Raw genomic sequence first — 57096 nt, forward strand, 5'->3', positions numbered from 1 at the left:
GATCGTCGCGGCGTCGACGTGCAGGTAGTCGGTGGTGACCTCGGGGAACTCCTGGGCGACCCGGTCGAAGGTGTCGGTCCAGAGGTGGCCGGCGAAGGTCAGCACGTTGTTCTTGTGGACCAGCGTGAGCTTCTTGCGCGGGCGGGCCTGGGCGCGGGCGAAGGCGTCCCGGACCACGCGCTCCACACCGAAGGCGGTGTTGACGGAGACCTCGGTGGCGACCTCGTGCGCAGTGCCCTTGCGGATGGTGCCGCCGTTGCCCGTGTACGGGCCCTCGGTGCCCTCGCGGACGACCACGAAGTCGATCTCGGGCTGCCCGGCGAGCGGGGTGGCGACGCCGGGGAGCAGCTTCGAGGGGCGCAGGTTCACGTGGTGGTCGAAGGCGAAGCGCAGCTTCAGGAGGAAGCCGCGCTCCAGGACGCCGGACGGGACCGACGGGTCGCCGATCGCGCCGAGCAGGATGGCGTCGTGCTTCTTGAGGGATTCGAGGTCGGCGTCGGTGAGGGTCTCACCGGTGGCGTGGTAGCGCCGGGCGCCGAAGTCGTACTCCTCGGTCTCCAGCTTCACGTCCTGGGGAAGCACGGCCGCGAGGACCTTGAGGCCCTGGGCCACGACCTCCTGGCCGATGCCGTCGCCGGGAATGACTGCGAGATTGATGCTGTGAGACATGGCGGCACCCTACTCTTCGTCCCATCGTCTGACACGGAACGTCCATCATGTGGACGAACGGCCGACCTCCGGACGGCTCAGTGACCGGTGGAGCCGCCGTTGTCGCGGCGGTCGAGGGCGCGCTGCAGGGCGGCGGCGGCGTTCTGCCGGGCCTCGTCGCTGGGACGGCCGGCGGAGTGGCGGACGCGGGGGGCGGTCTGAGCGGTCATGAGGGATCGACTCCTTGAGATCAGTGGTGATCCGGAACGTGCGGAGATCAGCTGCGATCGGGAGATCAGGTGATCGAAGGCGCCGGAAAGGGGCGGGGAGCGCCGCCGCAGGGGTTGCCTGCACGGGGCGTCGCGCTCACGGCCGCCATTCGCTGATGAAGCGAGACGTTCGGCTTCTACAAAGCTAGGGCAGGTCCCCTCATCTGTCTCCACAATTACTCGGACTTCCTACTATCTGAGACGGCCCGCTCCCCGGGACCAGCACCTCGCCACACCTACCTAGGTTGCGTTCCTACCTAGCTGGTGGTGCAATGCACCCATGGCCGCAGACCGCAGATCCAGCTGGCTCAAGGGAGTCCTCGACCTGCTCGTCCTCTCCCGCCTGACCGACGGGGAGAGCTACGGGTACGAGATCGCCAAGGCGCTCGCCGAGGCGGGACTCGGCGAGATCAAGGGCGGGACGCTGTATCCCGTGCTGAACCGCCTGGAGGAGGCCGGCCTGGTGGAGGCCGAGTTCCGCGCCGCCGAGCGCGGGCCGGGCCGCCGCTACTACCGGCTCACGGACCACGGGCGGGACCGGCTCGCGGACGAGAGCCGGGCGTGGCGGGAGTTCCACCGCACCGTCGACACCGCACTGCACCCCGGGGGACCCCGCACATGACCGACGCCGACCGCACCCACCGCATCGGCCCCGACGCCTACTTCGCGGAGCTCTCCGCCGCGCTGGCCGCCGCCGGCGTCCCGGCCGCGCAGGCCGGGGCGACCGTCGAGGACCTGCGCGCCCACCTCGCCGAGACCGGGACCGCGCCGGAGGAGGAGTTCGGCCCGGCGGCGGAGTTCGCCGCCCGGCTCGGCGGCCTCGCCCCGGAGCCCGACGCCCCGGACACCGCCTCGGAGCACTGGACCTGGACGGCGGACCTCTTCAACGACCGGCGGATGCTGGCGGTCCACGGCGCCCAGGGCTGGGAGGTGGAGTCGCTGGACGCGATCGGGCGGTTCGTCTGCCGCCGGACGCCCGGCTCGGCGCTGCGCTGGGAGTACCGCCGCGAGGTGATCGCCGGCCGGCGCGGGCCCCGCGTCCTCGACGAGCTCGCCCCGGAGGGCTGGGAGCCGTGCGGGGAGTGGCTGGCGTACGGCTACTTCAAGCGGCCGAGCGCGGCGACGACCGGCCCGGCGGGCTCGGTGGACGCCCCGCCGGCGGCTCCGCACCGGTGGCTGTTCCTGAGCCGCCGCGGCAAGGCGGTGCTCGCCGTGTGGGCGCTCCTGGTGGGCGGCGCGACGACGGCCTTCTTCGTCGGCGCCCTCGGCACCGCCGGTCTCGCCATCGCGGTCGCCCTGACCTCGTCCCTCTCCGCGCTCTGGACCTCCGGCCTGGAGACGGCCGCGGGCCGGGAACGACAGGCCGCCGCCCGGGACCGCTCTTCCGGCACCCCCGGCAAGACTAACCCTTAAACACGCATTGACAGGTTACTCCCACCCTGCTTGAGTCGCCCTATAACCAGTGAGCGATATCTGAGGGGTGAGAGATGTCCGTGCTGCCGACCCACCACCGCACCGTCACCGTGCGGGGCCACGAGATCGCCTACCGCGAGGCGGGCCCCGCCGGGGCGCCGGTCCTGCTCCTGCTGCACGGCTTCCCGACCAGCTCGCACATGTTCCGCGACCTGATCCCCCGCCTCGCGGACCGCTACCGGCTGATCGCCCCCGACCACCTGGGCTTCGGCCGCAGCGCGGCCCCCTCCGCCGACGACTTCGCCTACACCTTCGCCGGCCTGGCCGAGCTCACCGCCGCGTTCACCGAGGCCCTCGGCCTGGACCGGTTCGCGCTCTACGTCCAGGACTACGGCGCCCCCATCGGCCTGCGCCTCGCCCTCGCCCACCCCGAGCGGATCACCGCGCTCGTCACCCAGAACGGCAACGCCTACGAGGAGGGCCTGGGCGCCGACGCCTGGGCCCCCGTCCTCGCCCTCATCGAGGAGCGCACCCCCGGGACCGAGGCCCCGGTCCGCGCCATCCGCTCCCTCGACGGCATCCGGTGGCAGTACGAGACCGGCGTCCCCGCCGCGTACCGCGACCTGCTCAGCCCCGATGCCTGGCACCACGACGCCGCCCTGATGGCCCGCGAGGGCCAGGACGCCGTCCAGCTGGACCTGATCGCCGACTACGGCTCCAACCTCGCCCTCTATCCGGCCTTCCAGGAGTGGTTCCGCACCTCCCGGGTCCCGCTCCTCGCCGTCTGGGGCGAGGGCGACGAGATCTTCGTCCCGGCCGGCGCCGAAGCCTTCCGCCGCGACCTCCCCGACGCCGAGATCCACCTCCTCCCCACCGGCCACTTCGCCCTGGAGACCCACGCCCCGGCGATCGCGGAACTGATCGGCGACTTCCTGGAGCGCCGCGTGGGGAAGCGGGGGACGAGAGGGGGATGAGAACCGCCCCCGTCCTCGGTTGGGGGACCGAGAAGGGGGGCGGTGATCAGGGGCCGCTCACGCGGCGGGCGGGCGTCAGCCCATGTGCGGGTAGCCGTACTCGGTCGGCGGGACCAGCGTCTCCTTGATGGCGCGGGTCAGCGTCCAGCGCATCAGGTTCTGCGGGGCGCCGGCCTTGTCGTTGGTGCCCGAGGCGCGGCCGCCGCCGAAGGGCTGCTGGCCGACGACGGCGCCGGTCGACTTGTCGTTGATGTAGAAGTTGCCCGCGGCGAAGCGGAGCTTCTCCATCGTGTGCGCGGCGGCGGCGCGGTCGTTGGAGATGACGGCGCCGGTCAGGGCGTAGTCGGAGACCGACTCCATCTGCTCCAGCATGGCGTCGTACTGGTCGTCCTCGTAGACGTGGATCGCGAGGATCGGGCCGAAGTACTCGGCCTTGAAGACCTCGTTCTCCGGGTCGGTGCACTCGATGACGGTCGGGCGGACGAAGTAGCCCACCGAGTCGTCGTAGGTGCCGCCGGCGATGATCGTGCAGCTCGGGTCGGAGGAGGCACGGTCGATCGCCGCCTTGTTCTTGGCGAACGAGCGCTCGTCGATGACGGCACCGATGAAGTTCGACAGGTCGGTGACGTCACCCATGGCGATGCCGTCGACCTCGGCCGCGAACTCCTCCTTGAAGCCGTCGTTCCAGATGGAGGCCGGGATGTACGCACGCGAGGACGCGGAGCACTTCTGGCCCTGGAACTCGAAGGAGCCGCGGGTCAGGGCGGTCTTCAGGACGGCACGGTCGGCGCTGGGGTGGGCGACGACGAAGTCCTTGCCGCCGGTCTCGCCGACGATCCGCGGGTAGGAGCGGTACTTCTCGATGTTGGTGCCGACCGTCTTCCACAGGTGCTGGAAGGTGCGGGTCGAGCCGGTGAAGTGGATGCCGGCCAGGTCGCGGTGGTTCAGGGCCACCTCGGAGACGGCGATGCCGTCGCCGGTCACCAGGTTGATGACGCCCTTCGGCAGGCCGGCCTCCTCCAGGAGCTCCATGAGGAGCACGGCGGAGTGGGTCTGCGTCGGGGACGGCTTCCAGACCACCACATTGCCCATGAGGGCGGGGGCGGTGGGCAGGTTGCCCGCGATGGCCGTGAAGTTGAACGGCGTGATCGCGTAGACGAAGCCCTCCAGCGGGCGGTGGTCCAGCCGGTTCCACACGCCCGGGGAGTTCGCCGGCGGCTGCTCGGCGAGGATCTGGCGGGCGTACGCCACGTTGAAGCGCCAGAAGTCGACGAGCTCGCACGGGGTGTCGATCTCGGCCTGCTGGACGGTCTTCGACTGGCCGAGCATGGTGGACGCGGCCAGCGTCTCGCGCCACGGGCCGGCGAGCAGCTCGGCGGCGCGCAGGATGATCGCGGCGCGGTCGTCGAAGGACATCGCGCGCCAGGCCGGGGCGGCGGCCAGGGCCGCGTCGATCGCGTCCTGGGCGTCGGCCTCGGTGGCACCGCGGAAGGTGCCGATGACGGCCTTGTGGTTGTGCGGCTGGACGACCTTGAACTCCTCGCCGCCGCCCATCCGCTTCACGCCGCCGATGGTCATCGGCAGCTCGCGCGGGTTCTCGGCGAGCTCCTTGAGCTTGGTCTCCAGACGGGCGCGCTCGGGGGAACCGGGGGCGTAGCCGTGCACCGGCTCGTTGACGGGAGCGGGGACCTGGGTCACAGCGTCCATAAGTCTCAGGACTCCTTACAAAGAGGGGGAGGGGGCTCAGCCCTTGGTGAGGATGGAGCGGACGAAGAAGAGGAGGTTGGCCGGCTTCTCCGCGAGGCGGCGCATGAAGTAGCCGTACCAGTCGGTGCCGTACGCGGTGTAGACGCGCATCCGGTGGCCCTCGGCGGCGAGGCGGTTCTGCTCCTCGGAGCGGATGCCGTACAGCATCTGGAACTCGTACTCGTCCAGCTTCCGGCCGGCGCGGCGGGCCAGCTCCTGGCCGATGGCGATCAGGCGCGGGTCGTGCGAGCCGATCATCGGGTAGCCCTCGCCGTCCATCAGGATCTTCAGGATCCGGACGTACGCCTTGTCGATCTCGGGCTTGTCCTGGATGGCGACCTCGGCGGGCTCCTTGTAGGCGCCCTTCACGATCCGGACGCGGGAGCCGCTCGCGGCGAGGCGGCGGGCGTCGGCCTCGGTGCGGAAGAGGTAGGCCTGGATGACGCAGCCGGTCTGCGGGAAGTCCTTCCGCAGCTCCTCGTGGATGGCGAACATCGAGTCGAGGGTGGTGTGGTCCTCGGCGTCCAGGGTGACCGTGGTGCCGATCTCGGCGGCGGCCTCGACGACCGGGCGGACGTTGGAGAGCGCCAGCTCGTGGCCGTTCTCCAGCGACTGGCCGAACATCGACAGCTTGACGGACATCTCGGCACGCTCGCCGAGGCCCAGCTCCTTGAGGCGGCCGATCAGCTCCAGGTAGGCGTCGCGGGCGGCGTGGGACTGCTCGACCGTGGTGATGTCCTCGCCGACGACGTCGAGCGTGACCTCCAGACCGCGGTCGGTCAGGTCCTGGACGATCGGGACGACGTCTCCGACGGTCTCACCGGCGATGAAGCGCGCGACGACCTGCTTGGTCCCGGGCGCGGCCGACACGAGACGGCGCATCTTGTCGCTGCGCGACGCGGCGAGGATCACGGGACCCAGCACGGGGCACCTCCAGAGGGCAGGGGTAGAACGGGGCCGTCACCGGTCACAGGGGTACGAACCGGGAACAGCACGGAGAACCACCGTGAAACCTAGGGATCGCTCCGATCCTGCGCCATCTACAGCTGTCACGCATCCGTGAACACGCTCTCAGACATATGTCTGAAGGCGTCGTCGCGGGTGCGAGAATGGGGGCCGTGAAGGGCGATTACCAGGAGCTGGTGGACGAGATCTCGGCGCTGCTCGGCGCCCCGGCGACCCTGGAGAACCGCGACTTCGGGCTGATCGCCTTCGGGGCCCACGACAGCGACGACGACAGCGCCATGGACCCGGTGCGGACCCGCTCGATCCTGACCCGGCGGTCGACCCCGGCGGTCCGCGCCTGGTTCGAGGGCTTCGGGATCGCCCGGGCCACCGGTCCCGTCCGCATCCCGGCCGCGCCCGACGCGGGCGTCTTCCGCGACCGGATCTGCCTGCCGGTACGCCATCGGGGTGTCGTCCTCGGCTACGTCTGGCTGCTGGACGCCGAGCCGGGCCCCTCGCACGCGCAGCTCACCGCCGCGATGGAGGTCGCCGCCCGGATCGGCGAACTCCTCGCCGACGAGGAGCGGGCCGGCTCCGACCTCTCCCGCGAGCTGCGGGCCGTCCTCACCGCGGAGCGGGGCTGGCAGTACGACATGGCCGTCGCCGCCCTCCGGACCGCCCTGGGCCCGGACGCCGAGGGCCTGCACGCCCTCGTCTGCGTCGCCCCCTGGACCGGCGAGGACTCCCCCTCCCCCCGGACGATCCCCGGCGCGGCCGCCCTCTGCGCCCTCCCGTGGCGCGGCCCGGCGGCCGGCGGCACCGGGCACCGGGCGCTCGCCGTGCTGGTGCGGCTGCGGTCGGCCGACAACCTCTCCCCCGCCGCCACCGCCGCCGAGCGGCTGCGCGGAGCGGCGGACCCGGCGGCCGTGGCCGGGATCGCCGCGCCCCGGCGCGGGCTCGGGGACCTGGACGCGTGCTGGCGCGAGGCGACCGCCGCGGCGCGCACCGCGCACGCCCAGCCCCGCCTCGGCCCGCTCGCCCGCTGGGCCGACCTCGGCCCGTACCGTCTGCTGACCGCCCTCCCCCAGGCCGAACCGGACCCGGCGGTACGGGTGCTGCTCGGCCCGGCCCACACGGAGCTGGCCCGCACGGCCGAGGTGTTCCTCGACCACGCGGGCCAGGCGGGCCGCACCGCGGCGGCCCTCGGCATCCACCGGCAGACCCTCTACTACCGCCTCTCCCGGGTCGAACAGCTCACCGGCCTCGACCTGGACACCGGCGAGGACCGCCTCCTCCTCCACATGGCCCTGAAGGCGGCCCGGCTCTGAGGGTGGGGGGCGGCGGTCACGTACGGGGAGGGCCGGTCACTCCCCCATGACGGTCTTGAGGCCCGCCACGAGGTCGTCGACGCTCGGCGCGGTCTCGGGGTCCGCCAGCCACTGGAACATCACCCCGGCCGTGAGGGCCTGGAGCAGCAGGCCGGCGGTCCTGGCCTTCTCCGGCTCCGCCTCCGGGTCGATGCCGAGCATCCCCTCGGCGAGGTCGAGCCGGGCCTGGCGCTGCGGTCCCTTGATCGCCTCGCGCAGGGTCTCGTCGTCGTCGAGGCGGGTGACGACCTCGGTCTGGAGCTTCCAGATCGGGCGGCTCACCCCGGCGGTGCCGACGAGCAGGGAGCACAGCTCGCGGAAGCGCCGGTAGGGATCGGCCTCGGGCTCGTCGCTCCCGTCGATCGCCACGATGACCTCCTGGCCCCACTCCTCGGTCAGCGCCAGGAACGCCTGCTGGAGCAGAGCGTCCTTGGAGCGGTAGTGGTAGCCGATGGAGGCGAGGTTGGTGCCGGAGGCGGCGACGATGTCGCGGGCCGTGGTCCGGCCGTACCCCTTCTCCAGGAGACAGCGCTTGGCGCCCTCCAGCAGGTCTTCCTTGTGTCCCATGACGGCACCGTACCCGGTCGCCGGACGTCCGTCCGAGACGGTTGTCCGACGACCGGGTACGGGTGGCCCGGGGGCCTCAGACCAGGTTGACCGAGCGGGCCGAGGCCGCGCCGATCTCCGTGGAGATCTCCGCGATGACGGCCGCCGGCACGGTGTCGTCGACGGTGAGCACGACGAGGGCCTCGCCGCCCTCCTCCGTGCGGGAGACCTGCATGCCCGCGATGTTCAGACCGGCCTCGCCGAGGATCCGGCCGACGGTGCCGACGACGCCGGGGCGGTCCTCGTAGCGCAGCACGACCATGTGGTCGGCGAGCGCGAGGTCCACGTCGTACTCGCCGACGGCGACGATCTTCTGGAGGTGCTTGGGGCCGGCCAGGGTGCCGGAGACGGCGACCTCCTCGCCGCTGGAGAGCGTGCCGCGCACGGTGACCACGTTGCGGTGGTCGGGCGACTCGGAGCTGGTGGTGAGGCGGACCTCGACACCGCGCTCCTGCGCGAAGAGCGGGGCGTTCACGTAGGACACGGTCTCGTCGACCACGTCCTCGAACACGCCCTTGAGCGCGGAGAGTTCGAGCACCTTGACGTCGTGCTGGGTGATCTCGCCGTACACCTCGACGTCGAGGCGGGCCGCGACCTCGCCCGCGAGGGCGGTGAAGATCCGGCCGAGCTTCTCGGCGAGCGGCAGGCCCGGCTTCACGTCCTCGGCGATGACGCCGCCCTGGACGTTGACCGCGTCCGGCACCAGCTCGCCGGCGAGCGCGAGGCGCACCGACTTGGCGACGGCGATGCCGGCCTTCTCCTGGGCCTCGTCGGTGGAGGCGCCGAGGTGCGGGGTGCAGACGACCTGGTCGAGCTCGAAGAGCGGGGAGTCCGTGCAGGGCTCCTTCGCGTACACGTCGAGGCCGGCGCCGGCGACCCGGCCCTCCTTGAGGGCGGAGTACAGGGCGGCCTCGTCGACGATCCCGCCGCGGGCGGCGTTGACGATGCGGACGCTCGGCTTGACCTTGTGCAGCGCCTCGTCGCCGATGAGCCCGAGGGTCTCGGGGGTCTTCGGCAGGTGGACGGTGATGAAGTCGGCGACCTCCAGGAGCTCGTCCAGGGCCAGCAGCTTCACCCCCATCTGGGCGGCGCGGGCCGGCTGCACGTAGGGGTCGTACGCGACGATCTTCATGCCGAAGGCGGACATGCGCTGGGCGACCAGGACGCCGATGCGGCCGAGGCCGACGACGCCGAGGGTCTTCTCGCTGAGCTCGACGCCGGTGTACTTGTTCCGCTTCCACTCGCCGTTCTTCAGCGCGGTGTTGGCCTGCGGGATGTTGCGCGCGGTGGCGACGAGCAGACCGCACGCGAGTTCGGCGGCGGTGACGATGTTGGAGGTCGGGGCGTTCACGACCATCACGCCGGCCTTGGTGGCGGCGGAGACGTCCACGTTGTCCAGGCCGACGCCGGCCCGGGCGACGACCCGCAGCTTCTTGGCGGCGGCGATGGCCTCAGCGTCGACCTTGGTGGCCGAGCGGATGAGGATGGCGTCGACATCGGCGATCGCGGGGAGCAGCTCGGCGCGGTCCGCGCCGTTGCAGTGCCGGATCTCGAAGTCCGGGCCCAGGGCGTCGACGGTGGCGGGCGACAGCTCTTCAGCGATGAGTACGACGGGTTTCGAGCTCACGTGAGTCCTCACAGAGGCAGTGCGGACGGCCGTCCCGACGGCCGCAGGCGGTGGAGGGGGCTTGCCGCGTGGAAGCGCACGACGCTGTGGGCCAGACGCGATGTTGTTGAGCAGTGTAGTGCCGCATCGGCGCACGTCGTACGCCTCGTTGGAAGGATCACCCGTCCGTGGTTGGACGGGGTGTCCAAGGAAGGGGTGCGGGGCCGGACGGTCCGTCCGGCCCCGCACCGAGGGGCTTACGCCTCCTCGTCGTTCACCCAGCTCATGAGCTTGCGCAGCTCCTTGCCGGTGGTCTCCAGGAGGTGCTGCTCGTCCTGGGTCTTGTACTCGTTGTACTTCTTCAGGCCGCCGTGGTACTCGTCCATCCAGTTCTTGGCGAAGGTGCCGTCCTGGATCTCGGCGAGGACCTTCTTCATCTCGGCCTTGGTGTCGGCGGTGATGACGCGCGGGCCGGTGATGTAGTCGCCCCACTCGGCGGTCTCGGAGACGGACCAGCGCATCTTCTCCAGGCCGCCCTCGTACATGAGGTCCACGATCAGCTTCAGCTCGTGGAGGCACTCGAAGTACGCGATCTCCGGCTGGTAGCCGGCCTCGACCAGGGTCTCGAAGCCCGCCTTGACGAGCGCCGAGGCACCGCCGCAGAGGACCGCCTGCTCGCCGAAGAGGTCGGTCTCGGTCTCCTCGGTGAAGGTGGTCTTGATGACGCCGGCGCGGGTGCCGCCGATCGCCTTGGCGTAGGAGAGGGCGAGCGCGAAGGCGTTGCCAGTGGCGTCCTGCTCGACGGCGGCGATCGCGGGGACGCCGCGGCCCTCCTCGTACTGGCGGCGGACCAGGTGGCCCGGGCCCTTCGGGGCGACCAGGGCGACGTCCACGCCGGCCGGGGGCTTGATGAAGCCGAAGCGGACGTTGAAGCCGTGCGCGAAGAACAGCGCGTCGCCGTCGTTCAGGTTCGGGGCGATGGACTCCTCGTAGACCTTGGCCTGGATCGGGTCCGGGATCAGGATCATGATGAGGTCGGCCTCGGCCGCCGCCTCGGCGGGGGTGACCACGCGCAGGCCCTGCTCCTCGGCCTTGGCCTTGGACTTGGAGCCCTCGTGCAGACCGACGCGGACGTCGACACCCGAGTCGCGGAGCGACAGCGCGTGGGCGTGGCCCTGGCTGCCGTAACCGATCACCGCGACCTTGCGGCCCTGGATGATCGAGAGGTCGGCGTCGGCGTCGTAGAACAGCTCGGCCACTGGAATTCTCCTTGAGGTGCTGGTGTTGCGTCCCACCGTACGGCGGGAGACGGAAGGAAAGTTTTCGGGTCTCGTCAGGCGGACCGCCGGATGGACCGGCGGTCGGCCCGCGGTGACTCTCAGGCGCTGCGGTCGAGTGCCCGCAGGGACCGGTCCGTGATGGACCGGGCGCCACGCCCTATGGCGATGGTGCCCGACTGGACGAGCTCCTTGATGCCGAACTGCTCCAGCATCTTGAGCATCGCGTCCAGCTTGTCGCCCGAACCGGTGGCCTCGATGGTGACGGCCTCGGGCGAGACGTCGACGGTCTTGGCGCGGAAGAGCTTGACGATCTCGACGATCTGGGAGCGGGTCTCGTTGTCGGCGCGGACCTTCACCAGGACGAGCTCGCGCTGGATCGCGGCGCTGGGCTCGAGTTCGACGATCTTCAGGACGTTGACCAGCTTGTTGAGCTGCTTGGTCACCTGCTCCAGGGGCAGGTCCTCGACGCCCACCACGATGGTGATGCGGCTGATGTCGGGGTGCTCGGTGACGCCGACGGCGAGGGAGTCGATGTTGAAGCCGCGGCGGGAGAACAGGGCGGCGATCCGGGCGAGGATGCCGGGCGTGTTCTCGACGAGGACGGAGAGCGTGTGCTTGGTGGACATGTCTGGGTCTCTTCCTTCTTCGCTCTGCGTACTCAGTCGTCTTCGCCGTCGCCGAAGTCGGGGCGCACGCCCCGGGCGGCCATGACCTCGTCGTTGGAGGTGCCGGCGGCGACCATCGGCCAGACCTGGGCGTCCTCGTGGACGATGAAGTCGACGACGACCGGGCGGTCGTTGATCGCGTTGGCCTCGGCGATGACCTTGTCGAGGTCCTCCGGGGACTCGCAGCGCAGGGCGACGCAGCCCATGGCCTCGGACAGCTTCACGAAGTCCGGGACGCGGGTGCCCTTGGCCTCCGGATTGACGTCGTCCGGGCCGGAGTGCAGGACGGTGTTGGAGTAGCGCTGGTTGTAGAAGAGGGTCTGCCACTGGCGGACCATCCCGAGGGCGCCGTTGTTGATGATGGCGACCTTGATCGGGATGTTGTTGAGGGCGCAGGTGGTGAGTTCCTGGTTGGTCATCTGGAAGCAGCCGTCGCCGTCGATCGCCCAGACCGTGCGGTCGGGCATGCCGGCCTTGGCGCCCATGGCGGCCGGGACGGCGTAGCCCATGGTCCCGGCGCCGCCGGAGTTCAGCCAGGTGGCGGGCTTCTCGTAGTCGATGAAGTGGGCGGCCCACATCTGGTGCTGGCCGACGCCGGCGGTGAAGACCGTGCCCTCGGGGGCGAGCTGCCCGATGCGCTGGATGACCTGCTGCGGCGAGAGGCTGCCGTCCTCCGGCAGGTCGTAGCCGAGCGGGTAGGTCTCGCGCCAGCGGTTCAGGTCGGACCACCAGGCGCTGTAGTCGCCCTTGTTGCCCTCGGTGTGCTCGGCCTGGACGGCCTGGACCAGGTCGGCGATGACCTCGCGGGCGTCACCGACGATCGGGACGTCGGCGGCGCGGTTCTTGCCGATCTCGGCCGGGTCGATGTCCGCGTGGACGATCTTGGCGTACGGGGCGAAGCTGTCGAGCTTGCCGGTGACCCGGTCGTCGAAGCGGGCGCCGAGGGCGACGATCAGGTCGGCCTTCTGGAGCGCGGTGACGGCGGTGACGGAGCCGTGCATGCCGGGCATGCCGACGTGCTGCGGGTGGCTGTCGGGGAAGGCGCCCAGCGCCATCAGGGTGGTGGTGACCGGGGCGCCGGTCAGCTCGGCGAGGACCTTCAGCTCGGCGGTGGCGCCGGACTTGATGACGCCGCCGCCGACGTACAGGACCGGGCGCCTGGCGGCGGAGATGAGCTTCGCGGCCTCGCGGATCTGCTTGGCGTGCGGCTTGGTCACCGGGCGGTAGCCGGGCAGGTCGGTCTGCGGCGGCCAGGAGAAGGTGGTCCGCGCCTGGAGGGCGTCCTTGGCGATGTCGACCAGGACCGGGCCGGGGCGGCCGGTGGAGGCGATGTGGAAGGCCTCGGCGATGGTCCGCGCGATGTCCTCGGCCTTGGTGACCAGGAAGTTGTGCTTGGTGATCGGCATGGTGATGCCGACGATGTCCGCCTCCTGGAAGGCGTCCGTGCCGATCGCCTTGGAGGCGACCTGGCCGGTGATCGCGACCAGCGGGACGGAGTCCATGTGCGCGTCGGCGATCGGGGTGACGAGGTTGGTCGCGCCGGGACCGGAGGTCGCCATGCAGACGCCGACCTTGCCGGTGGCCTGCGCGTAGCCGGTGGCGGCGTGGCCGGCCCCCTGCTCGTGGCGGACCAGGATGTGGCGGACCTTCTTGCTGTCCATCATCGGGTCGTAGGCCGGGAGGATGCAGCCGCCCGGAATGCCGAAGACGGTGTCCGCACCCACCTCTTCGAGAGAACGGATGAGGGACTGCGCGCCCGTGACGTGCTCGACGGTGGGGGCGGGCGTCGCGCCGCTGCGGGGCCGCGGCTGCGGATGGTGCCCGGTGGCCTGCTCGGTCATCAGCATCTCTTCTCGAAGCAGAGGGTTTTTTGCGGGGTGTTTTACGAGGTTTTGCGGCGACTTCGGAGAGAACCGGTGCAACAAAAAACCCCTCGTGCCGGAAGGCAAGCGAGGGGAGCGCGTCGGGTGGTTCTCAGCCGGCCTTCAGGGGCCCGGCTTCAGCCGACGCGCTGTCCAAGTACGAGAATTCGGGTGCGCATGGCACTGACCCTCTCGCCCGGGCCTCGCAACTGTCAAGTAGGTGGGACGGGCGTCTCATCATGTGAGCGGATCGGGGGACGTTCTCCGGCGCTCCTCCGGGCCCGTCCCGGCCGGTACGGAGACGGTCCCGGGCACCGGGTAGTCGCCCCGCACCAGGGCCCGGCGGAGCCGGTACTCGTCCAGCGGGGCCGAGAACACCGCGCCCTGCCCGTACCGGCAGCCCATGGCCCGCAGGGCCAGCGCCTGCTCGGGGACGTCGACGCCCTCGGCGACGGTCTCCAGGCCCAGCTCGCCCGCGATGCGGAGCACCCCCCGGGTGATCTTGCGCAGCCGGGGGGACTCGACCACGCCCTCGACGAGTCCGCTGTCCAGTTTCAGTATGTCGACGGGAAGGCGCCTCAGGGCCTGAACGGCGACATGTCCGCTGCCGAATCCGTCGAGGGCGATCCGCACGCCGAGCCGCCGCAGGGAGACCAGGCGCTGCTCCAGCTCGTCGAGCGGGGTCCGCTGGTCGGTGTCGGCCAGCTCGATGACGAGCGAGCCGGACGGCAGCCCGTGCCGGGCCAGCAGCGCCTCGACGGAGCCGAGGGGCGCCGACCGGTCGAGGAGCCGGCGGGCGGGGAGGCGGACGGCGACCGGGGTGCGGTGGCCGCTGCCGGCCCGCTCGGCGGCCTGCTCGACGGCCTCCTCCAGGAGCCAGCGGCCCAGCTCGGCGGTGCGCTCGCCGTCGTCGGTGGCCCGCAGGTACTCGGCGGGGGTGAAGAGGATGCCCTGGGCGGAGCGCCAGCGGGCCTGGGCGCCGACGGCGGCGATCCGGCCGGTGGCGAGGTCCACGACGGGCTGGTGCAGCAGGGCGAACTCGCCGTCGTGCAGGGCGCTGCGCAGCCGGGCGGCGAGTTCGGTGCGCCGGACCACCTCGGCCTGCATCTGGGGCACGTACAGCTCGACGCGGTCCTTGCCGCCGGCCTTGGCGCGGTACATCGCGAGGTCGGCGTTGCGCAGCAGGTCGCCGGCGCCGATGCCGGGCTCGGCGAAGGCGACGCCGATGGAGGCCGCGACCCGGACCTCGGTGCCGCCGTCGACGCGGTAGGGGCGGGAGAGGGTGAGCCGGAGCCGGTCGGCGATCTCCTGGACCTGGGCCTCGCGGGCCTCGCGGTCGCGCCGGCCGTCGCCGAGGATGAGGGCGGCGAACTCGTCGCCGCCGAGGCGGGCGGCGGTGTCCCCGGCCCGGACGGCCTCCTGGAGGCGGCGGGCGGCCTCCACGAGGAGGTCGTCCCCGGCCTGGTGGCCGAGCCGGTCGTTGACCGCCTTGAAGCCGTCGAGGTCGATGAAGAGCACGGCGGTGCCGGCGTCGGAGGCGCGGCGGCCGCCGAGGGCCTGCCCGACGCGGCGGGTGAAGAGCGCGCGGTTGGGCAGGTCGGTGAGCGGGTCGTGCTCGGCGTTGTGCTGGAGCTGGGCCTGGAGGCGGACACGTTCGGTGACGTCGCGGCTGTTGAAGATCAGGCCGCCCTGGTGGCGGTTGACGGTGGACTCGACGTGGAGCCAGTCCCCGTCGCCGGAGCGGAAGCGGCACTCGATGCGGGTGGTGGGTTCCTCGGCGGGCGGGGCGGCGAGGAAGCGGCGGACCTCGTGGACGACGGCCCCGAGGTCCTCGGGGTGGATGAGGGCGGCCAGTTCGGAGCCGACCAGCTCCTCGGCGTCGCGGCCGTACACCCCGGTGGCGGCGGGGCTGACGTACCGCAGGACGCCGCTGGGCGCGGCGATCATGATGACGTCGCTGGAGCCCTGCACGAGCGACCTGAAGTGGTTCTCCTTCTGGGCCAGTTCGTGGGTGAGGGCGATGTTGTCGATGAGCATGATGCCCTGGCGGACGACGAGGGCGAGGACGACGGCGCAGCCGGTGAGGACGACGACCCGGTCGACCCGGCGGCCCTCGACCACGTTGTACAGGATGCCGAGGGTGCAGACGGCGGCGGCGAGGTACGGGGTGAGGGCGGCGAGCGAGCCCGCGACGGGCCTGCTGTGCACCCGCACGGCGACGGTCTCCGGCGGGCGGCGCACCCCCCAGGGGGCGTAGGCGAGCAGCAGGGAGCCGGCGAACCAGCCGGCGTCGAGCAGCTGGCCCGAGACGTAGCTGGCGCGCAGCAGCGGCGAGGTGAAGAGGGCGTCGCAGAGCACGGTGAGGGCGAGGGCGGCGATGGCGGTGTGGACCGCCGAGCGGTTCGCCTGGGAGCGCCGGAAGTGCAGGGCGAGGACCATGCTGACGAGCACGATGTCGAGCAGCGGGTACGCGAGCGACAGCGCGGCCTGGGCCACGGACTCGCCCTGGAAGTGGGCGGTGTGGGCGAGGGCCAGGCTCCAGGAGAGCGTCAGCAGGGAGCCCGCGATGAGCCAGGCGTCGAGCCCGAGGCAGACCCAGCCCGCCCGGGTGACGGGTTTCTTGGCGAGGACCAGGAGGCCGACGATGGCGGGCGGGGCGAAGAGTAAGAAGAACAGGTCCGCGGCGGAGGAGGCGGGGACCTCCCGCTGGAGGACGACCTCGTACCAGCCCCAGACGGCGTTCCCCGCGGCGGCCATGAAGGACGAGAGGGCGAAGAGGAGCCAGGCGGGGCGGTTGCCGCCGCGCTCGGTCCTCGCGTAGAGGAAGCAGGAGACGGCGGCGGTGAGGGCGGCGGCGCTCAGCCCGAAGTCGCCCATGAAGAGGGCGAGCCGGGGCGAGCCCCAGCCGAGGGAGGCCCCGGTGGTGTAGCCGGCGCAGACGAGGCCGAGGGCGACCTGCGCGAAGAGCGAGCCGGCCCAGGAGGGCGACCGGTCGGGCCCGGGGGGCGGGTGCTCGCCGCCGCGCGGGCCGGGGTCGGCCGGGGCGGCGGCACGCCGGACCAGGGTGGTGGTGCCGGTCACGGCGTCCCCCCGCCCCTCGTCGTGGCCGAGGCCGTCGTCGTGGCCGAGGCCGTCGCGCTCGCCGCCGCCCTCGCCGCCGAAGGAGTGCGGGCCGCGGGCGCCGTCCGGGGCCTGCGGACGGCCGGTCGCGCCGTCGCGGGGCGCGGGGGCGTGGGGCGCCGGGTGCACGGGGGCCGGGCCGCGCGCGCCGGGGACGCGGGGGTGCGGCGCCTGGACGGTCGCGCGGGACCGGGCCGGGCCGGGTGCGGCCGGGTCCGGCACGGTGCGGTCGCGGGGCGGGAGGGCCTCGGGCCGCTCCGGCGGCGCGGTGCCGCAGGAGGGGCAGGGGGCCGGGGCGCGGGGCGGGGCCGGGGCGTCGCCGTGCGGCGGGTCGCCCTCCGCGCGGTCGGCGCGGTGCGGCGCGGCCTGGTCCGGCACCGAACGTGCGAGGCCGGCAGCGAGGCGCGGGAGGTTCGCCGGCGGCGTCGCCGCGCGGGAAGGTCGGTCCATCGGCCGTGCTTCACCCGTCACCCCCCTCGGAATCTGATGTCCCGTCACTTCGCTCCCCGGCGTCAGCCCGTACACGACGCATTCCCCGATCCGGGACGATACACCAGGACCGTCACTCAGGGACAGGGTCGCAGTACTCTCCGTGACTGCCGGGGGCTCGCGCGCGGCGCGCGAGGGGGCGCGCCGCCGGACCGGACTCAGGTGGTGCGGAGCCGGACTCAGGTGGTGCGGAGGACGTTGACCAGCGCCTCCCCCGCCGCGAACCGCCCGACCTGCCCCGCGACCAGCCGCTTCGCCCGCGGCATGAAGGCCGAGGTGGAACCGCCGACGTGGGGCGTGACGAGGACACCCGGAGCGTGCCACAGCGGATGCCCGGCCGGCAGCGGTTCCGGGTCGGTCACGTCCAGGGCCGCGGTGATCCGTCCGCCCTCCACCTCCTTGAGCAGGGCGTCCGTGTCCACGACCGGTCCGCGGGCGACGTTGACGAGCAGCGCCCCGTCCTTCATGCGGCCGAGGAAGCCCGCGTCGGCCAGGTGCCGGGTCTCCGGGGTGAGCGGGGTGGAGAGGACCACCACGTCGGCCTCGGGCAGCAGGGCGGGGAGGTCGGCCAGGGCGTGCACCGGACCGCGGGCCGTGGTGCGCGCGGAGCGCGCGACGCGCGCCACCCGCGCGCATTCGAAGGGCGCGAGCCGGTCCTCGATGGCCGCGCCGATCGATCCGTACCCGACGATCAGGACGGACTTGTCGGCGAGCGCCGGGTAGAAGCCGTCCCGCCACTCCTCGGCGTCCTGGCCGCGCACGAAGCGGGGGATGCCGCGCAGGGAGGCGAGGATCAGGGCGAGGGTGAGCTCGGCGGTGCTCGCCTCGTGGACGCCCTTGGCGTTGCAGACCGCGACGCCGGGGCCGAGGGAGCCGAGCCCCGGGACGACGTGGTCGATGCCGGCCGAGAGGGTCTGGACGACGCGCAGCGAGGTCATCGCGGGCAGCGGCCGGACCGCGATCGCGGAGCCCTTCATGTACGGGACGACGTAGAAGGCGCAGTCGGCGGGATCGGCCGGGAAGTCGGCCCCGCCGTCCCAGAAACGGTAGTTCAGTCCCGACGCGCCCGGGTCGGGCAGCCCGTCGATCTCGTCGGCCGGAATCGGAAGCCACACGTCAGCGGTGGTGGGTGCGAGTGTCATGACCGGGAGGCTATGCGAAGAATCCCGCACGCCATTGGTTACTTTGGGGGGCGGCACGAGGAGGGGTGGCGGCACGTGGAGCGCAGGACTATCGGGGCGACGGCGCTCGACGTGGGGGCGGTCGGCCTCGGCTGCATGCCGATGCACTGGGCCTACAGCCGTTCGCAGCAGCGGGGCGACCTCTCGCTGCGGGCCGTGCACGCCGCGCTGGACGCCGGGGTGAGCCTGCTCGACACCGCCGACATGTACGGCCCGTTCACCAACGAGCTTTTGCTGGGGCGGGTGCTGAAGGAGCGTCGGGCGGACGTCTTCGTGTCGACGAAGTGCGGGCTGCTCGTCGGGGACGGGCACGTGGTCGCCAACGGGCGGCCGGAGTACGTGCGCCGGGCCTGCGACTCCTCCCTGCGGCGCCTCCAGACGGACGTGATCGACCTGTACCTCCTCCATCGCGCGGACCCGGAGGTCCCGGTGGAGGAGACCTGGGGCGCGATGGCGCAGCTGGTGGCCGCGGGCAAGGTGCGGGCGCTGGGGCTGAGCGCGGTCGGGGTGCGGACGGCCGGGGTGCGCGGGGCCCGGCGGCCGCGGTCCGGAGACCTGTACGAGGGAACGATCCGTCAGCTGGACCGGGTGCAGCAGGTGTTCCCGGTGGCGGCGGTCCAGGCGGAGCTGTCGGTGTGGGCTCCGGAGGCGCTGGAGCGGCTGCTGCCCTGGTGCGTGGCGCGCGGCATCGGGCTGCTCGCGGCGATGCCGCTGGGCAGCGGTTTCCTCACCGGGACGCTGACGCCGGGCGGCGGCTTCGAGCCGGACGACCCGCGGGCCCGGCACCCCCGCTTCACGGCCGAGATGATGGCGGCGAACCAGCCGCTGGTGGCCGGGCTGCGGCGGGTGGCCGCCCGGCACGGGGACGGGGTGACGGCGGCGCAGGTGGCGCTGGCGTGGGTCCTCGGGCAGGGCCGGCACGTGGTGCCGGTGCCGGGGACCAAGCGGGAGCGGTGGGCGGTGGAGAACGCCGGGGCGGCGGGGCTGCGGCTCACGGCCGGGGACCTCGCGGAGCTCTCGGCGCTGCCGGCGGCCCGGGGGTCCTGGGACTAGCAAGGCTCCGGCGGCCTTTCCCGGGGATCCTGGAAAGGCCGCCGGAGACGGGAACCCCGTCGGGGCGAGGGGCGTATCAAGGGGGAAGGAATGCCGACCGACCTCTCGTACCGTCGAAGGGACCGGATCATGAGCCGTCCTGCTGTGCTGAAGGCCGTGGGGGGCGTCGCCGCGCTGGTGTTCGCGGCGGGGTGCTCCTCGGGCGGTGACACCGGCGACCGGGGCGCCTCGCCGCCGGGCGGTCCGTCCCCGGCCTCTTCCCCGGCCTCGTCCGCCGCTTCCGCGCCCGCGCGCCCCGGGGGCGGGGACGGGCGGGTGGAGGTGGCGGGGACGCTCACCGAGGGACTGCGCTCGCCCTGGGGGCTCGCCGCGCTGCCGGGCGGCGACCTGCTGGTCTCCTCGCGGGACGAGCGGACGGTGACCCGGGTGGACGGGCGGAGCGGGGCGAGGACGCCGCTGGGCGAGGTGCCGGGCGTGGTGCCGGGCGGCGAGGGCGGGCTGCTGGGCCTGGCCGTGCGGGACGGGTGGGTGTACGCGTACCTGACCGCCGCGTCGGACAACCGGATCGTGCGGATGCGGTACGGGGGCGGGGCGGGCGACCGGCTCGGCGCGCCGGAGCCGGTGCTCACCGGCATCCCCAGGGGCAGGATCCACGACGGCGGGCGGATCGCCTTCGGCCCGGACGGGATGCTGTACGCGGGGACGGGCGAGACCGGGGAGACGGGGCTCGCGCAGGACCGGGGGTCGCTGGGCGGGAAGATCCTGCGGATGACCCCGGAGGGGAAGCCGGCGCCGGGCAATCCCTTCGCGGGCTCGGTGGTCTACTCGTACGGCCACCGGAACGTGCAGGGGATCGCGTGGGACGCCGAAGGGCGCCTGTGGGCGGCCGAGTTCGGGCAGAACACGTGGGACGAGCTGAACCTGGTGGAGCCGGGGAGGAACTACGGCTGGCCGGAGGTCGAGGGGCGGGCCGGGCGGGCGGGCTTCGTGGACCCGGTGGCGCAGTGGCCGACCTCGGAGGCGTCGCCGAGCGGGATCGCGTACGCCCGGGGCGCGATCTGGATGGCGGGGCTGCGGGGCGAGCGGCTGTGGCGGATCCCGCTGTCGGGGGCGGAGCGGTCCGGGGAGCCGGAGGCGTTCCTGGCCGGGGAGCACGGGCGGCTGCGGACGGTCCTCGCGGACGGTGCGGGGCGACTGTGGCTGGTGACCAGCGAGACCGACGGGCGGGGCACGCCGGAGGCCGGGGACGACCGGATCCTGCGGCTCGACGTGGGGTGACAACCCCGGCCGGCCCCGGTGCGGCGGGGGCACGGGCCGGGCGCGGGGTCAGCGGGGGGTGTCGAGGAGGCGGAGGCGGTGGGCCATCGCGGCGGCCTCGCCGCGGCCGGAGACGCCGAGCTTGGCGAGGATGTTGGAGACGTGGACGCTGGCGGTCTTCGGCGAGATGAAGAGCTCCTCCGCGATCTGCCGGTTGGTGCGGCCGGCCGCGACCAGACCCAGGACGTCCTGTTCGCGCGGGGTGAGGCCGAAGACGTCGGCCTCGGGGTCCGGCTCCGGGACACCGGCCGCCGGGGCGTCCGCCAGGGGGATCCGGGCGCGGGCGGCCAGCAGTTCGGCGTCCTCGCGGAGCGGGCGGGCGCCGAGGGCGACGGCGGTGGCGTGGGCCTGCCGGAGCAGGACGGTCGCCTCCTCGCGGCGGCCGCCCTCGGCGAGGAGGACGTCGGCGAGCCGGTGACGGGCGAGGGCCAGCGGATGGGGCCGGTCGAGGGGGGTCCACGCCTCGACGACCTCGGCCCAGCGGGCGGAGGTCTCGCGGCCCTCCGCGCGGGCCAGTTCCTCGGTGACCTGGGTGGCGTGGGCGGTCCAGACGGGGGCGGGGGCGGCGAGGGCGCGGACGCAGCGGCGGAGGACGGCGAGCGCCTCGGCACGGCCCTCCTCGGCGGCGGGCAGGCCGCGGCTGTCGGCCTCGGCGGTGACGGCGGCGAGGACGAGGGGCCAGCCGTAGCGGTGGGTGCCGGGCGGGAAGCCCGCCTCTGCGGCCTCGGCGAGCCGGGCCCGGACGTCGGCGAGGCGGCCCTCGGCGGCGGCCGCGGCGACGGCGGTGCCGGTCAGGGGGAGGGTGTACTGCGGGACGGGGTCGCGCGTGCCGTAGACGGCGCTCGCCTCGTCGAGGTGGCGGAGGGCCGTGGCGGTCTCGCCGCGGGCGACGGCGATCTGGGCGAGCCGGAGGTGGGCGGAGCCGCGGGGCTTGGTGCTGGTGATGGAGGAGAGGAGGAGTTCGGCCTCGGTGCGGGCCTCGTCCCAGCGGCCGAGGGAGTGGAGGGACTCGGCCTTGTTGCCGCGGATCCAGCCGGCGGACTCGACCAGGCCGCGGGTGCGGGCGAGTTCGAGTCCGGCGTCGGCGAGTTCGACGGCCTCGGCGGAGCGGCCGAGGGATTCGAGGGCGGAGGTGAGGTTGATGTGGGCGCGGGCGGCTTCGTGGAACTGCCCGAGGGCGGTGGTCCGTTCGCGGACGGCGTGCATCTCGGCGAGGCCGGACTCGCGGTCGCCGGCGGCGACCATGATGGTGCCGAGGGTGAGGCGGGCGTTGAGCTCGGTCGCCTCGGCCTTCACCAGGCGGGCGTACTCGACGGCGCGTTCGGCGGCGGCGAGGGCGTCGGGGCCGGGGTTGCGGAGCATGCCCCAGCCGGCGGCGCCGGCGAGGACGACGGCGTGGACGGCGGAGGGCGGCAGGCCCTTGACGAGTTCCTGGGCGCGGGAGATCTCGGTCCAGCCGTCGCCGCGGCCCAGGTTGGACTGGAGGCGGGCCTGCTCGGTCCAGAACCAGGCGGCGCGCAGGGGGTCGTGCTCGTCCTCGCCGTCGAGGAGGCGGAGGGCCGTCCTGCCGATCTTCAGGGCGCGTTCGCGGTCGCCGCAGAGCCGGGCGGCGACGGCGGCCTCGGCGAGGAGGTCGAGCTGGCGCAGCGGGGTGGTCTCGGGGTCGCAGCCGCAGGGCGGGTAGGACTCGGCGTAGTCCAGGGGGCGCAGGCCGGCGCGGACCTCGGCGGGGGCCTCGTCCCAGAGTTCCATGGCCCGTTCGAGGAGCCGGAGCTGTTCGGCGTAGGCGTGGCGCTTGCGGGTGGCGACGGAGGCTTCGAGGACGGCGGGGAGGGCCTTGGCGGGGTCGTGGGCGTGGTACCAGTACGTGGCGAGGCGGGTGGCCCGCTCCTCGGGGCGGACGAGGCCGGGGTCGGCCTCCAGGGCCTCGGCGTAGCGCCGGTTGAGGCGGGAGCGCTCGCCGGGGAGCAGGTCGTCGCTGACGGCCTCGCGGACCAGGGAGTGGCGGAAGCGGTAGCCGTCGCCGTCGGGGACGGCGAGGAGCAGGTTGGCGCCGACGGCGGCGCGCAGGGCCTCGATGAGGTCGTCCTCGGCGAGTCCCGCGACGGCGGCGAGGAGTCCGTGCTCGACGGTGGAGCCGCCCTCGGCGACGATCCGGGCGACCCGCTGGGCGTCCTCGGGGAGGGCCTCGACGCGGACCAGGAGCAGGTCGCGGAGGGAGTCGCTGAGGGAGTGGGGGCCGGCGCCGCAGCTGTGGGAGGCGACGAGTTCCTCGACGAAGAAGGCGTTGCCGTCGGAGCGGTCGAAGATGTCGTCGACGAGGCCGGGGGCGGGTTCGGCGGCGAGGATGCCGGTGAGCTGGCGGTGGACCTCGGTGCGGGTGAAGCGGGAGAGCTCGATGCGGCGGATGGTGCGCATCCGGTCGAGTTCGGCGAGGAGGGGGCGCAGCGGGTGGCGGCGGTGGATGTCGTCGGCGCGGTAGGTGGCGACGACGACGAGGCGGCCCCGGCGCAGGGTGCGCAGGAGGTAGGTGAGGAGGTGGCGGGTGGAGGTGTCGGCCCAGTGGAGGTCCTCCAGGACGAGGACGAGGGTGCGGTCGGCGGCGAGGCGTTCCAGGAGGCGGACGGTGAGTTCGAAGAGGCGGGCGGTGGCGTCCTCGTCCCCGGCGTCGGGGCCGCCCGGTTCGCCGAGTTCGGGCAGCAGGCGGGCGAGTTCGCCCTCGTGGCCGTCGGCCGCGGCGGTGAGCTCCTCGGGGAGGCGGCGGCGGAGGGCGCGCAGGGCGGCGGAGAAGGGGGCGAAGGGGAGCCCGTCGGCGCCGAGCTCCACGCAGCCGCCGAGGGCGACGACGGCGCCCGCGTCGCAGGCGGCGTCGCGGAACTCCTCGACGAGCCGGGTCTTGCCGACCCCGGCCTCGCCGGCGACGAGCAGCGCCTGGGGCTCTCCCGCGGTCGCGCGGGAGAGCGCCTCGGTGAGGGCGGTGAGTTCGCCGGCGCGGCCGACGAAGACGGGGCTGACGGACCTGGTCTCCACGGCGCCGAGCATCGCACAGGCGCCCCGCGGGTCGCTCATACGGGGGTCACGCGGCCCGGGCGTAACGGTCCCTGCCGGCACTCACCCGCCCCTCGGTCTCGTGGCGGCCGGCCCGGCGGGCGGCCTTGGCGGCCCGGGCGGCCTCGCGGCCGAGGCGCTGGACGGCGGCCTCGCGGACCAGCTCGGCGTGGGCGGTGAGGTGGAGTTCGTACGCGAACATGAGGTGCTCCCTGGGCCGTGGTGTCGTCATCGCTCCTTGCGATGTCTCCACCTTCGCCGCCCAGGGGGTGCCGGGGCATCGGGCGGGTGCCGCATGTTCGGGGTGCGGGGGGCCTTAGGGCGGTCCCGGGGGTGCCTTAGGCCCCGTCTTCCGGGGTGTCCCGGCCGGCGCCTCCGGGGTGTTCCGACCGACGTCTTCCGGGAGCCCCGACCGGCGCCTCGGGGTGTTCCGACCGGCGCCTTCCGGGTGTTCCGACTGACGTCTTCCGGGGGCCCGACCGGCGCCTCGGGGCGTCCCGACCGGCGCCTTCCGGGGTGCCTCAGGCGGACTTCGCCGCGCGCCAGTCGGGGGCGAGGACGGCCCAGACCTCGGTGTCGGTGCGGACGCCGCGGTGGGCGTAGTTCTCGCGGAGGACGCCCTCGCGGGTCATGCCGAGGCGGCGGGCGACGGCGAGGCTGGCCGTGTTCTTCGTGGAGGCGTACCACTCGACGCGGTGGATCCCGCGCTGCTCGACGGCCCAGTCGACGAGGACCCGGCAGGCGCGGGTGACGAGGCCCCGGCCGGCGGCGGCGGGCTCCAGCCAGCAGCCGACCTCGGCGTTGCCGGCGGCCACGTCCATGGTGCGGAGCATGACGCCGCCGACGAGGGTGCCGCCGGTCCAGATGCCGCAGAGGCGTCCGGCGTCGTTCGCGGTCTTGTCGGCGTAGCCCTGGAGGAAGGCGCGGGCGGAGTCGAGGTCGTGGACGACGTCGGCGAGGCCGATGTGCTCGCCGACGAACTCCCGGCCGCGTTCCATGTGGGCCAGGAACTCCTCGGCCCGCCAGGGCTCCAGGGGCCGCAGTTCGGCGCCGTCGTCACCCAGCGATATCGCGAACATCCTCGGTCTCCTCCGTGGTCGGTGCGGTCACGCGCTGCCCCGGGATCTTCGCACGGGTGTCCGCGGCGACCCGGCACTCCGGCGGCTCGATGCTGATCCGCGGCAGGATCCGGTCGAGGCTCCGGGGCAGCCACCAGTTGGCGCGGCCCAGCAGGTGCATGAGGGCGGGGACGAGGAGGGTGCGCAGGACGAAGGCGTCCAGGGCGACGGCGGCGGCGAGGGCGATGCCGAACATCGCGATGACCCGGTCGCCGGAGAGGACGAAGGCGAGGAAGACCGAGATCATGATGACCGCGGCGGAGTTGATCACCCGGCTGGTCTCGGCGAGGCCGACCCGGACGGCCCGCCGGTTGTCGCCGGTCTCCAGCCACTCCTCGTACATCCGGCTGACCAGGAAGACCTGGTAGTCCATGGAGAGGCCGAAGAGGACCGAGACCATGATCACGGGCAGGAAGGGTTCGATCGGTCCGGCGCTGCCGAGGCCGAGGAGTTCGGTGCCCCAGCCCCACTGGAAGATCGCGACGACGATGCCGAAGGCGGCGGCGACGGCGGCGACGTTCATGGCGGCGGCCTTGAGCGGGATGCCGATCGAGCGGAAGGCGAGCAGCAGGAGCAGGCAGCCGAGGGCGACGACGGCGCCGACGAAGAGCGGCAGCTTGCCGACGATGACCTCGGCGAAGTCGTCGTACGAGGCGGTGATGCCGCCGACGTGGACCTCCAGGGAGGTGCCGGCCTCCGCGGTCGGGACGACGTCCTGGCGGAGCCGGTCGACCAGCTCGCTGGTGGCCTTCGACTGGGGCGAGGAGTCGGGGACGACGGTGAGGAAGGCGGTGTCGCCGGCGGCGTTGTGGGTGACCGGGGAGACGGAGGCGACGCCCCGGGTGGCGGCGAGCGCCTCCGGGAGCCGGTCGAGGGCGACCCGGTCGTCGGCGCCGTCGAGGTGCGCGACGAGGGTGAGGGGGCCGTTGACGCCGGGCCCGAAGCCGTCCGCGAGCAGGTCGTAGGCCTGCCGGGTGGTGGCGGACGCGGGGTTGTTTCCCTGGTCGGAGGTGCCGAGGTGGAGGGAGAAGGTGGGCAGCGCGAGCACCGTCATGACGACGAGGGCGACGGCGCCGAGGAGCTTGGGACGGCGCTCGACGAAGGCGGACCAGCGGGCCGCGAAGCCGGTGGGCAGCTCGGGCTGCGGGCCGTGCTCGGCGAGGGCGCGCCGCTCGCGCCGGGAGAGGGCGCGCATGCCGATGAGGGAGAGCAGCGCGGGCAGCAGGGTGACGGAGGCGGCGACGGTGAGGACGACGGTGAGGGAGGCGGCGATCGCGACGCCGTTGAGGAAGCTCAGCCGGAGGATGAGCATGCCGAGGAGGGCGATGCAGACGGTCGCGCCGGCGAAGACCACGGCCCGGCCGGTGGTGGCGACGGCGGTCTCGGCGGCCTCGGCGACCCCGAGACCGCGTTTCAGCCCCCTGCGGTGCCTCGTGACGATGAAGAGCGCGTAGTCGATGCCGACGCCGAGGCCGACGAGCATGCCGAGCATCGGGGCGAAGTCGGCGACGGTCATGACGTGCCCGAGGAGCACGATCCCGGAGTAGGCGATGCCGACGCTGACGAGGGCGGTGGCGATGGGCAGCAGGGAGGCGGCGAGGGAGCCGAAGGCGAGGAAGAGGACGACGGCGGCGACGGCCACGCCCACGGCCTCGGCGACGTGCCCGCCGGGCTTCTCGGTGAGGGCGACGGCGCTGCCGCCGAGCTCCACCTGCAGCCCGTCGGCCTGGGCGGCCTTCGCGGTGTCGACGAGGGCCCGGGCCCGGTCGACGGGGATGTCGTCGGCCTGCTCGCGGAAGGTCACGGTGGCGTAGGCGGTGCGCCCGTCCTCGCTGACCTGGCCGGGCGCGGCGGCGCCCCCGTACGGGGAGGTGACGGCGGCGACGCCGGGGAGTCCGGCGACCTCCTCCAGCATGGGGGCGACCCGGTCCTGGACGGCGTCGGCGCGGACGCTGCCGCGCTCGGTGTGCCAGACGATGGTGTCGGTGTCGCCGCCGAGCCCCTGGAAGCCGCGGTCGAGGAGGGCGGTGGCGCGTCCCGACTCGGTCCCGGGGACCTCGTAGTCGTTGGAGTACGCGCTGCCGGCGAGGACGGCGGCGCCACCGGCTCCGACGAGGGCGAGGACCCACAGGAGGACGGCGACGAGGCGGTGCCGGATGAACCACCGTGCGATGGCTGCCAAAGGACGTGCTCCCTGCCTGGATCGGTGCTCGCGGCCCACTGTTGCAGGCAAACGTGATCGTTTGCCCGTTTCGTGTCGATCCTCACAGCTCGCACCGCTGCCCCCCGGAGGCACCTCCGGGGCGGTCCAGCTCGCGCCGGGCGAAGGTCATGAACTCCTTCAGGAGGCCGGGCACCGCGCTCCGGGTCTTCTCCGGGTCGGTCTTCCAGAGGGTGTCGACGTACAGGGCGATGTACTTTCCCCGGTCGGACGGAGACTTCGACGGCTCGCAGACGAAGTGCGTGGCGGCGCCGCCGTCCCGGACGATGCCCCCCTTGCCGACGTCGAGGGGGGCGCGGATCGCGCCCGTCCCAGGAGGACCACTCGATCGAGCGCTCGGGTTTCGGGAACACGGCATGCGCCGTGAACCGGGTGATCCCGTCGACGCTGCAGGTCTCCGAGTCCAGGCTTTCGTCCGGCACGAAGTCGCCGTCACTGACGGTGACCTTCTCCCCGGGGGGGGGGTGAGGAACGGGGTGATCTCGCTGCCGGAGAAGGCGCCCCGGCAGACGCGCTCGGGCAGATGCGGAGCCGCCTTCGGTCCGCTCTACGAGCAGCCCGCCAGAAGTGTGGGCACCACCACGCCGATCACCGCGATCCTGGCCGCGTCCCCGAGCCGAAGCCCGCGCGTCCCCCTCGTCCCTTCGTGCTGGAGATCAGGTCACCCCCACGCAATGAGCGGTACCGGCTTCGACGGACACAACCCCCGGTACTCCTCGATCTGCTCAGGAGTGAGGCCGGTGCCCCGTGCGGCCGCCTCGACCTCGTCCCGGGACGTCCCTCTCCCCCTCTTCGAAGCCCCCCCCCCGCGACCGGCCCTCGGACCTCGCGCGCGAGTCGACCGCCTCACAGGAGCGACGTGGGCGTGTCGCAGCGTTCCGGGGAAGGCCCCCGGTGCGTGCGCCCCTGCGAACGGATCCCGGTCGGGCCGGCTCGCACCGCTTGCGCGGGCCCCCGGAGCCGCCGCGCCCTCCGGCGCTCCGCGGTACGGCGCCGGGGTCCGGGGGCTCCGGGCCGGGGCGCGGAGGGTTATCCGCCCGCAATCCTCCGCGCGTTGACCTCGGGGGCGGCGGAGCGGCAAGCTGATTCTCTGTCATTCACTGTGCCTTGGGGGAAAGTTGAGCAAGTCGGCACACCACATCGGACCCGACGCGGCGCCGGACCGCTACCGGCTGCTGCGGTCCATCGGGCGCGGCGGCGAGGCGGTGCTCTATCTCGCGGAGATCGAGCTGGCCGGGGGCACCGAGCCCGTCGTCGTCAAGGTCCTCGACTCGAAGACGACGATCACGCCGGAGCTCTTCGAGCGGGCCAGCCGCAAGTGGAACGAGCAGGCCGAGCTGCTGCGGTTCGTCAGCCGCCCCGGCGTCGTCGGCGTGCGCGAGCACTTCCAGGGGCCGCCCATCCACGCGCCGGGCGAGTCCGGCACGCTCACCGGCCGGGCCCTCGTCCTCGTCATGAACCACGTCGACGGCCTCGACCTGCGCGACTGGCGGGCCGAGCGGACGCTGGCCACCCCCGCCGAGCGGCGCGAGGTGATGCGCACCCTCGAACAGCTCGCGGACGTCCTCGACTGGCTGCACTCCGGCAGGGCGACGCCGTCCGGGCGGACCGTGGTGCACGGCGACCTCTCGCCGGGCAACGTCATGGTCGACGAGCACGGTCAGGCCACCCTCGTCGACTTCGGCCTCAGCAAGCTGACCGCCGACCACCAGACCGCCGAGGTGTGGTTCACCCCCGGTTACGCGGCGCCGGAGATCTTCGAGGGCAAGCGGACCCCGGCCACCGACCGGTACGCCTTCGGGGCCATCGCCTACTTCCTGCTGAGCGGCCAGTCCCCGCCGGCCGCGCCCGAGCAGCTCGCCGCCGCGTTCGCCGCCGTGCCGCAGGTCGCCGGACTGCCGGAGGAGCAGCGCCGCAAGGTGCTGGCCATCGCGGCGGCCGACCCCGACAAGCGCCCGCTGCTGCTCTCGTCGTGGGTCAAGGAGGTCCGGCACGGGGTGGTGTCCACCACGACGACCTCCCGCCCGGCCGGGCCGCAGGACGCCGTGCCGCCCCGCCCGGCCGACGCCCCGGTCACGCCCCCGCCGCTGCCGGCGGCTCCCCCGGTGGCGCCTCCCCCGGCGACCCCGCCCACGGTCCCGCCCACCACCCCTCCGGCGGCCCCTCCGACGGCTCTCCCGGCCTCCGCGCCGGTCCCGCCGGCCGAGACCCCCGCCCCGGCGGCCCGGGACGCGGCCCCTCCGGTCCAGGACGCGGTGCCCCCGGTCCAGGAGCCGTCCCCGGCCCCGGCCGCGGCGGCGTCCGAGCCCGTCGTGCCGGCCCCGGCCGGTTTCGGCGCGCCGGCCCCCGTCGCGTACGACGCCGGGCAGGGCCCGTACGGTCCCCCGACCGCGGGCTTCCCCGCGTACGGCGGGCCGGGCGGGCCGGGCCACGGCGGTCAGGGGTACGGGCCGCCGACCGCCGGGATGCCCTCGGCCGGCGGCCCGACCGCCCCGCAGCGGTCCACGCGTCCCAAGCGCCGCAAGGGCCCGCTGATCGGCGCCGTCGCGGGCGTCCTGCTGGTCGCCGTCCTCGCGGTGGCCGGCATCAAGCTGCTCGGCGACAAGAAGGACAAGGACGGCAAGAACGACCAGGCGGGCCCGACCACCACGACCTCGGCCCAGGCGACCGCCGAACCCTCCGCCGAGGAACCGGCCACCGAGGCTCCTTCGGAGGAGCCGACCACCGAGGCGCCCACGGAGGAGACGAGCACCGAGCCGGCCGAGAGCGGCAGCCCGTCCGTCGACCCCGGCTCCGTGCCGGACGCGACCGAGGCCGACCTCACCACCCTCGCCTCCGTCAGCGAGCCCGACAACTTCTCGGTCGGCAGCGCCAAGATCAACACCAAGGAGCACGGCTCCGCGCTGATCGGCAGCTGCTACTACGGCGCCTACGTCGAGTACGACCTCAACCGGGAGTGGAAGACCTTCGAGTTCACCGCCGGCGTCGACGACGGCTCCGAGGTCGAGACGGCGCGGGTCGTGATCTCCGTCGACGACAAGCCGGCCCTCTTCAACGAGACGGTGCACCTGGGCAAGCCGATCACCGAGACCCTGGACATCAGCGGGGCCCTGCGGCTGCGCCTGAAGGTCGAGGAGACCTGCACGGACTCCGGCAGCGGCGTCATCGCGACCCCCATGCTCAAGCGGTAACCCCCGTACGGGAGTACGACGAAGGCCCCGCACCGGGGTTTCCGGTGCGGGGCCTTCGGGTGTGCGCGCGGGGGCGGGTCAGCCCTCGGTGACGCCCAGCTTCTCCAGGATCAGGTCCTTGACCTTCGCCGCGTCGGCCTGGCCACGGGTGGCCTTCATGACCGCGCCGACCAGCGCGCCGACCGCCGCGACCTTGCCGCCGCGGATCTTGTCGGCGATGGCCGCGTTGCCCGCGATGGCCTCGTCGACGGCCGCGCCGAGCGCGCCGTCGTCGGAGACGACCTTCAGACCGCGCTTCTCGACGACCTCGTCCGGGGTGCCCTCGCCGGCGAGGACGCCCTCGATGACCTGGCGGGCCAGCTTGTCGTTGAGGTCGCCGCCGGCGACCAGGGCGGAGACCCGGGCCACGTCGGCCGGCGTGATGGGCAGCTCCTCCAGGGAGACGCCCTTCTCGTTGGCGTTGCGGGCCAGCTCGCCCATCCACCACTTGCGCGCGGAGGCCGCGTCGGCGCCCGCCTCGATCGTGGCGACGATCGGGTCGACCGCGCCGGCGTTGAGGATGGACTGCATCTCCTGCTCGGAGACGCCCCACTCCTCGCGCAGCCGGTTGCGGCGCACGCGCGGCAGCTCGGGCAGGCCCTTGCGCAGCTCCTCGACCCACTCGCGGGCCGGGGCGACCGGGACCAGGTCCGGCTCGGGGAAGTAGCGGTAGTCCTCGGCGTTGTCCTTGATGCGGCCGGAGGTGGTGGAGCCGTCGTCCTCGTGGAAGTGACGGGTCTCCTGCACGATCGTGCCGCCGGACTCCAGGACCGCCGCGTGGCGCTGGATCTCGAAGCGCGCCGCCCGCTCCACGGAGCGCAGCGAGTTGACGTTCTTCGTCTCCGAGCGGGTGCCGAAGGTCTTGGTGCCGTGCGGACGCAGCGACAGGTTGACGTCGCAGCGCATCTGGCCCTTGTCCATGCGCGCCTCGGAGACGCCCAGGGCGCGGATCAGCTCGCGCAGCTCCGCCACGTACGCCTTGGCGACCTCGGGGGCCCGCTCGCCGGCGCCCTCGATCGGCTTGGTGACGATCTCGATGAGCGGGATGCCGGCCCGGTTGTAGTCGAGCAGCGAGTGCGAGGCGCCGTGGATGCGGCCGGTCGCGCCACCGATGTGGGTGGACTTGCCGGTGTCCTCCTCCATGTGGGCGCGCTCGATCTCCACGCGGAAGACCTCGCCGTCCTCCAGCTGGACGTCCAGGTAGCCGTTGAAGGCGATCGGCTCGTCGTACTGGGAGGTCTGGAAGTTCTTCGGCATGTCCGGATAGAAGTAGTTCTTCCGGGCGAAGCGGCACCACTCGGCGATCTCGCAGTGCAGCGCGAGGCCGATCTTGATGGCGGACTCGACGCCGATCTCGTTCACGACCGGCAGCGCGCCGGGCAGGCCGAGGCAGGTCGGGCAGGTCTGCGCGTTGGGCTCGGCGCCCAGCTCGGTCGAGCAGCCGCAGAACATCTTGGTCTTCGTGCCGAGCTCGACATGGACCTCCAGGCCCATGACGGGGTCGTACGAGGCCAGTGCCGCCTCGTACGACAGCAGTTCAGTGACAGTCACGGTGGAACTTTCCCTCTCAGCCCAGCAGGACGTCGTCGTCGCCGAGGCGCTTCAGCTCGCGGTACAGGATCGCGAGGCCGGTGACGATGGCGGCGGCGGACACGACGGCGTCGACGAGCTTCAGCGTGTCGTGGTCGGCGCGGGCCTTCTTGATCTGCTTCGTCACGGCGACGGCGCCGAAAGCGGTGGTGCCCATGGACAGGTACGTGCCGGCCTTGGACTTCTTGAAGCCCTTGGCCTTCTGCAGTGCACTGGTACTCACAGCGACGGAGCCTCCTCGATCAGCGGGTGACCCCACTTTTCCACGAAGGCGGCCTCGACGGCGGCACCGACCTTGTAGAGCCGGTCGTCCTGCATGGCGGGGGCGATGATCTGCAGCCCGACCGGGAGACCGTCCTCCGGCGCCAGGCCGCAGGGCAGCGACATGGCGGCGTTGCCGGCCAGGTTGGTCGGGATGGTGCACAGGTCCGCGAGGTACATCGCCATCGGGTCGTCGGCGCGCTCGCCGATCGGGAAGGCGGTGGTCGGCGTCGTCGGGGAGACGATCACGTCGACCTGCTCGAAGGCCTTCTCGAACTCGCGGGTGATGAGGGTGCGGACCTTCTGGGCCGAGCCGAACCACGCGTCGTAGTAGCCGGAGCTGAGCGCGTAGGTGCCGAGGATGATGCGGCGCTTCACCTCGGGGCCGAAGCCGGCCTCGCGGGTCAGGGCGGTGACGTCCTCGGCGGAGCGGGTGCCGTCGTCGCCGGCGCGCAGGCCGTAGCGCAGGCCGTCGAAGCGGGCCAGGTTGGACGAGCACTCGGACGGCGCGATCAGGTAGTACGCCGACAGGGCCAGGTCGAAGGTCGGGCAGTCCAGCTCGACGACCTCGGCGCCCAGCTCCTTCAGCAGCTCGACGGACTCGTCGAACCGCTGCATGACGCCGGCCTGGTAGCCCTCGCCGCGGAACTGCTTGACGACGCCGACGCGCATCCCGGCGACCGAGCCGCTGCGGGCGGCCTCGACCACCGGCGGGACCGGCAGGTCGACGGAGGTGGAGTCGAGCGGGTCGTGGCCGGCGATCGCCTCGTGCAGCAGGGCCGCGTCCAGGACCGTGCGGGCACAGGGGCCGCCCTGGTCGAGGGAGGAGGAGAAGGCCACCATGCCGTAGCGGGAGACCGAGCCGTAGGTCGGCTTGACGCCGACGGTGCCGGTGACGGCGGCGGGCTGGCGGATGGAGCCGCCGGTGTCCGTGCCGATGGCCAGCGGGGCCTGGAAGGCGGCGAGCGCGGCCGAGGAGCCGCCGCCGGAGCCGCCGGGGATCCGGGTGAGGTCCCAGGGGTTTCCGGTCGGGCCGTAGGCGCTGTTCTCGGTGGAGGAGCCCATCGCGAACTCGTCCATGTTGGTCTTGCCGAGGATGACCACGTCGGCGGCCTTGAGGCGCTTGACCAGCGTGGCGTCGTACGGCGGGATCCAGCCCTCCAGCATCTTCGAGCCGACCGTGGTGGGGATGCCCCGGGTCGTGAAGATGTCCTTGAGGGCGAGCGGGACGCCGGCCAGCGGGCCGAGCTTCTCGCCGCGGGCGCGCTTCTCGTCGACGGCGCGGGCCTGCGCGAGGGCGCCCTCGCGGTCGACGTGCAGGAAGGCGTGGACCTTCTCGTCGACGGCCTCGATGCGGGCCAGGTGGGCCTCGGTGACCTCGACCGCGGTCAGCTCGCCGGAGGCGATCCTCGCGGCGATCTCGGCGGCGGTGAGCTTGATGATGTCCGTCATGGTCAGTCCTCCCCCAGGATCTGCGGCACCTTGAAACGCTGCTGTTCCTGGGCGGGGGCGCCGGAGAGCGCCTGCGCGGGGGTGAGCGAAGGACGGACCTCGTCCGCGCGCATGACGTTCGTCAGCGGCAGCGGGTGGGAGGTCGGCGGTACGTCCTGCTCGGCGACCTCGGAGACGCGGGCGACCGCGCCGATGATGTCGTCGAGCTGACCGGCGAAGTGGTCGAGTTCCTCTTCGGCGAGTTCCAGACGCGCCAGCCGAGCGAGGTGTGCGACCTCCTCGCGCGTGATGCCAGGCATGCAGCGATCCTCTGGGGTGAGTCTGATGATGTGGGGCCAATCCTATGGGGCCCGCACCACTCCCCGTGAAACGGTCGGCCCGGAGAACCCCCTGAGCGGACCCGGAGGGGTCCGCCCGGTTCGTCTCCCGGCTCCCCCGGAGGTCCTTCCGGGCCGGCCGCGCCGGGTCACTGCACGACGTGTCCGGGGGCCGGGGCCTGGGCCGGCTCGATCCCGGGGGCCGTGTCGGCCGCCCGGCGCCAGCCGTGCTCGCCGCGGGCCCGCAGCCAGGCGGTGGTCTCGGCGGGCGGCATCGCGGCGGAGACCAGCCAGCCCTGGACGGCGTCGCAGCCCAGGTCGCGCAGCCGCTCCCAGGTCTCGTCGTCCTCCACGCCCTCGGCGACGACGAGGAGGCCCAGGGAGTGGGCGAGGTCGACGGTGCAGCGGACGATCTCGGCGTCCTCGGTGTCGACGGCGAGCCGGGCGACGAAGGAGCGGTCGATCTTCAGCTCGCTGACCGGGAGCCGGCGCAGGTGGACGAGCGAGGAGTAGCCGGTGCCGAAGTCGTCCAGGGACATCTTGACGCCGTGGCCGGTGAGGCCGTTGAGGGTGTCGGCGGCGCGCTGGGGGTCCTCCAGGAGGACGTGCTCCGTTATCTCCAGCTGGAGCGAGCCGGCCGGGACGCCGTGGCGGGCCAGGCGGGCGGCGACGGCGCCGGCGAAGCCGGGGGTGTGGACGTCGCGCGGCGAGACGTTGACGGCGACGGGCACCTCCAGGCCCTGGGCGCGCCAGCGGGCGACCTGCGCGAGGGCGGTCTCCAGGACGTACTCGGTGAGGTGCGGCATCAGGCCGGAGGACTCGGCGATGGCGATGAACTCGTCCGGTGGAACCTTTCCTCGCTCGGGGTGGACCCAGCGGACGAGGGCTTCGAGACCGGCGACCTGGCCGTCGAAGCGGACCTTCGGCTGGTAGTGGAGCTCGACCTCGCCGGCGTCGAGCGCGCGCCGCAGGTCGCCGAGGAGACCGAGGCGGTCGGGGGTGTTGGAGTCGCGCTTGGACTCGTACACCTCGACGCCGGTGCGGTCGCGCTTGGCCTGGTACATGGCGACGTCGGCGCGGCGCAGCAGGCCCTCGGCGTCGCCTGCGTGATCGGGGTAGACGGCGACGCCGGCACTGGCCTCCAGGACGAGGGTGAGCCCGTCGAGGTCGAGCGGGGAGGAGAGCTCGGCGACGAGGTGGCGGGCGACCCGCTGGGCGCTGGTGGTGGAGTCGGCGACGGGCAGCAGGACGGCGAACTCGTCGCCGCCGAGCCGGGCGACCTCGGCGCCGCGGGGCAGGGCGAGGCGGAGCCGGTCGGCGATCTGGAGGAGGAGCCGGTCGCCTGCGAGGTGGCCGAGGGTGTCGTTGACCGAGCGGAAGCGGTCCAGGTCGATGAGGACGAGGGCGGAGCGGGCCTGCTCGTCCCCGGCCTCCTCCAGCGCGGTCCAGGTGCGCTCCAGGAGCCACTGGCGGTTGGGGAGGCCGGTGAGCGGGTCGCGGAGCTGCTCCTCGGCGCGGGCGCGGGCGATCCAGAGGGTGGAGTCGAGGGCGATGAGCGGGATCGCGAAGAGCGGCAGGAGGACCGGGAAGGCGGCGGCGACGACGCAGATCAGCGGGGCGATGCCGAGCAGGGCGACGGCGACGAGCCCCTGCCGGAGGAGGGCGGTGCGGGCGACGGTGGGCAGGCCGCGGCCGGACGGGGCGAGCGTGTACCACAGCAGGAGGCGGGTGGCGAGGAGGTAGGCCCCGGCCGCGAGGACGATCTCCGGGACGTCGGCGAGCGTCCAGTCGAGGGGGTGCCAGGGGGTGTCGACGCCGGGGACGTCGCCGAAGACGGCGAGGACGAGGGCGGCGGCGGCCACGCCGAGGATGTCGGCGGCGCCGTGCAGCAGGCCCTGCCGCCAGCGGTGCCGCCGGGCGGCGCTGACGAGGACGACGACGGTGAGCGAGACGAGGCCGGCGGGCACCCAGCCGTACAGCAGGAGGACGGCGAGGGTGAGGGCGGCTCCGGAGCCGGTGCCGCCCCACCAGCGCTCGCGGCCGAGGGCCACGAGGTGGCCGACGATGAGGCCGGTGAGGAGGGCGAGGGACCAGCCCGCGATCCCTCCGGGGAAGAGCGGGTGGCCGGTGCTCAGGGCCCGCTGGAGCCCGGTGACGAGCACGGCGGCGGCGGTGCCCACCACGGCGGCCGGCAGGCCGGTGAAGCCCGCGGGGAACGCCCGGCCTCTCGGCCGGGCCACCCGGGCGGCACTCTCGGTCGGTTCCATTCCCGTCCCTCTCGCAGGCGGCGGTGCCGTCGCTGTCCGATGGGCCGCGGCGAGGCGGCCGTGGTGGCGCCCGGCCGTCCGTCGCGCGTCCCGCCGGCCTCGGGGCGGGGACGCGTGGCGCAGGGCCGTCCGTCCTGGCGCACGGCCGCGCAGAGCCCTCGCGCGGCGGTGCGGGACGAGACGCACGGTCACCACACTAGGCCGCGGAGGGCTCCGAAGGGCAGCGCTCTCCCTCTCTTGCCCGAATGCGGCCTGGCCACCCGTAACGATCTGGTATGCGCCGAACGGGTGACCTTCCGGGGTCGGGAGGGAGGGCGCCGGGGGTCACTCCTCGACCGGCTGTGCGACCTCGCGAGCGGCCTCGGGGCCCTGTTCGAGCAGGATCTTGAAGCCTTCCTCGTCCAGAACCGGAACCTTCGCCTGCACGGCCTTGTCGTACTTGGAACCCGGGTTCTCACCCACGACGACGAAGGAGGTCTTCTTCGAAACGGAACCGGTGACCTTCGCTCCGCGGCTCTGGAGCGATTCTTTTGCGCCATCCCGGGTGAAGTCCACCAGGGTCCCGGTCACGACGACCGTCAGGCCCTCCAGCGGGCGGGGTCCCTCGTCCTCCCCCGCGCCCTCGTCCTCCAGGGTGATTCCGGCGGCGCGCCACTTCCGCACGATCTCGCGGTGCCACTCCTCGGTGAACCACTGCTTCACGGCGGCGGCGATGATCCCGCCGACGCCGTCGACCGCGGCCAGCTCCTCCTCGGTGGCCTGCTCGATCCGCTCCAGGGAGCGGAACTCGCGGGCCAGCGCCTCGGCGGCGACGGGGCCGACGTGGCGGATGGAGAGGCCGTTGATGAAGCGGGCCAGCGGGCGGGTCTTGGCGGCCTCGATGTTCGCCAGCATGGCGAGGGCGTTCTTCTTCGGCTCGCCCTTCTGGTTGGCGAAGACGGTGACGATCTTCTCCTCGCCGGTCTTCGGGTCCCGCTTGGGCAGTCCGCTGTCGGCGTCGAGGACGTACGCCTTGATCGGCAGCAGCTGCTCGATGGTGAGGTCGAAGAGGTCGCCCTCGTCGGCGAGCGGCGGCTCGGCGGGCTCCAGGGGCCGGGTGAGGGCGGCGGCGGCGACCGCGCCGAAGTTCTCGATGTCCAGGCACTGGCGGCCGGCGAGGAAGAAGAGGCGCTCGCGCAGCTGGGCCGGGCAGGTCCGGGCGTTCGGACAGCGGAGGTCGATGTCGCCCTCCTTCATCGGCTTCAGCGCCGTGCCGCACTCGGGGCACTCGGCCGGCATGACGAACTCCCGCTCGGTGCCGTCCCGCAGGTCGACGACCGGGCCGAGGATCTCCGGGATGACGTCTCCGGCCTTGCGGAGCACGACGGTGTCGCCGATGAGGACGCCCTTGGCCTTCACCACCTCCTGGTTGTGGAGGGTGGCGAACTCGACCTCGGAGCCGGCCACGGTGACCGGCTCGACCTGGGCGTAGGGGGTGACGCGGCCGGTGCGGCCGACGCCGACCTTGATGTCGACGAGCCTGGTGTTGACCTCCTCGGGGGCGTACTTCCAGGCGATGGCCCAGCGGGGGGCGCGCGCGGTGGAGCCGAGCCGGCCCTGGAGCGGGATCTCGTCGAGCTTGACGACGACGCCGTCGATCTCGTGGGCGACGGAGTGGCGGTTCTCGCCGTAGTACGCGATGAACTCGCGCACCTCGGGGAGGGAGCCGACCACCCGGTTGTGCGTGGAGGTGGGCAGGCCCCACTCGTGCAGCAGCGCGTACGCCTCCGAGAGGCGGGCGATCTCGAAGCCCTCGCGGGCGCCGATGCCGTGGACGACCATGTGGAGCGGGCGGGTCGCGGTGACCTTCGGGTCCTTCTGGCGCAGCGAACCGGCCGCCGCGTTGCGCGGGTTGGCGAAGGGCTTGTCGCCGGCCTCCACCAGGCGGGCGTTGAGCGCCTCGAAGGCGTCCATCGGGAAGTAGACCTCGCCCCGGATCTCGACCAGGGCCGGGATCCGCTCGCCCTTCAGGCGCTCGGGGACGTCGGCGATGGTCCGCACGTTGGGCGTGATGTCCTCGCCGGTGCGGCCGTCGCCGCGGGTGGCGGCGCGGACGAGCCGGCCGTGCTCGTAGGTGAGGTTGACGGCGAGGCCGTCGACCTTGAGCTCGCACAGGAAGTGGAAGTCGGGGGTGCCGACGTCCCGGGCGACGCGCTCGGCCCAGGTGGCCAGCTCCTCCTCGTCGAAGGCGTTGTCCAGCGAGAGCATGCGCTCGCGGTGCTCGACGGCGGTGAACTCCGTCTCGTACTGCCCGGCCACCTTCTGGGTCGGCGAGTCGGGCGTGCGCAGCTCCGGGTACTCCTCCTCCAGCGCCTCCAGGGCGCGCAGGAGCCGGTCGAACTCCGCGTCGCTGACGACCGGCTGGTCCTTCACGTAGTACCGGAAGCGGTGCTCCTCGATCTGCTCGGCCAGCTGGGCGTGCTTCTCCCGTGCCTCGGCGGGCACAGTCCCCTGTCCGTCGGGCAGGGCCCCCTGTTCGACTGCCACCTTCGTCGGTCCTCCCGTGTCTCGGAACCCGGTCACTCTGGGTTGTCCGCGAGCGATCTGGCCGCCCGCGCGCAGTGGGCGAGGGCCGCCCGGGCGTAGGACGGCGAGGCGCCGGCCAGCCCGCACGTGGGGGTGACGACCACGGACTCGGCGAGAGTCCCCGGGTTCAGCCCCAGCCTGCGCCACAGCGTTCGGACACCCATGACGCTACCGCCCGGGTCCGACAACGCGGTGTCGGTGGAGGGCACCACACCGGCGAAGAGCTTCGTGCCGGCCTCCACGGCCTCGCCGATCGGCTCCTCGTCACGTTCGGTGAGCAGCCCGAAGTCGAACGAGACGCCGGCCGCCCCGGCCCTGCGGAGCAGGGCGAAGGGCACGCCGGGGGCGCAGGAGTGGACGGTCACGGGCCCGTCGTGGGCGGCGATCACGTCGCGCAGGGCGGCCTCGGCGACCTGCCGGTCGACGGCCCGGTGGGTGCGGTAGCCGCTGGCGGTGCGGATCTGTCCGAGGAGCACGGAGGTGAGCGAGGGCTCGTCGAGCTGGAGCACGATCCGGGCGCCGGGGACGCGCTTGGCGACGTCGGCGAGGTGCTCGCGCAGGCCCTCGGCGAGGGAGGCGGCGAGGTCGCGGCAGGCGCCGGGGTCGCCCAGGGCCGCCTCGCCGCCGCGGAGTTCGAGGGCGGCGGCGAGGGTCCACGGGCCGACGGCCTGGACCTTGAGCGGCCCCTCGTAGCCCTGGGTGAACTCCTCCAGGGCGTCGAGGTCCTCGCCGAGCCAGGAGCGGGCGCGGCGGGTGTCACGGCCGGGGCGGTCGCTGATCCGCCAGCCGCTGGGCTCCACGTGCGCGTACAGGTCGACGAGCATCCCGAGGGTGCGGCCGATCATGTCGGCGCCGGGGCCGCGGGCGGGCAGCTCGGCGAGGAAGGGGAAGTCCTCGAAGGACCCGGTGACGGTCTTGGCGGCCTCGCGGGCGTCGCCGCCGGGCAGGGACCCGACGCCGGTGGCGGGGCCCCACTGGGGGGTGTCGTTCATGGCTCCTACCGCCCCGGACGGACCGTCAGGTCGTTGACCTCGGCGTCGCGCGGCAGATCCAGGGCCATCACGATCGTCGTCGCCACGGACTCGGGGTCGATCCACTTCGCCGGGTCGTACTCCTTGCCCTCCTGCTGGTGCACCTTGGCCTGCATGGGGCTGGCGGTGCGGCCGGGGTAGACGGAGGTGACCCGGACGCCGTTGCCGTGCTCCTCGTGGCGCAGGGAGTCGGCGAGCGCCTTCAGGCCGTGCTTGGAGGCGGCGTACGCGCCCCACTCGGCGTGCGCGTTCAGTCCGGCGCCGGAGTTCACGAAGAGGACGTGGCCCTGGGAGAGGCGGAGCTGGGGCAGGAAGTGCCGGGTCAGCTCGGCGGGCGCGACCAGGTTGACGTTCAGCTGGTGGTGCCACGCCTTGGGGGTGAGCTCGCCGACGCCGCCGAGGTCGACGACGCCGGCGACGTGCAGCAGCGAGTCGACCCGGTCCGGCAGGGTCTGGTGCGAGAAGGCCCAGGAGAGCCGGTCCGGGTCCGCGAGGTCCCCGACGAGGGTGCGGGCGCCGGGGAACGCGGCGGCCAGCTCCTTGGCGCGGCCCGCGTCGCGCGCGTGCAGCACGAGTTCGTCCCCGCGCGCGTGCAGCCGCCGCGCGACGGCGGCGCCGATGCCGGAACCGGCGCCGGTGATCACATGAGTAGCCATGGTCACCATGGTCCCATCAGCGGGCGGCGATCTCGCTCTCCAGGTACGTGAGGGCGGTGCGGCCGTCCTCGGCGAAGAAGGCGAGGTCGGCGAGGGGGCGGGGGAGGAAGCCCTCGTCCTCCATGCGCTGGAACTGGGTCCTGAGGCCGTCGTAGAAGCCGGCGGTGTTGAGGACGACGACGGGCTTGGTGTGCTTGGCGTGCTTCTTCAGTTCCAGGATCTCGGTGGCCTCGTCGAGGGTGCCGGTGCCGCCGACCATGACGACGATCGCGTCGGACTTGGCGAGGAGGAGCGCCTTCCGTTCGGCGAGGTCCTCGGTGATCGTCATCTCGTCGGCGTCCGGGCGGGCCTTGGCGGCGAGGAAGTCGACGGAGACGCCGACGAGACGGCCGCCGGCCTCCTGGACGCCGTCCGCGACGACCTTCATCAGGCCGGTGTCGGAGCCGCCCCAGACGAGGGTGTGGCCGGCCTTGCCGAGGAGGCCGGCGAACTCGCGGGCGGGGGCGGTGTAGCGCTCGTCGAGGTCGGCGGCGGAGAGGAAGACGCAGATGTTCATGCCGCCACCGTAGGGCACGGGGCTTCGGGTCAGGGCCTTGCGTACGGCTCTGACCTGCGGCTTCCAAGATTCTTCGGGAAATCTCGGGCGGCGCCGATGAGTTCCGGCGGGCGGGCCGGTCTGCCCTGCCATGGACGAGGTGAAGACGGTCGTGTCCCGGGACGGGACGCCGATCGCGTACGCGCGGTACGGGGCGGGCGCCGGGGACGGGCCCGCGGTGGTGCTGGTGAGCGGGGTGCGGGGGACGGGTGCGGGCGAGCTGCCGCTCGCCCGGCTGCTGGCCCGGAGCTGTCCCGTGTTCGTGTACGACCGCCGGGGGCACGGCGGGAGCGGCGAGGCGGGGCCGTACGCGGTGGAGCGGGAGTTCGAGGACCTGGCGGCGGTGCTGGCGGCTGCGGGGCCCGGGGCGGCGGTGCACGGCAGCGGGACGGGCGGCGCGCTGGCGCTGGCGGCCGCGGCGGCGGGGGTGCCGGTGGGGGCGGTGTCGGTGTTCGAGCCGCCGTACGACGTGGCGCTGGGGCCCTTCCCCGAGGTCCACGCGCGCGTGCTGGTGGTCGACGGGGGCGCGAGCCCGGCGCCGGTGCGGCGGGCGGCCCGGGAGCTGTCGGCGCTGCTGCCCCGGGCCCGGCACCGGACGCTGACGGGCCAGACCCACGAGGTGGCGCCCCATGTGCTGGCGCCGGTCCTCGCGGAGTTCGTGGCGGAGGTCGCGGACTCCGCCGACCTGGTCTGACGCGGTACCGCCCCTGCTACGCGGGGGCGGTCGCCGTGCGGCGCACGGTCGTCGCGATGGTGGCCGAGCCGACCACGCGGGTGCCGTCGTAGAGGACGATCGCCTGGCCGGGGGCGACGCCGCGGACGGGCTCGTCGAAGGTGACGCGGAGCTCGCCGTCCTCCAGGGCCGCGCTCACCTCGGTCTCGCCGCCGTGGGCGCGGAGCTGGGCGGTGTAGCGGCCGGGGCCGGCGGGGGCGGTGCCGCACCAGCGGGGCTTGATCGCGGTGAGGGCGGTGACGTCGAGGGACTCGGCGGGGCCGACGGTGACGGTGTTATTCACGGGCGAGATGTCGAGGACGTAGCGGGGCTTGCCGTCGGCGGCCGGGTGGCCGATGCGCAGGCCCTTGCGCTGGCCGATGGTGAAGCCGTACGCGCCCTCGTGGGTGCCGAGCTTGGCGCCCGTCTCGTCGACGATGTCGCCCTCCGCCCTGCCCAGGCGGGTGGCGAGGAAGCCCTGGGTGTCGCCGTCCGCGATGAAGCAGATGTCGTGGCTGTCGGGCTTCTTGGCGACGGCGAGGCCGCGGCGCTCGGCCTCGGCCCGGATCTCGTCCTTGGTGGTGAGGGTGTCGCCGAGCGGGAACATGGCGTGGGCGAGCTGCTGCTCGTCGAGGACGCCGAGGACGTAGGACTGGTCCTTCGCCATGTCGGAGGCGCGGTGCAGCTCGCGGGTGCCGTCCTCGTTCAGGACGACGGTGGCGTAGTGGCCGGTGCAGACGGCGTCGAAGCCGAGGGCGAGCGCCTTGTCCAGCAGCGCGGCGAACTTGATCTTCTCGTTGCAGCGCAGGCAGGGGTTGGGGGTGCGGCCGGCCTCGTACTCCGCGACGAAGTCGTCGACGACGTCGGCGCGGAAGCGTTCGGCGAGGTCCCACACGTAGAAGGGGATGCCGATGACGTCGGCGGCCCGGCGCGCGTCGCGGGAGTCCTCGATGGTGCAGCAGCCGCGGGCTCCGGTGCGGAAGGACTGCGGGTTCGCGGAGAGCGCGAGGTGCACGCCGGTGACGTCGTGCCCGGCCTCGACGGCTCGGGCGGCGGCGACGGCGGAGTCCACCCCGCCGGACATGGCGGCGAGGACGCGGAGGGGGCGCGGAGTCTGAGTCATAGCCCTACCAGGGTACGGGGCGGCCGGGAACCGTACGGCCGAGGCCGAGCGTTCTGGGGGGCATGGGGAGCGAGAACGGGAAGAAGCGGGGGGTCGGCCGGCGCGCCGTGCTGATCGGCGGCGGTGCGGCCGTCGTGGGCACGGGCGTGCTGGCGCGCGAGGAGCTGGCGCGGGCCTGGTGGCGGCTGCCGTGGAAGGAGAAGCCGCGGGTGGACGGGGAGCTGGACTACCGGGCGGCCGCGTGGACGGCGGCGCACCAGGCGAACTCGCGCCGGGCGGACCGGCCGGACGACTACCGCATCGACCGGGTGGTGATCCACGTGGTGCAGGGCAGCTACGCCACCGCGCTGAAGGTCTTCAAGAACCCGCTGCACGAGGCCGCCACGCACTACGTGGTCGGCAAGGACGGGCGGGTGGCGCAGATGGTGCGGGAGCTCGACGTGGCCTACCACGCGGGGAACCGGGACATGAACGAGCGGAGCATCGGCATCGAGCACGAGGGGTTCGTGGACCGGCCGCAGGACTTCACGAAGGCCATGTACGAGGCGTCGGCGCGGCTGACGGCGGACATCTGCCGGCGGTACGGGATACCGGCCGACCGGGAGCACATCATCGAGCACGCGGAGGTCGAGGGCACCGACCACACCGACCCCGGCCCGCACTGGGACTGGGACCGGTACCTGGGGCTGGTGCGCAGGGAGCTGACGAAGGCCGCCCCTCCGACGGAGGCGCGGCCTAGCTGAGGCCGGCGGTCCTGGCGCGTTCCACGGCCGGGCCGATGGCCTCGGCGACGGCCTTCACGTCGTCCTCGGTGGAGGTGTGGCCGAGGGAGAAGCGGAGGGTGCCGCGGGCCAGGTCGGGGTCGGTGCCGGTGGCGAGCAGGACGTGGCTGGGCTGGGCGATGCCTGCGGTGCAGGCGGAGCCGGTGGAGCAGGCGATGCCGGCGGCGTCGAGGAGGAGGAGCAGGGAGTCGCCCTCGCAGCCGGGGAAGGTGAAGTGGGCGTTGGCGGGGAGCCGGCCGTCCGGGTCGCCGCCGAGGACCGCGTCGGGGACGGCGGTGCGGACGGCGGTGACGAGGGCGTCGCGCAGGGCGCCGATCTCGCGGGCGAAGGTCTCCTGCCCGGCGGTGGCGAGGCGGGCGGCGACGGCGAAGGCGGCGACGGCGGGGACGTCGAGGGTGCCGGAGCGGACGTGCCGCTCCTGCCCGCCGCCGTGCAGGACGGGGACGGGGGTGTGCTCGCGGCCGAGGAGCAGGGCGCCGATGCCGTAGGGGCCGCCGATCTTGTGGCCGGAGACGGTCATGGCGGCGAGCCCGGAGGCGGCGAAGTCGACGGGGAGCTGGCCGACGGCCTGGACGGCGTCGGCGTGCAGCGGGACGCCGAACTCGGCGGCGGCGTCGGCGAGCGCGCGGACCGGCATGACGGTGCCGATCTCGTTGTTGGCCCACATCACGGTCGCGAGCGCGACGGACTCCGGGTCGCGGGCGATGGCCTCGCGCAGCGCCTCGGGGTGGACCCGGCCGTACGCGTCGACGGGCAGGTACTCGACCTCGGCGCCCTCGTGGCCGGCGAGCCAGTCGACGGCGTCGAGGACGGCGTGGTGTTCGACGGGGCTGGCGAGGACGCGGGTGCGGCGCGGGTCGGCGGCGCGGCGGGACCAGTAGAGGCCCTTCACCGCGAGGTTGTCGGCCTCGGTGCCGCCGGAGGTGAGGACCACCTCGCTGGGGCGGGCGCCGAGCGCGGCGGCGAGGGCTTCGCGGCCCTCCTCGACGGTCCGCCGGGCGCGGCGCCCCGCGGCGTGCAGGGAGGAGGCGTTGCCCGTGACGGCGAGGTGGGCGGTCATCGCCTCGATCGCCTCGGGCAGCATGGGCGTGGTCGCGGCGTGGTCGAGGTAAGCCATGGTGGGTCGATTCTACGAGCCCGGCCGGAGCACTCTCCTACGAGCCCGGCCCGCGCCGCCCCGGACCGCGCCCCCGGGGCCGTGCGCGGGGAGGTACGCGGCCGTGCGGTACGGGCCGCGCGGCCGTGCCCCCGGGGCCGTAGCGGCTCGGTCGCGGCGTGCCCCGGGGGCGTACCGGCTCAGCCGCGCGGGGCGCGGGCGAGCTGGCGGGACTGGGCGACGAGGCGGTCGGCGCTGTCCCAGACCTCGGCGTCCTCCTCCAGGAAGCCGCCGGCGAGGTTGCGGGTGGTGATGGAGACCCGCAGCGGGCCGGGGGCGGGGCGGCAGCGGACGTGGGTGGTGAGCTCCACGGTCGGCGTCCAGCCCTTGAGGCCCAGCTCGAAGGAGGTCGGCGGCAGCGCGTCGACGGCGAGGAGCAGGGAGAGCGCGTCGGGCTCGCGGCCGTCGGCGAGGCCGAACCAGGCGCGCATCTCGCCCTTGCCGGAGGGGGCGCCGATCGCCCAGCCGACGCAGGACGGGTCGAGGCGGAGGTCGAGCCGGTCGGCGATCGCGGAGGAGCCGGGGATCGCCGGGGCCGGGTTGTCGGCGGCGCTGAAGCACTGCTCGATCGGGGCGAAGGCGGGCGGCACGGCGCTGGTGCGGACGTCGTCCGGGAGGGCGCCGAGGTCGCCGTAGGAGGCGAGGACGCGGATCCGTTCGACCTCGGTGCCGTCCTCGGCGTACTGGTAGAGGGAGGCGGTGCCGGTGGAGAGGGTCCGGCCGGTGCGGACGGTCTCGGTGCGGATGACCGCGGGGCCCGGCACCGACGGCGTGAGGTAGTGCGCCGAGATGGTGAACGGGTCGGGGTGCGGCAGGTGGTCGCCGAGGGCGCGGCCGAGCAGGGCGAGGAGGTAGCCGCCGTTGACCGCGTGGATGATCGTCCAGCCCGCCGAGAGCTCGGCGTCGTACACCCCGGCTTCGCGGAGGGTGACGGCGGTGTCCCGGTCGAACTCGCTGAGCGCCGCGGCCTCGGCGGCGGGGCTCGTCTCGGTGCTCGTGCTCATGCGGTCGACGGTACAGCAGGAAACTACTGAGCGGTAGCTTTTTCGGGCTCCTCGCGGGCGGTGGACCGGCGGTTCCAGGCGCGCGGCGCGCGCCAGTGGTAGCGCATCGCGAGCAGCCGCAGGAGGAAGGCGGTGAGCACGGCGGTGCCGCTGGTGTAGGCGTTCAGGACCTCGAAGCGGATGCAGAGGACGACCATGGCCGCGCCGACGATCGCGGGCACCGCGTAGAGGTCGCGGTCCCAGCGGAGCAGCGAGGGCACCTCGTTGGCCAGGACGTCGCGCAGCACGCCGCCGCCGACGGCCGTGGCGAGGCCGAGCGCCGCCGAGGAGGTGAGGCCGAGCCCGTAGTCGTACGCCTTCGTCGTCCCGGTCACGGCGAAGAGGCCGAGGCCGGCCGCGTCGAAGACGTTCACGGCGGTCTGGGTGCGCTCCACCTCGGGGTGGAGGAAGAAGACGAGGACCGTGGCGACCAGCGGCATGAGGAAGTAGCCGAGGTCGGTGAAGGCGGCCGGGGGCACGGCCCCGATGATCAGGTCGCGGAACAGACCCCCGCCGAGCGCGGTGACCTCGGCGAGCACGGCCATGCCGAAGACGTCGAAGTTCTTCCGGACGGCGAGGAGGGCGCCGGAGATGGCGAAGACGAAGATGCCGACGAGGTCGAGCGTGTGTTGGACCGAGGGGCTGAACAGATCGTGGAGCACCGGCCAATTGTGCCGTGTGTCCGGAAGGGGCCCGGCCGCCACACGGCGGCCGGACCCCTTCCTGGCTTCCCGGCGTCCTACTCCTTCTCGGAGGAACCCTCCGGAGAACCTTCGGAGGAGTCCGCCGGGGAGTCCTCGGAGGACTCCCCCGAAGCCTCCTCGGCCTTCGGGGCCTCCTCGGCCTTCTCCGGCTTCGGGGCCTTCTCCGGCCCCTCGGCCTTCTCCGCCTCCGGGGCCTCCGGCTGGGCCGGGATGACGACGGCGTCGGGGCCGCCCGCCGGGGCGAGCTCGCCCGCCCGGATCTCCCGGGTGAAGTGGCAGGCCACCTTGTGGCCGCCGCCCGCGTCGGTGAGCTCCGGGCGCTCCTGGGAGCACTTCGGCTGCGCCCACGGGCAGCGGGTGTGGAAGCGGCAGCCGGCCGGCGGGTTCGCCGGGGAGGGCAGGTCGCCGGTCAGGAGGATCCGCTCGCGCCGCTCCTCGACCTCCGGGTCAGGCACCGGCACCGCGGACATGAGCGCCCGGGTGTACGGGTGCAGCGGCTCCTCGTACAGGGCGTCGCTCGGGGCCTCCTCCACCAGGGCGCCCAGGTACATCACGCCGATGACGTCCGAGATGTGCCGGACGACGGCGAGGTCGTGGGCGATGACCAGGTAGGTCAGGCCCATCGACTCCTGGAGCTCTTCGAGCAGGTTGATGACCTGCGCCTGGATGGAGACGTCCAGCGCGGAGACCGGCTCGTCGCAGATGATGAGGTCGGGCTCCAGGACGAGCGCGCGGGCGATGCCGATGCGCTGGCGCTGGCCGCCGGAGAACTCGTGCGGGTAGCGGGAGAGGCTGTTGGCGGGCAGGCCCACCTTGGCGAGGATCTCCCGGATCTTCTCCCGCCGCTCCTCCTGGTTCGCGCCGATGCCGTGCGCGGCCATGCCCTCGCTGAGGATCGACTCGATGTTCTGGCGCGGGTTGAGGCTGCCCAGCGGGTCCTGGAAGACCATCTGGAGCCGGCGGCGGAAGGAGCGCAGTTCCTTCTCCGGCAGCTTGGCCACGTCGGTGCCGTCGAGGACGACGGAGCCGTCGGTGACGTCCACGAGCCGCAGCACGGCCCGTCCGAGCGTGGTCTTGCCGCAGCCCGACTCACCGACCAGGCCGTACGTCTGGCCCGCCTCGACCTTGAGCGAGATGCCGTCCACGGCGTAGACGTGGCCGATCGTGCGGTCGAAGAGGATGCCCTTCTTGACGGGGAAGTGGACCTTCACGCCGTCGAGTTCGAGCAGGCTCATGCCGGTACCTCCGTCGTGGCGAGGACCGGGTTCGCGCAGCGGGCGCGGTGGCCGGCCGCGCGCGGTTCGGTCAGTTCGGGCGTGCCGGTGAGGCACTCCATCTCGTACCGGTCGCAGCGCGGGGCGAAGGCGCAGCCGTCGGCCCAGGCGATCTGGTCGTTGATGGACCCGCGGATCGGGTGGAGCGGTTCGCCGCGCGGGGCGTCGAGCCGGGGGATGGAGCCGAGCAGGCCGTGGGTGTACGGGTGCGTCGGGTGGGCGAACAGCTCGCGCCGGCCCGCCGATTCGACGACCTTGCCGGCGTAGAGGACGTTCACCTGGTCGCAGAGGCCGGCGACGACACCCAGGTCGTGGGTGATCATCAGCAGCGCGGTGCCCTCCTGGTCGACCAGTTCCTTGAGGAGTTCGAGGATCTGGGCCTGGATGGTGACGTCGAGCGCGGTGGTCGGCTCGTCGGCGATGAGCAGGCGGGGGGCGCAGGCCACCGCCATGGCGATGAGCGCGCGCTGCCGCATGCCGCCGGAGAGCTGGTGCGGGTACTCCTTGAGCCGCCGGGCCGGGTCGGGGATGCCGACCCGGTCGAGCAGGTGGGCGGCCTCCTTGCGGGCGGCCTCGCCCTTCAGCCCGCGGTGGCGCTGGAGGATCTCGGTGACCTGGACGCCGATGGGGACGACCGGGTTCAGCGAGGACAGCGGGTCCTGGAAGATCATCGCCATGTCGCGGCCGCGCAGGTCGCGCATCTTCGACGGGGAGAGCTTCAGGAGGTCGGTGCCGTCGAGGTCGGCCCGGCCGCCGAGGGTGACGCCCTTGGCGGGCAGCAGTCCCATGAGGGCGAGCGAGGTCACGGACTTGCCGCAGCCCGACTCGCCGACGAGGCCGACGACCTGGCCCTGGTCGACCGAGAAGGAGACGCCGTTGACCGCCCGGACGTCCTTGCGGCCGCGGCCGCCGAAGGTGACGGTGAGTTCGTCGACGGTGAGCAGTGCCATGTCAGCCTCGCAGCTTCGGGTCGAGGGCTTCGCGCATGGCCTCGCCGAGCAGGGTGAAGCCGAGGGCGGTGATGATGATGCCGACCGCCGGGTACATGGACATCATCGGCTCGTTGTCGAAGAAGCGCTGGGCCGCGGAGAGCATGACGCCCCACTCCGGCACCGCGGGGTCGGGGTTGCCGAGTCCGAGGTAGGAGAGGGCGGCGGCCTCGATGATGGCGGTGGCGAGGCTGAGCGTCGCCTGGACGATCACCGGGCTCAGCGAGTTCGGCAGGATCTGGGTGAGCACGATCCTGCGCTTGCGGATGCCGAGCGAGCGGGCGGCGAGGACGTAGTCGCTGTTGCCCTGGGCCAGCATCGAGCCGCGCAGCAGACGGGCGAAGACCGGGATCTGCACGACGCCGACGGCGATCATCACGGTGGTGAGCGACTGGCCGAGGACGGCGGCGACGGAGACGGCGAGGAGCAGCGACGGCAGCGCGAGCAGGATGTCGGTGACGCGCATGATGGCGTCGTCGATCCGCCGGCCGGCCTTGCCGCCGAGGGTGGCCGCCGCGCCCGACACGATGCCGACGACGGCGCCGATCAGCAGGCCGATGAGCATGGAGACGACGCCGACGAGCAGCGTCTGGCGGGCGCCGACGAGCATCCGGGAGAACATGTCGCGGCCGAGGTGGTCCAGGCCGAACCAGTTCTCGGCGCGCGCGCCGACGAACTCGCCCCGGTTGGAGAAGACCTCGCCGCGCCAGGTCTGTTCGGCGGGGCCGTACGGGGCGACCCAGGGGCCGACGATCGCGAGCAGGACGAACCCGGCGATGATGACGGCGCCGATGATCGCCATCTTGCTGCTGCGCATCCGGCGCATGGCCTCGCGCCACAGGCTGGTGCCGCTGGCGGTCTCGGTCCTCGCCGTGAGCTGGGCGAGCCGGTCGATCTTCGAAGCGGTGGTGACAATACTCATCAGTGCACCCGCACCCTCGGGTCGATGACGCTGTAGGCGAGGTCGACGAGCATGTTGATCACCACGTAGATCAGGGCGATGAACATGATGAAGCCGACGAGCACCGGGTAGTCGCGGCCGTCGATGGCGGTCCGGATGAAGGAGCCGATGCCGCCGAAGGTGAAGACGGACTCGGTGAGCACCGCGCCGGAGAGCAGGCTGCCGGTGAGCAGGCCGATGGCGGTGACGACGGGCAGCAGCGCGTTGCGCAGGACGTGCCGGCCGCGGACGATCCGGCGCTCCAGGCCCTTGGACTCGGCGGTGCGGACGTAGTCCTCGCCGAGCACCTCCAGGACGCTGGCGCGGGTCATCCGGACGATGACGGCGAGCGGGATGGTGGCCAGGGTGACGCCGGGCAGCACGAGGTGCATGAGGGCGTCCCAGGCGGCGTCGAACTCGCCGGTGAGCACGCCGTCGAGGACGGCGAAGCCGGTGACGCTGGTGGCGTCGATGCCGGTGGACTGGCGGCCGAAGGTGCCGAAGACGTCGCCGAAGGCGGCCTTGAGCAGCTGCGCCAGGAAGAAGACCGGGATGCAGATGCCGACCAGGGAGCCGGAGACGGAGGCCACGTCGATCCAGCCGCCGCGCTTGCGGGCGGCGATGTAGCCGAGCGGGACGCCCACGACGACGGCGATGAGCATGGCCGCGAGGCTGAGTTCGACGGTGGCGGGGAAGCGCAGCACGAACTCGTCCCAGACGGGCTGTCCGGTCTGCACCGAGGTGCCGAGGTCGAGGTCGAGGAGGCGCTTGAGGAAGCGTCCGTACTGGACGTAGATCGGCTGGTCGAGACCCAGCGCGCGGTTGATGCGCGCCACATCGGCTTCGGTCGCCCGCTCGCCCAGGATCGCTGAGGCGGGTCCGCCGGGCAGCCGGTTCAGCCAGATGAAGAGCAGAACCGACAGGCCGAGCAGGGTGGGTATGAGCTGGAGAAGTCGTCGTACGACGAGTCGCAACACCCCGCGTGCCCCTTTCTTGCGTGTGGAGGGTGGATGCGCGGACGCCCGGTCACGGGAGGAACGCGTGACCGGGCGGACCGCTTACGGGTGTGTTACTTGAAGGAGACCTCGGCGAAGTTCTCCTGCGTCAGCGGGGAGACCTTCGGCGGGTTCACGTTCTTGCCGAACGCGATGGCCGGCGGAGAGGAGGTCAGCGGGAGGCCCGGGAGGTACTCCATGATCGCCTCGTTGGCGGCCTTGTAGAGGTCCGTGCGCTTGGTCGGGTCGCCCTGGAGCGAGCCGGCCTTGACCGCGTTGAAGACCTTGTCGTCCTTGAAGCCCCACTGCTTGTCGTACCCGGCGAACCAGGTGCCGATGAAGTTGTAGCCGTCGTTGAAGTCACCGGTCCAGCCGAGCATGTGGAGGGCGCAGCCGCCCTTCTCCACCGCGTCGACGTAGTCCGGGTTCCACTTCTTCGGCTTCGGGTTGACCTTGATGCCGGCCTTCTCCAGGTCGGCCTTGACCAGCTCGAAGATGTCCTGCGGGGCAGGCATGTACGGGCGGGTGACCTCGGTCGGGTAGCAGAAGTCGACCGCGAGCTTGGACTCGCCCGCGGAGGCGAGGAGCTGCTTGGACTTGGCGGTGTCGAACGGGTACTGCTTCACCTTGTCCGAGTAGCCGGCGACCGTGTCGGGCATGAACTGGGTCGCGACCTTGCCGCCCTCGGGCAGCTGGGTCTTGACGATGTTCTCGCGGTCGACGGCGTGCGCGATGGCCTGGCGGACCGCGGGCTTCTTCAGCGCCGGGTTGGCCTCCTGCGTCATGCCGAGGTAGAGCAGGTTGAAGACGTCACGGGTCGGGACGTTGAAGCCCTCGCCCTCGAGGGTCTTGATGTCGGCGGGGGCGACCAGGTCGTAGCCGTCGATGTCACCGGCCTGGAGCGCCTGGCGGCGGCCCTCCTCGGTGTCGATCGTGCGGAAGACCAGGTTCTTGATCTTGGCCTTCTCGCCCCAGTAGTCGTCGAAGCGCTCCAGGGCGACTTCCTTGTTGCCCTTGTTCCACTTCGTGATCTTGTACGGGCCGGTGCCGGCGACCGTGCCGGCCTCCTGGCTGTACTTCGGGTACGTGATGGCGTCGCCGGCCTCGGTGACCTGCTGCTTCGCGTACTCCTGGATCGCCTTGGGCGAGTGGATCGCGAGGGCGTTCAGGGAGAAGCCGCCGGGCAGGTTGGCGGAGGGCTCGTAGACCTCGATGACGGCCGTGGAGTCGTCCTTGGCCGTGCAGGACTTGTAGTTCGCCTTGGGCGTCTCCTTGTCCTCGTTGGCCTTGAAGCCGCCCATGATGGTCTGCCAGTAGTACGAGACCGCGCTCGACTGGTAGGTGCCCTTCCAGTTGAACCAGTAGTCGTAGTTGGCGCAGACCGCCTTCGCGTCGAAGGTCTCGCCGTCGTGGAACTTCACGCCCTTGCGGAGGTTGAAGGTCCAGACGGTGCCCTCGGGGTTGCTCGACCACTTCTCGGCGAGCCCGCCGACGAGCTTGCTGCCTCCGGACTCGTGCTCCAGGAGCGCCTCGAAGGCCTGGCGGGTGACCCGGAAGGTCTCGCCGTCGCTCGCGAGGGCCGGGTCGAGGGAGGCCGGGTCGCCGGGAGCTCCGAACACGAAGGTGTCCTTGGCCCCGCCCTTGTCCCCCTCCTTCCGCTCGCTCGCACAGCCCGTGGCGATGAGGCCGACCGCGATGGCCGCCGTCAGAGCCCGGGTCGACCGGGAATTGAGTATGCGCATGGGTCCACCCCTGGGTCGCCATGTGTGGTCTTGACCGGCCGAACGCTACTGGCGAGTGACGCGGCAGAGAACAGTCCGCATACCGGTGATACCAACCTGAGACCCGGACACTCACCAAAACGGTCCGTTGCCGGACATCGGTGGCGGGAGCCTCCCCAAACAGACGCAAAACCCCGCCCTGGCAAGGCGATTAGACCAGGGCGGGGAGGTCGGGGGGAAGGGCGCGTCAGCGGTGCCGCGCGGGCGGGTAGCCGTATCCCGGCCGCTGGGATCCCACATGCTGGGACGGCACGCCGTGGGCGTCGCGGTCGTAGAAGGGCCGGGCGTGGGCCTTCAGCCAGAGCGCGACCGGGTCGTACGCGTCGGAGAGCGCGACCGTCGAGACGGGCAGCCCCTCGGGCACGGTGCCGATCGACTGGCGCATCATCGCCCGCACCTCGTCCACGGCCGCCGCCGAACCGTCGTACAGGTCCAGGCCGATGACCAGGTACGGGGTGCCGAGCGCGGGCTGCACCCAGCCGCGGCGCAGCGAGCGGACGGCCGGGGTCCGGTGCGCGTTCTGGGTGAGCTGGGCGTAGAACTGCGGCATCTCCAGGGCGGGTTCGGAGACCCGGAGCGGTCCGGCGGGCATCCGGTCGAGGCCGGTGGCGATCCGCCGGAGGTCGGCCCACGGGATGCCGACGCCGCCGCCGGGGGCGTGCGGATTCAGCCAGACCCCCCAGCGCTCGGGGTAGAGGGCGCGGGCGATCTCGCGGACGGTGACGCGCTCGTGGGCGCGGTGCCAGCCGGAGGCGGCGAGTTCGCCGGGCGAGGTGACGCAGGGCGCGTACCCGTGCCCGTCGACCTCCATGTTGCCGTACTGGGCGTCGGGCGAGCCCGGGGTGCCCTGCCAGAGCAGCATGAACAGCTCGCCGTCGGCCAGGGCGTGCAGCAGGCCCTCGTACGCGTCGTAGCGTCCGGGCGCCACCTGGCGCAGCATGTGCTCGACCTGTCCGGTCGCGCCTGACGCGCTCACCCTGGGTCCCGCCCCTCTGTCTCGTACGGCTCGGTTCGGCCGTCCGGTCGTCTCGGTCGTTCGGTCGGTCCGTCCAGCTTAGACAGGACCGGGGGTCAGACGGTTGCGCGCTGGTAGAAGGGACGCACCCGCTCCAGCATCCAGTCGCCGACCGGGTCGGCCGCCATGTCGAGCAGGATCAGGTTGACCGGCCAGGCGACCTCGACGCGGCCGAGGGCCCGGCCGAGGGCGTCCAGCGGCGCATTGCGGTCGACGCCGTCCCAGCCGGTGAGCTGGACGCCGACGAAGAGGGCCGGCTCGGTGCCCTCGACGCTGGCGAGGGCGCGGCGGGCGGTGGCGACGACGCCGGTGGCCTCGAACTCGGCGGAGGCGGCGGCGAGGAAGTCGACCGGGTCGTCCTGCCAGTCGGGCTCGAAGAGCCGGACCCGGCCGCCGGACGCGGGCCCGTCCAGGGCGGTGCGGCCGACGCGGCAGAGCTCGGCGACGGCGGGCGGGGGCAGCGGGACGCCGACGACCCCGCCGGGGTTCACGGCGATGCCGAGCTGCGGGGGCAGACCGCGGGCGAAGTCACGGGCGGGTGCGACGGTGAAGGACATGTGGTCGCCGACGCAGGCGAGGAACTGCTCCTGGGAGCTGTAGACGGGGACGAAGGCGCCGCCGCCGATCTCCATGGTCGGGAGGTCCAGGTCGGGGCTGTCGGGGCCGCCGCCGTTGGGCAGCGGGACCCAGACCGGGCTGCGGCCCAGCACCTCGATGAGCCTGGCCCCGGCCCCGGGCTCCCCGAGTGCGGCGGCGAGCGCCTCCTCCAGCTCGTTGCCCGGCCACGTCACGTCCACGGTGCTTCCGTCCCCTTCTCGCACGGCCCTGGTCCCGGCCGTCCCGCAGCACCCTAACGCCGCCCCGGCCCGGCCGTGACCAGAACCCGCCCCTCTACGCGGCCTCGCGGAAGCCGATGCGGCGGAGGGCGTCGGCGGCGTCCCGGTCGAGGAGGGTCGCGGAGGCGCAGCCGCGGGGCGGGCGGCCGGCCTCGACGGCGGCGACGAGCCGGCCGACGGCCCGGCGGTGGCGGGCGAAGGCGTACGCGGAGACGCCGCGGCCCCGCTCGCGCTGGCCGGCCCGGGCGGTGTCCGGGGTGACGTCGAGGAGGACCAGGTGGAGGGCGCGGCCCCGGCGGGCGGCGGCACGGGCGAGCCAGCCGCGCACCCAGGACTGGGTGCCGCAGTCGTGGACGACGACCCCGGCGCCGGAGCGCAGGGCGCGGTACAGCCCGGCGTAGTGCGCGATCCGGACCAGCGGGCGGTAGAGGGCGTACGGCAGGAGGCGGGGCATCCGGGCCTCCCAGCGCTCGCGGGCGTCCTGGGAGTCGATGCCGCGGCCGGCGGCGGCCCGCCGGAGCAGCGTGGACTTGCCGCTGCCGGGCAGTCCGGAGACGACCACGACGTCGCCGGCGGCGAAGACGAGGACGCGCGGGCCGCGTCCGCCGCGGTCGCGCAGGTCCCGCACGACGCGCCCGTGCGGGCGCGTCCGGGCGCGGGCCCGCTGGGCCGGTATGGCGGCGTCGCCCGCGAAGACGCCGGTGTGCTGGATCCTCATCGCTGCTCTCCCCCTGTCGGGCCCCGGGAGACGTACCGGGAGACCTCACGGAGACCCTTGCCCACGAAGTGTAAAGAAACGGTAATCCGAGACAAGCGATTTGCGGCGCCGACACCGCGTGCGATGATGTGCGCGCCAGGCGCGCGCAGCGCCCCACAACCGCATACCGGCCGCTCGAATCCGCGCGGGAGAGTTCCGGACAGGCCCTGGGCCGTCCGGGCGCCGAAGGAGCAAGACCCTCCCTTGAATCTCTCAGGCCCCGTACCGCGTGGATGAGGCAGATCTGAAAAGCGGGACACCCTGTGTGTCCCCACCCAAGGTGCAAGCCGGGGATGCCCCCGGTGAACCTCTCAGGTTCCATGACAGATGGGGAGGACGTCCTCGCCCGTCATGTGTTTCGTCACCGATCACGCCCTTGGGACCCGGGAGCCACCTTCCATGAGCACTGCCCCCCGCCTGACCGCCCTCGATGCCCTGCATCGTTCGCTGGGCGCGACCATGACCGACTTCGCGGGCTGGGACATGCCGCTGCGGTACGCCAGCGAGCGCGACGAGCACAACGCCGTCCGCACCAGGGCCGGCCTCTTCGACCTCTCCCACATGGGCGAGATCACCGTCACCGGCCCGCAGGCCGTCGACCTGCTCGACTACGCCCTGGTCGGCAACATCTCCACGGTGGGCAACGGCCGCGCCCGCTACACGATGATCTGCCAGGAGGACGGCGGCATCCTCGACGACCTGATCGTCTACCGCCTCGGCGAGACCGAGTACATGGTCGTCGCCAACGCCTCCAACGCCCAGGTCGTCCTCGACGCGCTCGTCGCCCGCTCGCAGCACGACGGGGGGTTCGACGCCGAGGTCCGCGACGACCGCGACGCGTACGCCCTGATCGCCGTGCAGGGCCCCGAGTCCCCCGGCATCCTGAAGCAGCTCACCGACGCCGACCTGGACGGCCTGAAGTACTACGCGGGCCTCCCCGGCACCGTGGCCGGCGTGCCCGCGCTGATCGCCCGCACCGGCTACACCGGCGAGGACGGCTTCGAGCTCTTCCTGAAGCCGGAGCACGCCGAGGGCGTGTGGAAGGCGCTGACCGAGGCCGGCCAGGGCGTCGGCCTCATCCCCTGCGGCCTGTCCTGCCGCGACACGCTGCGCCTGGAGGCGGGCATGCCGCTGTACGGGCACGAGCTCACCACCTCCCTCACCCCCTTCGACGCCGGTCTCGGCCGGGTCGTGAAGTTCGAGAAGCCGGGCGACTTCGTCGGCCGCAAGGCGCTGGAGGCTGCCGCCGAGCGCGCCGAGGCCGCCCCGCCGCGCAAGCTGGTCGGTCTGGTCGCCGAGGGCCGCCGCGTCCCGCGCGCCGGCTTCCAGGTCGTCGCCGGCGGCGAGGTCGTCGGCGAGATCACCTCCGGCGCGCCGTCCCCGACGCTCGGCAGGCCGATCGCGATGGCGTACGTCGACGCGGCGCACGCCGCCCCCGGCACCGAGGGTGTAGGGGTGGACATCCGCGGCACCCACGAGCCCTACGAGGTCGTGGCGCTGCCGTTCTACAAGCGCCAGAAGTGACGCATTCGTCTCACCCCGCGTCTCACCCCGCAAGACCCGCGTACATCCGCACTCCCCCGATCCAGGAGAATCAGGCCATGAGCAACCCCCAGCAGCTTCGCTACAGCAAGGAGCACGAGTGGCTGACGGACGCCGTTGACGGCGTCGCCACCGTCGGCATCACCGAGCACGCGGCGAACGCGCTCGGCGACATCGTGTACGTCCAGCTCCCCGAGGTCGGCGCCACCGTGACCGCGGGCGAGGAGTGCGGCGAGCTGGAGTCGACCAAGTCCGTGAGCGAGCTGTACTCCCCCGTCACGGGCGAGGTCGTCGAGGCCAACCAGGACGTCGTGGACGACCCGGCGCTGGTCAACACCGCTCCGTTCGAGGGTGGCTGGCTGTTCAAGGTGCGCATCTCGGACGAGCCGGGCGACCTGCTCTCCGCCGACGAGTACACCGCCTTCACCGCAGGCTGACCGAGACCCCCTAGGGATCGCTTCATGTCGCTTCTGAACACTCCCCTCCACGAGCTGGACCCCGACGTCGCCGCCGCCGTCGACGCCGAGCTCCGCCGTCAGCAGTCCACCCTCGAGA

The 57096-nt window shown here is 73.1% G+C and carries 49 protein-coding genes and 2 riboswitches (2 of these 51 only partly in view); of the genes, 12 read left to right on the top strand and 37 right to left on the bottom strand.

The features are described from left to right. Both IE326_RS04920 and IE326_RS41395 read right to left on the bottom strand, forming a co-directional pair. A protein-coding gene (locus IE326_RS04920; protein WP_150231929.1) for a 3-isopropylmalate dehydrogenase crosses the window boundary here: on the bottom strand, window positions 1-669 show its 5' portion. 372 nt of this gene lie to the left of the window's left edge; the window shows 669 of its 1041 coding nt (coding positions 1-669); it begins with the start codon at window positions 667-669; the stop codon falls past the left edge of the window. A gap of 77 nt (window positions 670-746) precedes the next feature. Then, the gene (locus tag IE326_RS41395; protein ID WP_268982933.1) at window positions 747-878 is read right to left on the bottom strand and encodes a hypothetical protein; all 132 of its coding nucleotides are present in this window, start codon (window positions 876-878) and stop codon (window positions 747-749) included. Between the two features lie 319 nt (window positions 879-1197). Here IE326_RS41395 and IE326_RS04925 point away from each other — a divergent pair, with 319 nt between their 5' ends. From IE326_RS04925 to IE326_RS04935, 3 genes are all read left to right on the top strand, one after another. Next, window positions 1198-1539, top strand: a complete 342-nt coding sequence (locus IE326_RS04925) for a PadR family transcriptional regulator (RefSeq protein ID WP_150231927.1) — start codon at window positions 1198-1200, stop codon at window positions 1537-1539. After that, window positions 1536-2330, top strand: a complete 795-nt coding sequence (locus IE326_RS04930; protein WP_190040912.1) for a hypothetical protein — start codon at window positions 1536-1538, stop codon at window positions 2328-2330. The genes IE326_RS04925 and IE326_RS04930 overlap by 4 nt, the downstream gene beginning before the upstream one ends. Window positions 2331-2404: 74 nt before the next feature. Next, entirely contained in the window at window positions 2405-3304 is a 900-nt protein-coding gene (locus IE326_RS04935) for an alpha/beta fold hydrolase (protein ID WP_190040913.1), read from the top strand. Window positions 3305-3379: 75 nt separating this feature from the next. On the opposite strand, the gene pruA is transcribed toward IE326_RS04935, so the two are convergent. Continuing rightward, on the bottom strand, window positions 3380-5011 hold the full coding sequence (gene pruA, locus IE326_RS04940) for an L-glutamate gamma-semialdehyde dehydrogenase (protein ID WP_190040914.1): 1632 nt from the start codon (window positions 5009-5011) through the stop codon (window positions 3380-3382). A gap of 36 nt (window positions 5012-5047) precedes the next feature. Next, window positions 5048-5974 carry a proline dehydrogenase family protein gene (locus tag IE326_RS04945; RefSeq protein WP_150231921.1) on the bottom strand — a complete coding sequence of 309 codons (927 nt, stop codon included), beginning with the start codon at window positions 5972-5974 and terminating at the stop codon, window positions 5048-5050. A 194-nt stretch (window positions 5975-6168) separates the two neighbouring features. Here IE326_RS04945 and IE326_RS04950 point away from each other — a divergent pair, with 194 nt between their 5' ends. Next, the gene (locus IE326_RS04950) at window positions 6169-7323 is read left to right on the top strand and encodes a PucR family transcriptional regulator (RefSeq protein ID WP_190040915.1); all 1155 of its coding nucleotides are present in this window, start codon (window positions 6169-6171) and stop codon (window positions 7321-7323) included. A gap of 36 nt (window positions 7324-7359) precedes the next feature. On the opposite strand, the gene IE326_RS04955 is transcribed toward IE326_RS04950, so the two are convergent. From IE326_RS04955 to IE326_RS04985, 7 genes are all read right to left on the bottom strand, one after another. After that, window positions 7360-7929: a TetR/AcrR family transcriptional regulator gene (locus IE326_RS04955; protein ID WP_150231917.1), complete on the bottom strand. Its 570-nt coding sequence runs from the start codon at window positions 7927-7929 to the stop codon at window positions 7360-7362. A gap of 76 nt (window positions 7930-8005) precedes the next feature. Next, on the bottom strand, window positions 8006-9595 hold the full coding sequence (serA, locus tag IE326_RS04960; protein WP_150231915.1) for a phosphoglycerate dehydrogenase: 1590 nt from the start codon (window positions 9593-9595) through the stop codon (window positions 8006-8008). A 236-nt stretch (window positions 9596-9831) separates the two neighbouring features. Then, the gene (ilvC, locus tag IE326_RS04965; protein ID WP_030750808.1) at window positions 9832-10833 is read right to left on the bottom strand and encodes a ketol-acid reductoisomerase; all 1002 of its coding nucleotides are present in this window, start codon (window positions 10831-10833) and stop codon (window positions 9832-9834) included. Window positions 10834-10952: 119 nt separating this feature from the next. Next, on the bottom strand, window positions 10953-11480 hold the full coding sequence (gene ilvN / locus IE326_RS04970) for an acetolactate synthase small subunit (RefSeq protein WP_030750810.1): 528 nt from the start codon (window positions 11478-11480) through the stop codon (window positions 10953-10955). A 32-nt stretch (window positions 11481-11512) separates the two neighbouring features. Further along, window positions 11513-13360 (bottom strand): acetolactate synthase large subunit, encoded by a 1848-nt coding sequence (locus tag IE326_RS04975; protein ID WP_190040916.1) that lies wholly within the window; start codon window positions 13358-13360, stop codon window positions 11513-11515. 258 nt (window positions 13361-13618) lie between these two features. Then, entirely contained in the window at window positions 13619-16951 is a 3333-nt protein-coding gene (locus tag IE326_RS04980) for a putative bifunctional diguanylate cyclase/phosphodiesterase (RefSeq protein ID WP_229915204.1), read from the bottom strand. 218 nt (window positions 16952-17169) lie between these two features. Next, complete coding sequence (locus IE326_RS04985; protein WP_190040917.1) at window positions 17170-18132, bottom strand: 2-hydroxyacid dehydrogenase; 963 nt, start codon at window positions 18130-18132, stop codon at window positions 17170-17172. Between the two features lie 75 nt (window positions 18133-18207). On the opposite strand from IE326_RS04985, the gene IE326_RS04990 reads away from it, so the two are divergent. Both IE326_RS04990 and IE326_RS04995 read left to right on the top strand, forming a co-directional pair. Beyond that, a complete protein-coding gene (locus tag IE326_RS04990; RefSeq protein ID WP_190040918.1) occupies window positions 18208-19224 on the top strand; it encodes an aldo/keto reductase in 1017 nt (338 codons plus the stop codon). A gap of 129 nt (window positions 19225-19353) precedes the next feature. Next, window positions 19354-20502, top strand: coding sequence for a PQQ-dependent sugar dehydrogenase (locus tag IE326_RS04995; RefSeq protein WP_190040919.1), 1149 nt, complete (start codon window positions 19354-19356; stop codon window positions 20500-20502). Between the two features lie 48 nt (window positions 20503-20550). Here IE326_RS04995 and IE326_RS05000 read toward each other — a convergent pair whose 3' ends face one another. The 5 genes from IE326_RS05000 to IE326_RS05020 all read right to left on the bottom strand — a co-directional run bounded on the left by IE326_RS05000 (window position 20551) and on the right by IE326_RS05020 (window position 27286). Next, window positions 20551-23610 carry a helix-turn-helix transcriptional regulator gene (locus tag IE326_RS05000; protein WP_229915205.1) on the bottom strand — a complete coding sequence of 1020 codons (3060 nt, stop codon included), beginning with the start codon at window positions 23608-23610 and terminating at the stop codon, window positions 20551-20553. A 7-nt stretch (window positions 23611-23617) separates the two neighbouring features. Then, window positions 23618-23821 (bottom strand): hypothetical protein, encoded by a 204-nt coding sequence (locus IE326_RS05005; RefSeq protein WP_150231907.1) that lies wholly within the window; start codon window positions 23819-23821, stop codon window positions 23618-23620. Between the two features lie 289 nt (window positions 23822-24110). After that, window positions 24111-24668 carry a GNAT family N-acetyltransferase gene (locus IE326_RS05010; protein WP_150231905.1) on the bottom strand — a complete coding sequence of 186 codons (558 nt, stop codon included), beginning with the start codon at window positions 24666-24668 and terminating at the stop codon, window positions 24111-24113. Then, window positions 24646-26889, bottom strand: a complete 2244-nt coding sequence (locus IE326_RS05015) for an MMPL family transporter (RefSeq protein ID WP_150233140.1) — start codon at window positions 26887-26889, stop codon at window positions 24646-24648. Before IE326_RS05015 ends, IE326_RS05010 begins: the two co-directional genes overlap by 23 nt. 82 nt (window positions 26890-26971) lie before the next feature. Then, window positions 26972-27286 (bottom strand): hypothetical protein, encoded by a 315-nt coding sequence (locus IE326_RS05020; RefSeq protein WP_190040920.1) that lies wholly within the window; start codon window positions 27284-27286, stop codon window positions 26972-26974. 760 nt (window positions 27287-28046) lie between these two features. Here IE326_RS05020 and IE326_RS05025 point away from each other — a divergent pair. Then, a complete protein-coding gene (locus tag IE326_RS05025; protein WP_190040921.1) occupies window positions 28047-30119 on the top strand; it encodes a protein kinase domain-containing protein in 2073 nt (690 codons plus the stop codon). 78 nt (window positions 30120-30197) lie between these two features. On the opposite strand, the gene gatB is transcribed toward IE326_RS05025, so the two are convergent. The 9 genes from gatB to IE326_RS05070 form a co-directional block, all read right to left on the bottom strand. Beyond that, a complete protein-coding gene (gatB, locus tag IE326_RS05030; protein WP_190040922.1) occupies window positions 30198-31709 on the bottom strand; it encodes an Asp-tRNA(Asn)/Glu-tRNA(Gln) amidotransferase subunit GatB in 1512 nt (503 codons plus the stop codon). 16 nt (window positions 31710-31725) lie between these two features. Then, window positions 31726-31971 (bottom strand): hypothetical protein, encoded by a 246-nt coding sequence (locus IE326_RS05035; RefSeq protein WP_150231899.1) that lies wholly within the window; start codon window positions 31969-31971, stop codon window positions 31726-31728. Continuing rightward, the gene (gene gatA / locus IE326_RS05040) at window positions 31968-33461 is read right to left on the bottom strand and encodes an Asp-tRNA(Asn)/Glu-tRNA(Gln) amidotransferase subunit GatA (RefSeq protein ID WP_190040923.1); all 1494 of its coding nucleotides are present in this window, start codon (window positions 33459-33461) and stop codon (window positions 31968-31970) included. The genes IE326_RS05035 and gatA overlap by 4 nt, the downstream gene beginning before the upstream one ends. 2 nt (window positions 33462-33463) lie before the next feature. Further along, complete coding sequence (gatC, locus tag IE326_RS05045; RefSeq protein WP_030750846.1) at window positions 33464-33760, bottom strand: Asp-tRNA(Asn)/Glu-tRNA(Gln) amidotransferase subunit GatC; 297 nt, start codon at window positions 33758-33760, stop codon at window positions 33464-33466. A 167-nt stretch (window positions 33761-33927) separates the two neighbouring features. Next, window positions 33928-36240 (bottom strand): putative bifunctional diguanylate cyclase/phosphodiesterase, encoded by a 2313-nt coding sequence (locus tag IE326_RS05050; protein WP_373310160.1) that lies wholly within the window; start codon window positions 36238-36240, stop codon window positions 33928-33930. A gap of 129 nt (window positions 36241-36369) precedes the next feature. After that, window positions 36370-38571 carry an NAD-dependent DNA ligase LigA gene (gene ligA / locus IE326_RS05055; RefSeq protein ID WP_150231893.1) on the bottom strand — a complete coding sequence of 734 codons (2202 nt, stop codon included), beginning with the start codon at window positions 38569-38571 and terminating at the stop codon, window positions 36370-36372. Window positions 38572-38603: 32 nt separating this feature from the next. Then, on the bottom strand, window positions 38604-39602 hold the full coding sequence (locus IE326_RS05060) for a methionine synthase (protein ID WP_150231891.1): 999 nt from the start codon (window positions 39600-39602) through the stop codon (window positions 38604-38606). Window positions 39603-39607: 5 nt separating this feature from the next. Beyond that, the gene (locus IE326_RS05065) at window positions 39608-40306 is read right to left on the bottom strand and encodes an SDR family oxidoreductase (RefSeq protein WP_150231888.1); all 699 of its coding nucleotides are present in this window, start codon (window positions 40304-40306) and stop codon (window positions 39608-39610) included. A 7-nt stretch (window positions 40307-40313) separates the two neighbouring features. Next, window positions 40314-40853, bottom strand: a complete 540-nt coding sequence (locus IE326_RS05070; protein WP_150231886.1) for an LOG family protein — start codon at window positions 40851-40853, stop codon at window positions 40314-40316. A gap of 130 nt (window positions 40854-40983) precedes the next feature. Between IE326_RS05070 and IE326_RS05075 the strand changes: the two genes are divergently transcribed. Further along, a complete protein-coding gene (locus IE326_RS05075) occupies window positions 40984-41586 on the top strand; it encodes an alpha/beta fold hydrolase (RefSeq protein ID WP_190040924.1) in 603 nt (200 codons plus the stop codon). 16 nt (window positions 41587-41602) lie between these two features. Here IE326_RS05075 and mnmA read toward each other — a convergent pair whose 3' ends face one another. Continuing rightward, complete coding sequence (gene mnmA, locus IE326_RS05080) at window positions 41603-42727, bottom strand: tRNA 2-thiouridine(34) synthase MnmA (protein ID WP_190040925.1); 1125 nt, start codon at window positions 42725-42727, stop codon at window positions 41603-41605. Window positions 42728-42789: 62 nt separating this feature from the next. Here mnmA and IE326_RS05085 point away from each other — a divergent pair, with 62 nt between their 5' ends. Continuing rightward, on the top strand, window positions 42790-43470 hold the full coding sequence (locus IE326_RS05085) for an N-acetylmuramoyl-L-alanine amidase (protein ID WP_190040926.1): 681 nt from the start codon (window positions 42790-42792) through the stop codon (window positions 43468-43470). Here IE326_RS05085 and IE326_RS05090 read toward each other — a convergent pair. The 11 genes from IE326_RS05090 to IE326_RS05140 form a co-directional block, all read right to left on the bottom strand. After that, window positions 43463-44626 (bottom strand): cysteine desulfurase family protein, encoded by a 1164-nt coding sequence (locus IE326_RS05090; protein WP_190040927.1) that lies wholly within the window; start codon window positions 44624-44626, stop codon window positions 43463-43465. The genes IE326_RS05085 and IE326_RS05090 overlap by 8 nt on opposite strands. 179 nt (window positions 44627-44805) lie before the next feature. Then, on the bottom strand, window positions 44806-45669 hold the full coding sequence (locus IE326_RS05095) for a thioesterase family protein (protein WP_190040928.1): 864 nt from the start codon (window positions 45667-45669) through the stop codon (window positions 44806-44808). Window positions 45670-45692: 23 nt separating this feature from the next. Continuing rightward, window positions 45693-46370: a trimeric intracellular cation channel family protein gene (locus tag IE326_RS05100; protein ID WP_150231874.1), complete on the bottom strand. Its 678-nt coding sequence runs from the start codon at window positions 46368-46370 to the stop codon at window positions 45693-45695. A 77-nt stretch (window positions 46371-46447) separates the two neighbouring features. Continuing rightward, complete coding sequence (locus IE326_RS05105; protein ID WP_190040929.1) at window positions 46448-47647, bottom strand: ABC transporter ATP-binding protein; 1200 nt, start codon at window positions 47645-47647, stop codon at window positions 46448-46450. Further along, window positions 47644-48636: an ABC transporter ATP-binding protein gene (locus IE326_RS05110; RefSeq protein WP_150231870.1), complete on the bottom strand. Its 993-nt coding sequence runs from the start codon at window positions 48634-48636 to the stop codon at window positions 47644-47646. The genes IE326_RS05105 and IE326_RS05110 overlap by 4 nt, the downstream gene beginning before the upstream one ends. A 1-nt stretch (window position 48637) precedes the next feature. Continuing rightward, complete coding sequence (locus IE326_RS05115) at window positions 48638-49597, bottom strand: ABC transporter permease (RefSeq protein WP_150231868.1); 960 nt, start codon at window positions 49595-49597, stop codon at window positions 48638-48640. Continuing rightward, window positions 49597-50592: an ABC transporter permease gene (locus IE326_RS05120; protein ID WP_150231866.1), complete on the bottom strand. Its 996-nt coding sequence runs from the start codon at window positions 50590-50592 to the stop codon at window positions 49597-49599. Before IE326_RS05120 ends, IE326_RS05115 begins: the two co-directional genes overlap by 1 nt. A 92-nt stretch (window positions 50593-50684) precedes the next feature. Then, entirely contained in the window at window positions 50685-52352 is a 1668-nt protein-coding gene (locus tag IE326_RS05125; protein ID WP_150231864.1) for an ABC transporter substrate-binding protein, read from the bottom strand. Window positions 52353-52578: 226 nt separating this feature from the next. Next, window positions 52579-53367 carry an enhanced serine sensitivity protein SseB C-terminal domain-containing protein gene (locus IE326_RS05130; RefSeq protein ID WP_150231862.1) on the bottom strand — a complete coding sequence of 263 codons (789 nt, stop codon included), beginning with the start codon at window positions 53365-53367 and terminating at the stop codon, window positions 52579-52581. A 95-nt stretch (window positions 53368-53462) separates the two neighbouring features. Continuing rightward, window positions 53463-54203 carry an enhanced serine sensitivity protein SseB gene (locus IE326_RS05135; protein WP_030750908.1) on the bottom strand — a complete coding sequence of 247 codons (741 nt, stop codon included), beginning with the start codon at window positions 54201-54203 and terminating at the stop codon, window positions 53463-53465. A 94-nt stretch (window positions 54204-54297) separates the two neighbouring features. Then, entirely contained in the window at window positions 54298-54960 is a 663-nt protein-coding gene (locus tag IE326_RS05140; RefSeq protein WP_190040930.1) for an AAA family ATPase, read from the bottom strand. A gap of 175 nt (window positions 54961-55135) precedes the next feature. Beyond that, a riboswitch (glycine riboswitch) is annotated at window positions 55136-55237 on the top strand. 1 nt (window position 55238) lies between these two features. After that, a riboswitch (glycine riboswitch) is annotated at window positions 55239-55336 on the top strand. A 62-nt stretch (window positions 55337-55398) separates the two neighbouring features. On the opposite strand from IE326_RS05140, the gene gcvT reads away from it, so the two are divergent. From gcvT to glyA, 3 genes are all read left to right on the top strand, one after another. Beyond that, the gene (gene gcvT, locus IE326_RS05145; RefSeq protein WP_190040931.1) at window positions 55399-56523 is read left to right on the top strand and encodes a glycine cleavage system aminomethyltransferase GcvT; all 1125 of its coding nucleotides are present in this window, start codon (window positions 55399-55401) and stop codon (window positions 56521-56523) included. A gap of 77 nt (window positions 56524-56600) precedes the next feature. After that, a complete protein-coding gene (gene gcvH / locus IE326_RS05150) occupies window positions 56601-56978 on the top strand; it encodes a glycine cleavage system protein GcvH (protein WP_190040932.1) in 378 nt (125 codons plus the stop codon). A gap of 24 nt (window positions 56979-57002) precedes the next feature. Continuing rightward, window positions 57003-57096, top strand: partial view of a serine hydroxymethyltransferase gene (glyA, locus tag IE326_RS05155; protein WP_150231855.1) — the start only. Its footprint extends 1175 nt past the window's final position; the window shows 94 of its 1269 coding nt (coding positions 1-94); the start codon lies at window positions 57003-57005; the stop codon falls past the right edge of the window.

This window comes from Streptomyces filamentosus (assembly GCF_014654895.1).
In the GTDB taxonomy this organism is placed as follows: domain Bacteria; phylum Actinomycetota; class Actinomycetes; order Streptomycetales; family Streptomycetaceae; genus Streptomyces; species Streptomyces filamentosus.

Bases quoted from the DNA above. Each gene is read 5' to 3' on its own strand.
- IE326_RS41395 (WP_268982933.1), bottom strand. From the start codon at position 878: ATGACCGCTCAGACCGCCCCCCGCGTCCGCCACTCCGCCGGCCGTCCC.
- IE326_RS04925 (WP_150231927.1), top strand. From the start codon at position 1,198: ATGGCCGCAGACCGCAGATCCAGCTGGCTCAAGGGAGTCCTCGACCTG.
- IE326_RS04930 (WP_190040912.1), top strand. From the start codon at position 1,536: ATGACCGACGCCGACCGCACCCACCGCATCGGCCCCGACGCCTACTTC.
- IE326_RS04935 (WP_190040913.1), top strand. From the start codon at position 2,405: ATGTCCGTGCTGCCGACCCACCACCGCACCGTCACCGTGCGGGGCCAC.
- pruA (WP_190040914.1), bottom strand. From the start codon at position 5,011: ATGGACGCTGTGACCCAGGTCCCCGCTCCCGTCAACGAGCCGGTGCAC.
- IE326_RS04955 (WP_150231917.1), bottom strand. From the start codon at position 7,929: ATGGGACACAAGGAAGACCTGCTGGAGGGCGCCAAGCGCTGTCTCCTG.
- ilvN (WP_030750810.1), bottom strand. From the start codon at position 11,480: ATGTCCACCAAGCACACGCTCTCCGTCCTCGTCGAGAACACGCCCGGC.
- IE326_RS04975 (WP_190040916.1), bottom strand. From the start codon at position 13,360: ATGACCGAGCAGGCCACCGGGCACCATCCGCAGCCGCGGCCCCGCAGC.
- IE326_RS04980 (WP_229915204.1), bottom strand. From the start codon at position 16,951: ATGGACCGACCTTCCCGCGCGGCGACGCCGCCGGCGAACCTCCCGCGC.
- IE326_RS04985 (WP_190040917.1), bottom strand. From the start codon at position 18,132: ATGACACTCGCACCCACCACCGCTGACGTGTGGCTTCCGATTCCGGCC.
- IE326_RS04995 (WP_190040919.1), top strand. From the start codon at position 19,354: ATGAGCCGTCCTGCTGTGCTGAAGGCCGTGGGGGGCGTCGCCGCGCTG.
- IE326_RS05000 (WP_229915205.1), bottom strand. From the start codon at position 23,610: ATGAGCGACCCGCGGGGCGCCTGTGCGATGCTCGGCGCCGTGGAGACC.
- IE326_RS05005 (WP_150231907.1), bottom strand. From the start codon at position 23,821: ATGACGACACCACGGCCCAGGGAGCACCTCATGTTCGCGTACGAACTC.
- IE326_RS05010 (WP_150231905.1), bottom strand. From the start codon at position 24,668: ATGTTCGCGATATCGCTGGGTGACGACGGCGCCGAACTGCGGCCCCTG.
- IE326_RS05020 (WP_190040920.1), bottom strand. From the start codon at position 27,286: ATGCCGTGTTCCCGAAACCCGAGCGCTCGATCGAGTGGTCCTCCTGGG.
- gatA (WP_190040923.1), bottom strand. From the start codon at position 33,461: ATGACGGACATCATCAAGCTCACCGCCGCCGAGATCGCCGCGAGGATC.
- gatC (WP_030750846.1), bottom strand. From the start codon at position 33,760: ATGCCTGGCATCACGCGCGAGGAGGTCGCACACCTCGCTCGGCTGGCG.
- IE326_RS05060 (WP_150231891.1), bottom strand. From the start codon at position 39,602: ATGAACGACACCCCCCAGTGGGGCCCCGCCACCGGCGTCGGGTCCCTG.
- IE326_RS05065 (WP_150231888.1), bottom strand. From the start codon at position 40,306: ATGGTGACCATGGCTACTCATGTGATCACCGGCGCCGGTTCCGGCATC.
- IE326_RS05070 (WP_150231886.1), bottom strand. From the start codon at position 40,853: ATGAACATCTGCGTCTTCCTCTCCGCCGCCGACCTCGACGAGCGCTAC.
- IE326_RS05075 (WP_190040924.1), top strand. From the start codon at position 40,984: ATGGACGAGGTGAAGACGGTCGTGTCCCGGGACGGGACGCCGATCGCG.
- mnmA (WP_190040925.1), bottom strand. From the start codon at position 42,727: ATGACTCAGACTCCGCGCCCCCTCCGCGTCCTCGCCGCCATGTCCGGC.
- IE326_RS05085 (WP_190040926.1), top strand. From the start codon at position 42,790: ATGGGGAGCGAGAACGGGAAGAAGCGGGGGGTCGGCCGGCGCGCCGTG.
- IE326_RS05090 (WP_190040927.1), bottom strand. From the start codon at position 44,626: ATGGCTTACCTCGACCACGCCGCGACCACGCCCATGCTGCCCGAGGCG.
- IE326_RS05095 (WP_190040928.1), bottom strand. From the start codon at position 45,669: ATGAGCACGAGCACCGAGACGAGCCCCGCCGCCGAGGCCGCGGCGCTC.
- IE326_RS05105 (WP_190040929.1), bottom strand. From the start codon at position 47,647: ATGAGCCTGCTCGAACTCGACGGCGTGAAGGTCCACTTCCCCGTCAAG.
- IE326_RS05110 (WP_150231870.1), bottom strand. From the start codon at position 48,636: ATGGCACTGCTCACCGTCGACGAACTCACCGTCACCTTCGGCGGCCGC.
- IE326_RS05115 (WP_150231868.1), bottom strand. From the start codon at position 49,597: ATGAGTATTGTCACCACCGCTTCGAAGATCGACCGGCTCGCCCAGCTC.
- IE326_RS05125 (WP_150231864.1), bottom strand. From the start codon at position 52,352: ATGCGCATACTCAATTCCCGGTCGACCCGGGCTCTGACGGCGGCCATC.
- IE326_RS05140 (WP_190040930.1), bottom strand. From the start codon at position 54,960: ATGAGGATCCAGCACACCGGCGTCTTCGCGGGCGACGCCGCCATACCG.
- gcvT (WP_190040931.1), top strand. From the start codon at position 55,399: ATGAGCACTGCCCCCCGCCTGACCGCCCTCGATGCCCTGCATCGTTCG.
- gcvH (WP_190040932.1), top strand. From the start codon at position 56,601: ATGAGCAACCCCCAGCAGCTTCGCTACAGCAAGGAGCACGAGTGGCTG.